We start from the raw sequence: 54709 nt of genomic DNA, 5'->3' as shown, positions 1-54709 counted from the left end.
AAAGGGCTCGTCCAGCAGGATGAAACGCGGCTGCGTGGCCAGCGCCCGGGCGATCTCCACCCGCCGGCGCTCGCCGCCCGAGAGGGCAGGGGCGGGGCTGGCGCGCAGCCGATCGATCGACAGGTCGTGGAGCAGGCCGTCCAGCAGCGACTCGATGCGTGCGGTGCCGAGCGGGCGGCCGTTCTCGTCGTGCTGCAGCTCCAGCACGGCGCGGATGTTCTCCTCGACCGTGAGACGCCGGAAGATCGAGGCCTCCTGCGGCAGGTAGGACAGCCCGAGCCGCGCCCGCTGGTGGATCGGCAGGCGCTGCACCTCGGCGCCATCGATGCGGATGCTGCCCGCGTCGGCCCGCACCAGCCCGACCAGCATGTAGAAGCTGGTGGTCTTGCCCGCGCCGTTCGGACCGAGCAGACCGACCACCTCGCCGCTGCGCACCGAGAGGTGGACGTCCTTGACGACCAGCCGGGCGCCGTAGCGCTTCTGCAGGCCCTCGGCCTCCAGGCAACTGCGGGTGTCGGTCAACGCGGAACCTCCGGGCTGGCGGCCTCGGGCGCCGGACTGGCGGACTTGCGCGGCGTCACCACGCCCTTGACGCGCCCGCCACCCGCTGCCGTCGCGGCCGCGCCAGCCGCACCACCGCCCTGCACCTCGAACACGTCGCGGGCATGGTTGTAGACGATGGTCTGGCCGGTGACCTGGTCCGCCGGCGCCCCGCCGCGCAGCACCCGCACCTGCGCCTGGTCGATGAAGCGCACGGTCTCGGTGACGGTGTCGTACTCGATGCGCCGGGCCTGGCCTTCGACGACCTCGTCCAGCCCTTCGCGCTTCTGGCGGAAGGTGGCGAGCTGGCCGTCGGCACCGGTCGCCGTGGCGAACTGGCCCTGGGCGGTTTCCCTCAGCTCGATCTGCGCAGCCTTGAGCACCAGCGTGCCGCGGGTGATCTCGACGCCGCCACTGAGCGTGCGGATCTTGCGCTTGCCGTCCAGCACCATGCGCCCCGCGTCAAACGCAAGCGCCTGCTCGCTGTCGGCCTTCTCCGCACGCACCGGCAGGCCGGACACCGCCAGCAGGGCAGCCAGCAGCAGGGCGGAATGTCGGGACAACAGCACGGAAACGGCAGGCAGCATGGAACACGGTCCCCGGAAAGCCCTGGGGTCAAGGCATGGAAATTGCATTGATTCTAGCCAGAAGCGACCGGGCCCGCGACATCTTCTGTCGCGGGCCCGGGGCATGGCGCGGTGCGGGGAATTCTTCAGGCGCGATCAGACGCCTTTGCGCGAGCGGGCGATGAGCTGGTCCGTCAGCGCCAGTGCGCGGACCTGTCCTTCGAGCTCGGGCGTGTTGTCACCGCCAGCGAGCGAAGGGGAGGTGTAATAACGGCCATGGATGCCGAGCGCCGGCACGCCATCGATCTTGTAGGCCTCGGAGAGCAGCTTGCTCTGGCGGACCTTGCTCTGCATGCCGAAGGAGTTGTACATCTCGGTGAACTTGGCCCGGTCGGCCCCGTTCTGCACCGCGAACTCGATCAGCGCCTCGGGCTTGTCGAGTTTCTGGCCCTGCTGGTGGATCGCGTAGAAGACCTTGCGGTGGATCTGCTCGACCAGCCCGAGCGCCTCCAGCGTCGCGTAGAAGCGCTGCTGCGGCTCGAAGTTGGGCCGGAACCCCACGTGCATGCGCTTGAAGGCCACATCGGCAGGCAGCTTCCTGATCCAGGCTTCCAGCGTCGGCTCGAAGGCGTTGCAGTGCGGGCAGCCATACCAGAAGAACTCGATCACCTCGATCTTGCCCGCAGGCGCCGAGACCGGAACCGCGGTGGACAGGCGGACGAAGTGCTTGCCTTCCTGGAACGCACCCTGGGCCGAGACGAGGGGGCTGGCCCCGGACAGCGCGAGGGCGGCAGTGCTGCCCACGACAAACTCACGACGCTTCATGCAATGTTTCCTTTCGATGATCACGGCGGATCAGAGTGGGTCCGTGCAGCAAGGTTCAACGCGGCACGCGCACCAGCGCCGCTTCGCCATAACCGGACGCCGTCGTCTGGTCGCGCATCCGCTCTGCATCCTCACGCGTCTCGAATGGCCCCAGGCGCACACGGTACATCAGGCGCCCGGCCTGCTCGCGTTCGGTGATGCGGGCTTTCAGGCCCCCCATCGCCAGCTTGGCGCGCTGCTGCTCGGCGTCGTCGGTGCTGACGTACGCCCCGACCTGCACGAAATACACGAACGCGTCAGCCCCCGGTCTGGCTGACGCACTCGCCGCCGTGGCGGCTGTCGCCGATGCGCGCGCAGCCGCTGCACTGGGCGCCGGAACCACGGCAGCGGCCGCATTCGCGACGGCACTGGCCACACGCTCCTGGGCTGCGGCCGCAGTGCCGTTGCCGCTGTCGGTGCGCGCCGGACCGGGGGCGGGCCTGGCCGGGTTCTTGCCGTGCAACGGCGAGTTCGGGTCCCAGTGCCTGTTCTTCTCGATCTCGGCCGCGTCCTGCTCGGCGGTGCGCTGGGGCACCTTGTCCATGAAGGGAATCGGCGCCTTGGTCACATAGAGCGCCACACCCAGCGCCAGCACGAGGCCGACCAGCAGCCCCACGACCACGCCGACGCCGAAGCCACCGCGCTGTGTCTTGCCATTCGATGCCATCGAGAACCTCCTGATCCGGCGACCGGTCACATCTTGCTCGGCGCGCTCACGCCGAGGACGGCCAGCGCGTTGCGCAGCACCTGCGCGGTGGCCTGCAGCAGCGCCATGCGGGCGGGCATCGCCGCGGCGTCGCCGTCGAGGAAGCGCACCGCTGCGTAGTAGCTGTGGTACGCCGAGGCCACGTCGCGCAGGTAGAACGCCACGTCGTGCGGCGCCAGATCGGCCGCCGCCCGGCCGAGCATCTCCGGATACTCGGCCAGCTTGTTCATCAGCGCCACTTCGGTGGGCGCCACCAGACCGGATAAGTCCGCCGCTGCCAGCGCCGCCGCGGACACGTCGCCCCGGTGCTCCTCGGCGTACTTCGCCAGCACCGAGCAGATGCGCGCGTGGGCGTACTGCACGTAGAACACCGGGTTCTCGTCGTTGGCCTGCAGCGCGAGGTCCACGTCGAAGATGAACTCGGTGTCGGCCTTGCGGCTGATGAGGAAGAAGCGCACCGCGTCGCGGCTGGTCCAGTCGATCAGGTCGCGCAGGGTCACGTAGCTGCCGGCGCGCTTGGAGATCTTGACCTCCTCGCCGCCCTTCATCACGGTGACCATCTTGTGCAGCACGTAGTCGGGGAAGCCCGCCGGGATGCCGACACCGGCCGCCTGCAGGCCGGCGCGCACGCGGGCGATGGTGCCGTGGTGGTCGCTGCCCTGGACGTTGACGACCTTGTCGAAGCCGCGCTGCCACTTGTGGATGTGGTACGCCACGTCCGGCACGAAGTAGGTGAACGTGCCGTCGGACTTGCGCATCACGCGGTCCTTGTCGTCGCCGTAGTCGGTCGAGCGCAGCCAGAGCGCGCCGCCGTCCTCGAAGGTCTTGCCGGCGTCGACCAGCTTCTGCACCGCCTCGGCGACACGGCCGCTGCTGTACAGGCCGGACTCCAGGTAGTAGTGGTCGAAGCGCACGCCGAAGGCCCGCAGGTCCAGGTCCTGTTCGTGGCGCAGGTAGGCGACGGCGAACTGGCGGATGCTGTCGAGGTCGGCCGGATCGCCCGAGGCGGTGTATTCGCGGTCGTCGGCCCGGACGGTGGCCTGCTGGCGGAAGGCGTCGGCGATGTCGGCGATGTACTCGCCGTTGTAGGCCGACTCGGGCCAGCCGGCGTCGCCCGGCTTGAGGCCGTTCAGGCGGCACTGGGTCGAGGTGGCCAGGGTGCCGATCTGCACGCCGGCATCGTTGTAGTAGAACTCGCGGTGGACCTGCCAGCCCTGGGTGGCGTAGAGGTTGCACAGCGCGTCGCCGAGTGCGCCTTGCCGGCCGTGGCCGACGTGCAGCGGGCCGGTCGGGTTGGCCGAGACGAACTCCACCATCACCTTGCGGCCATTGTCCGGGCGCACGCCGAAATGCCCGGCCTCGGCCAGCACCTGCGCGACCACCTGCTGGCGGGCGGCGGGCTTGAGGCGGATGTTGATGAAGCCGGGACCGGCGATCTCCATCGACTCGACCCACTGCTGCGCCGCGGGGCGGGCCTGCAGGGCCGCGATCAGCGCCTGCGCGAGCGCGCGCGGGTTCTGCTTCAGCGGACGGGCGAGCTGCATCGCCAGCGTGCAGGCGAGGTCGCCGTGGGCGGCCTGCTTGGGGTTCTCGAAGGCAGGCTCGACCGCCGCACCGGGCGCGATCTCGGCCAGCGCGTCGCCGAGCGCGGCGAGGAGTTGCTCTTTGGCTTGAATCATGCGGGGATTCTACGGGGCAGGTCGGCGCGCAATCCGCACTTGCCCCGGCAGCCCGGGAGTGAAAAGATCGGCGATTGCCCTCTGAACCCCCCATGATCGACTGCACCGCACCGGTTCTGCCCCAGCGCATCGGCAAGTACCGCGTCATCCGTCGCCTCGGCGAAGGCACGACGAGCGAGGTCTTCCTGTGCCATGACGAGTTCAACGACCGCCCCGTCGCGGTCAAGCAGGTGCGCGCCAGCGTGCTGAGCGACACCAACGACGGCCACATGTTCTCGCGCTTCTTCGCCTCGGAGGCGGCGCTGGCGGGCCGGCTGCACCACCCCAACGTGGTCGAGATCTTCGACGCCGTGCCCGACCCGGTCGCCCCCTACGTGGTGATGGAGTACGTGCCCGGCACGACGCTGCGCGCCTTCTGCCAGCCTGGCCACCTGCTGCCGCTGGAGCAGATCGTGGAAATCGGCTTCAAGTGCGCGATGGCGCTGGGCTACTGCTACCGGCAGGGCCTCGTCCACCGTGACGTCAAGCCCGCCAACATCCTGACCCTGACGCAGGGTCACAGCACCGAGATCCACGACATCAAGCTGACCGACTTCGGCAGCGCGCTCAACCTGACCTCGGATGCCACGCAGGTGCACCGCGTCGGCTCGCTGGCCTACATGTCGCCCGAACAGCTCGATGGCAGCGAGCTGGACGCACGGGCCGATGTCTACGGGCTGGGTGCCGTGCTCTACCACCTGGTCGCCGGGCGTGCACCGTTCGAGGCGACCAGCCAGGCCAGCCTGATGCACCAGATCTGCCACCTCCAGGCGCCGAGCCTGGTGGGCCTGCGCACGGGGGTCACGCCGGCGCTGGACCAGGTGATCCAGCGCTGCCTGGCCAAGCGCGCCGACGACCGCTATGTCTCGTGGGACGCCGTGGGCGAGGCGCTGTCGCAGCTCATCACCATGCACCACGTGCCGCGCGGCACCTCGCAGGGCGTGCTCGACTCGGAGCGCTTCACGCTGCTGCGCACGCTGGACTTCTTCACCGCCTTCGGCGACGTGGCGCTGTGGGAGGTCGTGCACCGGGCGCGCTGGCAGCGCTTTCCGGTCGGCCATGCGCTCTACAACCGCGGCGAGGAGGGGCGCACCTTCCACATCATCGCCAGCGGCGCGGTCGAGGTCTACCGCGACGCCCGCCGTGTCGCGCAGCTCGGCGCCGGCACCTCGGTCGGCGAGATGGCCTACCTCGCGCCCAACCCGGAGCTGCGCCGCCACAGCACCGACATCGTCGTCACCGAGTCCGCCACCGCGATTTCCTTCACCCCGGAAACGCTGGCCCGGCTGAGCCCGCAGACCCGCCACCTGTTCGACGAGGCCTTCATCCGCGTGCTGGTGCGCCGCCTGCACGCCGCGCACGAGGCGCTGGCCCATCCGCGGCGCATCCTCTGAACCAGTTCCGAGCCCGGCTTCAGGGTCAACGTCAACGCCGTGACCGGCCATGGCGTTGGACAATGGCCCTTCGCTCAACTCCACTTTGCTCTGGACGGAACTGCCCCATGAACAAGCTCATCACCGTGATTGCCCTGGCGCTGGCCAGCCTGTCCTCCACCGCCTACGCCGCCAATGCCGCCTGCGAAGCCAAGGCCGGGGAAAAGAAGCTGGCAGGTGCCGCCAAGAACAGCTTCATGAAGAAATGCGAGCGCGAAGCCGGTGGCGGTGGCGGTGGCGACGCGCAAGCCGCCTGCGACGCCAAGGCCGCCGAGAAGAAGCTGGCGGGTGCCGCCAAGAACAGCTTCGTCAAGAAGTGCGTGAAGGACGCCGCCGCGGGCTGATCCCCCCACGACCGATGTGCCGGCCACGCCCGGGTCGGGCGGTCCTTATCATGCCGCCATGGACACGCTCTATCTCGGGGTCAAGACCCTGCACATCATCTTCATCGCCAGCTGGTTTGCCGGGCTGTTCTACCTGCCCCGCATTCTGGTCAACCTGGCGATGGTCGCGCCCGACAGCCACGCCGAGCGCGAGCGCCTGCTGCTGATGGCGCGCAAGCTGCAGCGTTTCGCCACGCTGCTGATGGTGGTCGCGCTCGCCAGCGGCCTGTGGCTGTGGCTGGGCTACAGCGTGTGGCGCGGACCCGGCAACGGCTGGCTGCACGCCAAGCTGGCGCTGGTCGTGGCCGTGATCGGCTTCCACCACGTCAACGCGCGCCTGCTGCGCCAGTTCGAGCACGCCGCCAACCGGCGCAGCCATGTCTGGTTCCGCGTCTACAACGAGGTGTCGGTGCTGCTGTTCGCGGCCATCGTCACCCTGGTGGTGTTCAAGCCGTTCTGACGCATCGGTCTGCCGATGCCTGCCTACCGATCCTCTTCCTGGCCGCTGGCCTGGATGTGGGCGGGACTGATCGTCTACGCCAGCCTGCATCCCTTCTGGCCCTGGCAATGGCCAGTGCAGCCGCCCGGACAGGACTGGCGCGGTCTGCTGTGGCTGCCGATGTCGCGCTACACGCGCTTCGATTTCTGGTCCAACTACCTGGCCTACCAGCCGCTCGGCCTGCTGCTGGGGCTGGCCTGGCTGCGGGGGGGTGGTGTGCCGCCCTGGCGAGCCGGCCTGCAGGCCACGCTGGTCGGCGCGGGGCTGTCGCTGGCCATGGAGTGGACGCAGTACTTCCTGCCGCTGCGTGTGCCCTCGCGGATGGACTGGGCCCTCAACAGTGCGGGCGCACTGACCGGGGCGCTGCTCGCGCTGGTGCTGCAGCGCCTGGGCCTGCTGACGCACTGGCAACGCCTGCGCGACGGACTCTTCGTGCCCCATGGCACGCTGGGCCTGATGCTGCTGCTGTCGTGGCCGATCGGGCTGCTGTTTCCGGCGCCGGTGCCGCTGAGCCCGGGCCAGGGCCTCGTGCGGCTGGCCACGCTGCTGGACGGCTGGCTGGCCGACACGCCCTTCGCCGGCTGGGTGCCGCTGCCGGTGCCCGGCAGCACGCTCGCGCCGGGCATCGAGGCCCTGGTCACCGCCCTGGGCCTGCTGGCGCCCTGTCTGGTGAGCTTCGTGATGCTGCGCCGCGCCCGCCACCGCCTGGTCACCCTGGCCGGCGCCTGCGTGCTGGGCATCAGCGCCACGGCCCTGTCCACCGCCCTGAATTTCGGCCCGGACCACGCCATGTCCTGGCTGGCGCCGCCGGTGATTCCAGGCGTGCTGATGGGCATGATCCTGGGGGGAGCGCTGGCGTTCATGCACCGCCGGGTGGTCGCGGCCATCGGGCTGGTCCTGCTGACCATCCTGATCGCGCTGGTCAACCAGACCAGCGCAGACCCGTATTTCGCCCTGAGCCTGAAAGGCTGGGAGCAGGGGCGCTTCATCCGCTTCCATGGTCTGGCACAGTGGATCGGCTGGGTGTGGCCGCTGGCGGCTTTGATATTCCTGATGATCCAGGTCATCACACCCCCCCGGCCGCGCCCCCCGGATGTCCCGCAAGCGACGCCCCCGACAGCCTGACTCCTACAATCCCGGCATGAGCAGCATGAGCAGTTACTACCAGCGCCACATCTTCTTCTGCCTGAACCAGCGCGACAACGGCCAGTCCAGTTGCGGTGACCACCAGGCACAGGCCGGCTTCGACCGCTGCAAGCAGCAGGTCAAGGCGGCCGGACTGGCCGGTCCCGGGCAGGTCCGGGTCAACAAGGCGGGCTGCCTCGACCGCTGCGCGGGCGGCCCCGTCGCCGTGGTCTATCCCGAAGCGACCTGGTACACCTTCGTCGATGACAGCGACATCGACGAGATCGTCGAGTCGCACCTGAAGAACGGCCAGGTCGTCGAACGCCTGGTGCTGCCGGCCGACGTCGGTCGCTGACAGGACGGTTCGCCGATGAACGCCCAGACCGAACGCCTGCACGTGGCCGGACCGGCCGGTGCCATCGAGGTGGCCGTCGACCAGCCGCCGGGCGTCGATGCGCCACGCGGCGTGGCCGTGCTGGCCCACCCGCACCCGCTGTTCGGCGGCACGATGGACAACAAGGTCGTGCAGACCATGGCGCGCGCCTTCCTGCAGATGGGCTACCGCACGGTGCGCTTCAACTTCCGCGGTGTCGGCAGCACCGAGGGCGTGCACGACGAGGGCCGTGGCGAGAGCGACGACCTGCTCGCGGTGGTCGCCGCCCAGCGCACCACCGGCCTGCCGCTGGTGCTCGGCGGCTTCTCCTTCGGCGCCTACGTGACCACGCTGGCGGCCGCCCGGCTGGAAGGCGCCGAGCGGGCCGAGCGCCTGCTGCTGGTCGGCCCCTCCACGCAGCGCGCCCGGCCGGCCGATGTGCCCGAGGACACCGTGGTCATCCACGGCGAGACCGACGACGTCGTGCCCCTGACCGCCACGCTCGACTGGGCCCGCCCGCAACACCTGCCCGTCACCGTGATGCCCGGTGTCGGCCATTTCTTCCACGGTCAACTGCCCCGCCTGCGCCAGCTCATCGTGCGCAGCTGGCACTGACCCCTGCACCTGAACCGACTCCACCGATGAAACGACTCCTTGCCACCCTGGCGATGGCCCTGGTTCTGCCGCATACCCTGGCACAGACCCCGCCGCAGCCCCCCGAAATTGCCGCCAAGGCCTACGTGCTGCTCGATCTGAGCGCCGACCAGGCCCTGGCCGGCCGCAACCCCGACGCCACCGTCGAGCCCGCGTCGCTCACCAAGCTGATGACCGCCTACCTGGTCTTCCAGGCCCTGCGCGACAAGAAGCTCACGCTCGACCAGGAGCTGACCGTCTCCGAGCGCGCCTGGCGCACCGGCATGACCGACGCGTCGCGCATGTACATCCAGGTCGGCAACAAGGTGAAGGTGGAAGACCTCATCAAGGGCATGATCGTGCAGAGCGGCAACGACGCCACCGTGCTGCTGGCCGAAGCCATCGGCGGCTCGGTGGAAAACTTCGTCGCGATGATGAACCGCCAGGCGCAGGCCTTCGGGCTGAAGGTCTCGCAGTTCAAGAACCCGGAAGGCCTGCCCGCGCCCGGCCACGTCAGCACGGTGCGCGAACTCGGCACCATCGCCACGCGGCTGCTGGTCGACTTCCCTGGCGACGTGCGCTACTACGCCCTCAAGGAATTCACCTTCAACAAGATCACGCAGCAGAACCGCAACCTGCTGCTGTGGCGCGACCCGAGCGTCGATGGCCTGAAGACCGGCTACACGGACGCCGCCGGCTACTGCCTGATCGCCACCGCCAAGCGCGATTTCCCCAACGGGCCGCGCAGGCTGATCACCGTGGTCGTGGGCGCGACCTCCAAGGAAGCCCGCGCCGTCGAGAGCCAGAAGCTGCTCAACTGGGGTTACAGCGCCTGGGATTCGGTCAAGGTCTACGACGCCCGCCAGGTCATCACGCAGGCCGAACTCTGGAAGGGCGCCTCCGCCACCGCCAAGCTCGGCACGCAGGCGCCAGTGGTCGTCTCGGTACCGCGTGGCGAGGGCGGGCAGCTCAAGACCCAGCTCGTGCGCACCGATCCGCTGATCGCGCCGCTGACCAAGGGCCAGCAGGTCGGCACGCTCAAGGTGCTGTCGGGCACACGGGTGGTGAGCGAGATTCCGGTGACCGTGCTGGAAGCGGTGGAGCAGGCAGGCATGTTCGGCCGCGCCTGGGACACGCTGCGTCTGTGGATGCGCTGAGCAGGAGCCGGACATGAGCAGCCCGCACGACATTCCACCCGAGCAGTCGCTGATCGAGTATCCCTGCGACTTCCCGATCAAGGTCATGGGCGCGAACGTGGAGGGCTTTGCGGCGGCCATCGCGCACGTGGCGCTCCAGTTCGACCCGGGCTTCGACGCCCTGACCATCGAGCAGCGCCCGAGCAAGGGCGGCAACTACCTCGGCCTGACCATCACCATCCGTGCCACCAGCCGGCCGCAGCTCGACGAGCTGTACCGCACGCTGACGACACATCCGATGGTGAAGATGGTGCTCTGAAGCGACGCGCCAGGCTCCGGGCGTGGCTCACATGTCCAGCAGAAGGCCTGCCCGCGCCCGGCCACGTCAGCACGGTGCGCGAACTCGGCACCATCGCCACGCGGCTGCTGGTCGACTTCCCTGGCGACGTGCGCTACTACGCCCTCAAGGAATTCACCTTCAACAAGATCACGCAGCAGAACCGCAACCTGCTGCTGTGGCGCGACCCGAGCGTCGATGGCCTGAAGACCGGCTACACGGACGCCGCCGGCTACTGCCTGATCGCCACCGCCAAGCGCGATTTCCCCAACGGGCCGCGCAGGCTGATCACCGTGGTCGTGGGCGCGACCTCCAAGGAAGCCCGCGCCGTCGAGAGCCAGAAGCTGCTCAACTGGGGTTACAGCGCCTGGGATTCGGTCAAGGTCTACGACGCCCGCCAGGTCATCACGCAGGCCGAACTCTGGAAGGGCGCCTCCGCCACCGCCAAGCTCGGCACGCAGGCGCCAGTGGTCGTCTCGGTACCGCGTGGCGAGGGCGGGCAGCTCAAGACCCAGCTCGTGCGCACCGATCCGCTGATCGCGCCGCTGACCAAGGGCCAGCAGGTCGGCACGCTCAAGGTGCTGTCGGGCACACGGGTGGTGAGCGAGATTCCGGTGACCGTGCTGGAAGCGGTGGAGCAGGCAGGCATGTTCGGCCGCGCCTGGGACACGCTGCGTCTGTGGATGCGCTGAGCAGGAGCCGGACATGAGCAGCCCGCACGACATTCCACCCGAGCAGTCGCTGATCGAGTATCCCTGCGACTTCCCGATCAAGGTCATGGGCGCGAACGTGGAGGGCTTTGCGGCGGCCATCGCGCACGTGGCGCTCCAGTTCGACCCGGGCTTCGACGCCCTGACCATCGAGCAGCGCCCGAGCAAGGGCGGCAACTACCTCGGCCTGACCATCACCATCCGTGCCACCAGCCGGCCGCAGCTCGACGAGCTGTACCGCACGCTGACGACACATCCGATGGTGAAGATGGTGCTCTGAAGCGACGCGCCAGGCTCCGGGCGTGGCTCACATGTCCAGCAGCCAGGCGATCACGCTCTTGGCCACGAAGCCCACCATGCCGAAGGCCAGCACGATGAACAGCACGAAGGTGCCGAAGCGGCCGGCTTTCGCCTCGCGCGCCAGTTGCGCGATGACAAACAGCATGTAGAGGATGAACGCACCGACACCGACCGTCAGGCCGAACTGGGCAAGCTGTTCCTCGTTGTAGCCGAACATGGACAGGGACGCTGGAGGCGGTGCAGGAGGTGGGTGGAGGCAGGGCGCCGCGATCTTACGCGCAGAGCCCGCAGCCACACCGACAACACCACCGCAAATGACTTGATCCAGCGCAAGCCCGCCAGCGGGCATGCACTGCGGTCGGTCATGGCGCGGCGTACAGATCCCGGTAGGCGTACCAGCTCGCGTGGCCCAGCATCGGCACGACGAACACCAGCCCGACCAGCATCGCCCCCAGGCCGAGCACCGTGAAGCCCATCACCAGCATGGCCCAGACGGCCATCGGCACCGGGTTCTCCAGCACCGTGCGCCAGCTCGCCAGCACCGCCGCCCACACCCCGACCGGTCGGTCGAGCATCATCGGAATCGCCACCACGCTGGAAGCGAACACCGGCGCAGCCAGCAGCCCCCCCAGTGCCAGCCACAACTCGAACAGCCATGAATCGCGGTTGGCCACCACATGGCGCAGGAAATCGACCGGCGTGTCGATCCGGTGCGGTGCCAGCAGCGTGATCAGCGCCGCCGAGGTCATCACCCAGCAGGTCCCGGCGGCGGCCAGCAGCAGGCCGAACACCACCAGCCGCCGGTCCATCGACCGCCACACGGCCACCACGGTCGGCCAGCCGGCCACCTCGCCCCGCTCCAGCGCACGGCTCACGGCGTAGAGCCCGGTCGCCAGGATGGGCGCCACCAGCAGGAACCCCGACAACGACCCGGCCAGCACCCAGAACCGGTCCCTGGCAAACAGCATCAGCAGCAGCCCCAACCCTGCCAGCAGGGCCCCATGGCCGAAGCTCACACCCGGAACCTGACGGATGTCATGCCAGGAACGTTCCAGCCAGGTCATGGGCTGCAGCGGACGCAGCAACCGGACGGCAGAGGGGACAACAGCAGGCGCATTCATGCCCCCGATGCTAGAGCCAGAAATGCTGCAGCGATACCCGTGCCACCCCCGAGGCGCAGCGACATATCATCCCGGCATGATTTCCCCCGGCCACGACACCGCCACACAGCGTTACCTCAATGCGCTGGCCCTTTTCGATGAATTCGTGCGCACGGCCGCCAGCACGGCACCCGATGCAGCGGCGCTGCGCGGACTGGAGCGGCGATTCGCCGAGCGCATCGAGATCCAGCCCAGCTACTGGAGCCAGATCAAGGGCCGCACCCGCCAGATCGGCGAGCGGCTGGCACGCCAGTTCGAGCAGCGCTGCGGCAAGCCCGCCGGCTGGCTCGACCACGCGCACGGCGCCCCCGCACCAGCGGTTGTGGCGCCCACCTCGACCCGCTCCGCTGTGCGCCCGCCCGACACCGGCACGCCACGCGACGAGGACGAACGCTTCATCGTCGAACTGGTGCTGACCTACTACCGCCGCAACCCGCAGCGCGCCCGCCAGCGGCTGCTCGATCTGCTGGGCGAGGTGCTGGTCCCGGTGCCGGCCCCACCACCACCGCCCGCACCGCTGCCCACGGTGGCCGCGGCCGATGCCGCCCTCTGGGCACAGACCCGCCAGAGCATCGCGCCCCTGAAAAAGAAGCGCTGAGCCCCGCGCTGACCGCCTGTCGATCGGCGGCCCGGCCGACAGGCTCTTCACGGATTGATAAACATTCGTTTATCATCTGAGCAACATTCCCTGCAGACCGACACCCGCCCGTGTCACGCCTGGCCCGTGCTGCCTCCCACGATCCAGGCGCGCTGCGGCATGGTCTTTCCCTCCTGTGCTCCATGGAATGTACGGAATGACCCTGATGAAGAATCCGTCCCGGTGGTCGATGTACTGCATGAAACCCCGTGATCCCTGATCTCCCGATGAAAGCCGTCCATGTCCCACCTCTTCGCGCACCTGTCCCTGACGTCGCTGTCGACGCTGATGAACCGCCCGCCCGGGGACACCACGGCAGGCACCTGGCTGCAGACGCTGCGCCAGCGCCGGGTGCGCCGGCGCCTCGACCGCGAACAGGCCGCACTCGAAGCCTGTGCCAGCGAAGGCGCCGAAGTGGCGCTGGGTTCGGTCGAACTGGACGGGCAGCGCTACGGAGCGCTCTACCGCAACGGCGAACTGGTCTGCCTGCTGCCCCCGGCACAGGACATCTGACAGGCGGGCCGATCCGGGGCAACTCAAGTCCGGCCCGGGCACCGCCGATAACGCCGATATCCATCTTCCCGGAGCCGAACATGCTGGCGCAGCCCCTGCCCGATCTCGACGCCTGGTCACGCTACCTCACGAGCCAGCCGATCCCGGTCCTCGCCGACACGGCGGAGGAGCTGGAGTCGCTGGCCGACATCGAGGTCCGGCGCGGCACGGTCGATGCCCACCTGATCAACGAAGCCATCGGCGACGACCCGCTGATGACGCTGCGCGTGTTCTCGCATGCGATGCGGCACCGGGCCGACCGCCAGGTGACCGACGTCGACACGGTGACCGCAGCCGTCGTGCTGATGGGCATCGGGCCCTTCTTCCGGGCCTTCCTGCCGCTGCCTGTGCTGGACGAGCACCTGCAGGCCTGCCCGCAGGCCATCGCCGGGATCCACCGGCGGATCCGCCGGTCCTGGTGCGCGGCACGGCTGGTGACCGAGTTCGCGCTGCTGCACGCGGACAGCCACGCCAGCGCGCTGCAGAAGGCAGCGCTGCTGAACGGCCATGCGGAACTCCTGCTGTGGTGCCATGCACCAGCGCTGGCGCAGACCCTGCAGGAGCGGCGAGAACAGGATCCGCACCAGGAGGCTGCCGCGCTCGAACAGGAAGTGCTGAACGTCGCGCTGGCTCCGCTGGAACACCGGCTGGCCCGGGACTGGGGACTGCCGTCCACGCTGCGGCGGCTGACCGATCCCGATGACCAGCGCAGCATGGTGCTGCTGCAGCCCCAGCGTCGCCTGCTGGTACTCGCATTGACGCTGGCCGAGCGGCTGGAACGCGAAGGGGCCACGGCCACGCCGACGCTGGACGAACTGGAAGAACTCTCCTCGCTGCTGACCCTGTCGACGCCAGCAGTCCAGCGACTGATCGACAACACGCTGGCCTGAACGACTCAGGGCGGGTTCGCAGCGACCGCCAGCCGCTCCAGCCCCTGGTCGAAATCCCGTCCCAGCCGGGCATCGACCACCAGGCTGAGCCAGCGCAGCAGGGCGTTCGGACCCACCTGGGACTCCAGGGTCCAGGTCACCCGGGTCCCGCCTGCCACAGGCTCCAGCCGGAACTCGCCACGGGCACCCGACCTCAGCCGGTCGAAGCTGACCGTGTAGCCCAGCCGGGTCGGCATCTGGACATCGTCGAAGCGCATGCGTCCCTGCCCCAGCACCGCACTGTCCCAGGACCACTGCGCCCCCAGACCCGACTCGGGTCCGTCGTAGCCGATGCGCATCTGCGGATCCCGGACCGGCCAGGGCGACCAGCGCATCCACTGCCGCGGCGATGCCAGCAGCGGCCAGAGCCGGGCGGGCGTCGCCGCGATGACCTTCTGCCGCTCGACCAGATGCCGGTCAGGCAGGGCGTAGGCCGCCAGCACCAGCACCACCATCCATGCCAGGATCGATTTCAGGAAGTTGCGCAGCCAGGTCATTTTGCAAACGTTTCCGATGAAAACGGAAGTTACAAAATATCACGCTGCAAATCCATCCCGGAAACAGGGCACGCCACGCTCGGTCGAGCAGTCCGCCGTGGACAAACGTTCAGATCGGCAATGCGTGCTGGAGCTTGATCTGATCGAGCACGAAACTGGTCCTGCATTCCTGCACGCCGGGGTGCTGCAGCAGCGTGTCCATCATGAAGCGGCCATGGTGCGCCATGTCGGTCACCACGACCCGCAGCAGGTAGCTCATTTCCGTGCTCAGGCAGACGCACTCGGTGACTTCCGGCCAGTCCTGGACAGTGGCGCGAAAGCGCTCGGCGATCCGCGCCCCCGACGCATCGGCCGGACGCTGCAGATGCACCTCGACGAAGGCGGTCAGTGCCAGGCCCAGCTTGTGCGGTGGCACGATCGCGGCATAGCCGGCGATCACCCCCGAGTCCTCCAGCCGGCGCACCCGCCGGAGCACGGCCGAGGCGGACAACTGCACCTGCGCGGCAAGTTCGTCATAGGTGATGCGTCCCTGCAGTTGCAGCGCCGCAAGAATGCGCCGGTCCACGGCGTCCAGCGTCAATTCGGAGTCCATCGAAAGATCATTGCAGCAATGATCCGTACCATCCTGAATCAGCGCTGAGGGCCGGTGGACAGCGCGTTCCACTGTCGCAACAGAGACAACCTGTGGCAACGGCTACGGGCAAGCCCCGAGCGTTGATCCTGACACGCAGCTGAACAATCGGAACCCTGTTGAACCGACCGATCCGGAGTCTCCCCATGCACACCACCACCCGCCCCTGGCTGCAGAGCTACCCGGAAGGCGTGCCTGCGACCATCGATGTCGAGACGCACCGTTCGCTGATCGATCTGCTGGACACCAGCTTCCACCGCCACGCCAACCGGCAGGCCGCCCTGTTCCTCGGCCAGCCGATCTCCTTTCGCACCATCGACGAACAGTCGGTCGCCCTGGGGGCCTGGCTGCAGTCCAGGGGACTGGCCCGCGGCACCCGCGTGGCACTGATGATGCCCAACCTGCCGCAATACATGGTGGCCCTCGCTGCCGTGCTGCGTGCCGGCCTCATCGTCGTCAACGTCAACCCGCTCTACACCGCCCGCGAACTCCAGCACCAGCTCGTCGACTCCGGTGCCGAGGCCATCGTCATCCTGGAAAACTTCGCCGGCACGCTCGCGGAGGTCCTCCATCAGACGCCGGTGAAGCACGTCGTGCTGGCCGCGATGGGCGACATGCTGCCGCCGTGGCGACGTCATCTGGTGAACTTCGTGGTGCGCCATGTGCGCAAGATGGTGCCCGAATACCGGCTGCCGTCCGGCAACGGACACAGCGTCACGCGCTTCAACGACGCCGTCGCGGCAGGCAGTCGCCTGAAACTCGCACGCAGCGCGGTCGGCCCCGACGATGTCGCCTTCCTGCAGTACACCGGTGGCACGACCGGCGTGTCCAAGGGCGCGACACTGCTGCACCGCAACGTGGTGGCCAACATCCTGCAGAGCGAAGCGTGGTTCCAGCCCATGCTGGACCGGTTCGGCAACCAGCAGATGACCAGCGTGTGCGCGCTGCCGCTCTACCACATCTTCGCCCTGACGGTGTCGTACTTCCTGGGCGCGCGCCTGGGCCAGCGGCTGATCCTGATTCCGAATCCGCGCGACCTGCCGGCGCTGATCGGCGCGCTCCAGGGGCACCGCATCCACATGTTCCCGGCCGTCAACACGCTCTACAACGCGCTGGCCCACAACGCCGAGTTCGCGCGGCTCGACTTCTCGCAGCTCGTCGTCTCCAACGGTGGCGGCATGGCGGTGCAGCAGGCCACGGCCGAGAAGTGGCTCAAGGTCACCGGCTGCCCGATCGCCGAGGGCTACGGCCTGTCGGAAACCTCGCCCGTGGCCACCGCCAACCGCATCGACCTGAAGGAGTTCACGGGCACCATCGGCCTGCCGGTGCCTTCGACCGACATCGCCATCCGCGACGATGACGGCCAGGACGTGCCGGCCGGCCAGCCGGGCGAGATCTGCATCCGTGGGCCGCAGGTGATGGCCGGCTACTGGCGGCGCCCCGACGAGACGGCCCAGGTCATGACCGCCGACGGCTACTTCAAGTCCGGCGACATCGGCGTGATGGACGAGCGCGGCTACGTCCGCATCGTCGACCGCAAGAAGGACATGATCCTGGTGTCCGGCTTCAACGTGTACCCGACCGAGATCGAGCAGGTGGTCAACCTGCACCCCGGCGTGCTCGAGTGTGCGGCGATCGGCATCCCGGACGCGCGCACCGGCGAAGCGGTCAAGCTGTTCGTCGTCAAGGACGATCCGGCGCTCGCCGAAGAGGATCTGGCGGCTTACTGCAAGGAAAACTTCACCGCCTACAAGCGGCCGAAGCTCATCGAGTTTCGTGACGAGCTGCCCAAGAGCAACGTCGGCAAGATCCTGCGTCGTGAATTGCGCACCTGATATCCACCGACTCTCCACAGCCCTGTGCACCGGCTGTGCACCGCTGCTTCACCGGTTGTTCACAGCTTTCCCGCACAGTTGACCGCACCACAACGGCAGGTCAGGCGGCCTTCGTGGTGCGTTTCACCGTAGTTGCAGGTGATTTCCTCGCCTGCTGAAATCGCCCGCATCGCATAGATCTCGATGCGTCCCTGCCGGATGCGCAGCACCGCATTGGGCGCACAGGAGTGGTTCGTGAAACGCAGCGGATCGCTCGATCTGGACGCATCGATCGCTCTTCTTGGCGAAATTTCGACCATCATGATGCGTTCCATCGTCTTCACGCGTTCCCAGGCCTCGTGGACGCTGATCATCTCTCCACGGATCTCGCCGATCTTGCGCCGGGCCGGAATCGCTTCACCGGCAAAAGCGCCGGTGCCTTCGATCGGACTGGGTGCGGCCAGGACGGCGTACTTCTGAGGGTTGGCAGGCGTGCCCATGGACGGATCCCCGATCGTGAAAGCCGTGGATGGTACGGGTTGCCGTCACCGGAGCGAGCAGCGAGGCGCAGCACACGGTCACGGCGCGCTGCATGAACAACTCTGTGGAGAACCGATGAACAGGTGTGGAGTTGTTCATGAAAAACCGGCCGCCCGGAAAGTTGATCCCTCTGACTCCCATGTTGCTCCACCGGGTCACACACAGACTTGTCACCAGCTCAAGTGCTTGATTTATAAGGAGAAAACAGGGTTATGCACAAAAAACCGCCCCCTCTACTACTATCTACTATCTATAAAAACATAAATAAGAGCAGAGAAGAACAAAAAAGAAGTCCGGACAACAAGACCCTGAATCGCAGGAGCCTTCTTGGAAAGAACGCGTGCTGAACAGGAAAGACCTTGGCTGCGCATCTGGCGAAGCACCGAACCCGAGAGGGCTCCAGTGAAGACACGCAGCGCTGGCACACATCTTGAAAGACAGCGGGGCTTGCCAGCGCAAGGCCTCCAGGCTGCTGGCAGACGGTTTCCCGGTTCTTCTCATCCCTGGTCCTAGTCGGAGTCTGAATCCATGAATCACAAGCTCAACGTCGTCATCGCCGCAGCTGCTTTTGCAGCGGTCACCCAGGTCAGCGCCCAGGAAGTGGTCAAGATCGGCCATGTGGGCCCGACCAGCGGCGGCATTGCCCACCTGGGCAAGGACAACGAGAACGGCGCGCGCATGGCGATCGACGAACTCAACGCCAAGGGCGTGTCGATCGGTGGCAAGAAGGTCAAGTTCGAACTGCTGGCCGAAGACGATGGTGGTGACCCGAAGCAGGGCACGGCCGCAGCGCAGAAGCTGGTGGACTCGAAGGTCGTCGGTGTGGTGGGTCACCTGAACTCGGGCACCTCGATCCCGGCGTCGAAGATCTACAGCGACGCGGGCATTCCGCAGATCTCGCCGTCGGCGACGAACCCGAAGTTCACGCGCCAGGGCTTCAAGACGACGTTCCGCGTGGTGGCGGACGACGTGCACCTGGGTGGCACGCTGGGCCGTTACGCCGCCAAGGAGCTGAAGGGCAAGTCGATCGCGGTGATCGATGACCGCACGGCGTATGGCCAGGGCGAGGCCGACGAGTTCGAGAAGGGCGTGAAGGGCGCGGGCGGCAAGACGGTGGCACGCGAGTTCACGAACGACAAGGCGACGGACTTCACCGCGATCTTGACCAACCTGAAGGCCAAGAAGCCGGACATCGTGTTCTTCGGCGGCATGGACGCGGTGGCGGGCCCGATGATCCGCCAGATGAAGCAGCTGGGCATCAAGGCGAAGTTCATGGGCGGCGACGGCATCTGCTCGGGCGAGCTGCCGAAGCTGTCGGGCGGCGCGATGGACGACGGGCAAGTCGTGTGCGCGGAAGCGGGCGGCGTCGAAGGCGAGCAGAAGAAGGGCATGGAGGACTTCAAGGCGCGCTTCAAGACGAAGTTCAACGCGGACGTGCAGATCTACGCACCGTACGTGTACGACGCGCTGAACGTGATGGTGGCGGCGATGGAGAAGGCGGGGTCGAGCGATCCGGCGAAGTACCTGCCGGTGCTGGCGAAGACGGCGGGCTACAAGGGCGTGACGGGCAACATCAGCTTCGACGAGAAGGGCGACGTGAAGAACGGCGCGCTGACGATGTTCACCTACAAGGGCGGCAACCGCGAGCAGATCGCCGTCGTGCGCTGATCCTCATTTCCTGAGGGACCCGCAAAGCGTCCATGCGGCGTTTTGCACACCAGAACCCGCTTGCTGTTTGCGCAACAGCAAGCGGGTTTTCTGTTGTCTGCTGCGCTGCACCAGTCGGGCCGTTCCTTGCCGTATGCTGGACCGTCTCCTGTCCTGGTCAAGTTATTTCGCACAGCCCGATAGGTTGTGTGATTGCCGATTGATGCTCGAAGGCATTGGGTGGCAAGTTGCCCAGTGTGGAGTGCAGACGCACGCTGTTGTAGAAGCTGACGATGTAGTCGGCGATGTCGCTCGTGGCCTCGGCATGGTTGGCGTAATCGCGCTGCCAGACGCGCTCCATCTTGAGGTTCAGGAAGAAGCGCTCCATCACCGCGTTGTCCCAGCAGTTGCCCTTGCGGCTCATGCTGCCGACCAGGCCGTGTCTGGCCAGCAGCGCCTGATGCGCCGCGCTGGCGTACTGGCTGCCGCGATCCGTGTGGACGATCAAGCCCGGCGCAGGTTGGCGCTGCACGATGGCCAGTTGCAACGCCCGGCACACCAGCCCGGCCTGCATGTCCGGGGCCATCGCCCAGCCCACCACCTTGCGCGCAAACAAGTCCAGCACCACCGCCAGATACAGCCAGCCGCTGCGCGTGCGGATGTAGGTGATGTCGGCGACCCAGGCCTGATCGGGCCGCGTCGGGTTGAACTGTCGGGCCAGCACATTGGGCGAGATCGGCAGCGCGTGTTTGCTGTCGGTCGTGTGCACGAACTTGCGCTTCCACGTCGAGCGCAGACCATGCTGGCACATCAAACGGCGCACGCGGTAGATCCCCATGACGATGCCACGCGAGGCCACCGCCGTGCGCAGCCGTCGGCTGCCGTACGCCCCGCCGCTGGCCGCAAATGCCGCCTTCAGTTGCACGCTGGCCTCGCACACCGCCGGCTGCATTCGGCTGCGCCTGCGGGCCGCGTAGTAGCCCGAGCGGCTGATGCCCAGCACCCGGCAAACCTGCTCCACCACCGCGGCCTTCTCTTGCAGTTGCCCGACGAGCTTGAAGCTCATCGCAGTTCCCGGGCAAAGAAGGCCGATGCTTTTTTTAAAACTTCTACGTCGCCCCGGAGTTGCTTGTTCTCGGCTTCGAGCTGGCGGATGCGCTGGTGCTCCGCCGTCAACGGCTTGCCGATGCCAGGCTGCCCCAGCTGTTCCGCATCGGCCTGTGCCAGCCAGCGCCGCACCGCCGTCTCGCCCAGCTTCATGTCCCGGCAGACCTCGCCAATGCCCAGGCCCTGCGACCGGATCATCTGCACGATCTGCAGCTTGAAGCTCGCGTCAAAGACTCTTCGTTTCGTGTTCGTCACGTTCGTTGTCCAGGTGATTTCCACCTATCGGTGTGTGCGAAATCATTAGACCAGGACATCCTTCTCAACGGGTGTGCCCACGTGGACCATCATTTCCTGACGCCGCTGTTTTCCCCCAAGTCGATCGTCGTGTTCGCGGGGCCGCCGGACCATCTGGACGAGGCACCGTCGCTGGCCCGCGCCATGCTCCGCGAGCTGCAGGCGCACAAGTTCGACGGCACGCTGACCTTTCTCGATGTCGACATGACGGGCACGCTGTCCGATCTGGCCCAGTCGCGGGCCGATCTGGCGATCATCGCGCTGCCACACCCGCGCATCGCGGCCGCGCTGGAGATTGCCGGCCGCATCCGCTGCCGCGCCGCGCTGGTGCTGTCCACCGGGCTTCCGGCTGCGGAGTGCGCGGACCTGCACGCGATCGCGCGCCGACACGGCATGCACCTGCTGGGGCCGAACAGCCTGGGCCTGCAGCGTCCCTTGCTCAAGCTCAACGCCAGTGCCGCCGGACGACTCGCCGCCACCGGCCCGCTCGCGCTGGTCTGCCAGTCGGGGGCGCTGACGGCGTCCATCCTCGACTGGGCGGCACGCAATGCGGTCGGGTTCTCCACCGTGGTCTCGCTCGGGGCCAATACCGCTGTCGACCTGACGCAGGTACTGGACTTCCTGGCCAACGACGCCTCCACCCAGAGCATCCTCGTCTACATGGAGGGCATCCACGATGCCCGCCGCTTCATGAGCGCGCTGCGGGCGGCGGCGTTTGCCAAGCCGGTGGTGGTGATGAAGGCCGGGCGCCAGCCGGCGGGCTCCAAGGCCGCGCTGACCCACTCGGCCAGCATCGTCGGCTCGGACGACGTGTTCGAGGCGGCGTTGCGCCGCGCGGGGGTCGTGCGGGTGCGGGCCTTCACGCAGCTGTTCTCGGCCGCCAAGTGTCTGGCCTCGCGCTACAAGCCGATCGGCAAGGGGCTGGCGATCGTCACCAACGGCGGCGGTCCGGCGGTGCTGGCGGCCGACCGTGCCAACGAGATCGGCCTGGAGGTGGCGCGCCTGGTGGACACCAGCTGCACCGAACTCGCGCCCCACCTGTCACCCCACGCCACGCTGGAATCCGTCATCGACCTGGGCGAAGAGGCCACGCCGGCCCAGTTCCGTGCCGCGTTGCAGGCCTGCGCCAAGGACCGCTCGGTCCACGGCGTCCTGGTGATCTACTCGCCCAAGCTCGACAGCGACCCGGACGCCATCGCGCAGGTCGTCTGCGACAACGTGCACGCCATGGGCAAACCGGTGATGACCTGCTGGATGGGCGACGAGCGGGTGCGCGATGCCCGCATCATGCTCAACGCGATCGCCATCCCGACCTTCCGCACGCCGGAGGCCGCCGTCGATGCCTTCGCCAACGTGGCGAGCTTCTACCAGAACCAGCAACTGCTGCAGCAGACACCGCCGCCGCAGTCCACGCTGGCACGGCCCGATGTCGAGGGCGCGCGGCTGCTGATCGAGGGTGTGCTGGCCGAGCGCCGGCGCGTGCTGACCGAGATGGAGTCCAAGGCGCTGCTGGCCGCCTTCCACATCCCGGTCACCCGCACCATGCTGGCCCGCACCGCCACCGAGGCGATGCTGATCGCCAGCCAGCTCGGCTACCCGGTGGCGCTGAAGATCGACTCGCCCGACATCAGCCACAAGTCCGATGTCGAGGGCGTGGCGCTCAACATCCTGACCGCCACCCAGGTGCGCGATGTCTTCACCGACATGCTGGCCGCCGTGCGCCGGGTGCAGCCGCAGGCGCGCATCAACGGCGTGACCATCCAGCCCATGAGCGGCAAGAAGCGCGGCCGCGAGATCTACATCGGCCTGACCACCGACGTGCCCTTCGGCCCGGTGATCACCTTCGGCTCGGGCGGCACGATGATCGAGCTGATCGCCGACCGGGCGATGGAACTTCCGCCGCTGAACCAGTTCCTGGCCCGCCGGCTGATCGAGCGGGCGCGGGTGTCGACCCTGCTGGGCGAGTGGCGCGGTGCGCCGGCGGCCGATGTCGAGGCGGTCGAGCAGATCCTGCTGCGTGTTTCGGAGATGGTCTGCGAGCTGCCGCAGCTGCGCGAGATGGACATCAACCCCATCATCGTGGACCACGAGGGCGCGGTGGCGGTGGACGCGCGCATCGTCATCGACCATGCCGGCCCGACCGCCCGCGACTACAACCACCTGGCCATCCTGCCCTACCCGAGCAGCTACGAGCGCGAGTGGCCGATGAAGGGCGGAGACCTTTACACCATCCGCCCGATCCGCCCGGACGATGCCGACATGCTGCAGGCCTTCACCCGCAGCCTGTCGGAGGAGAGCCGCTACTTCCGCTTCGCCAGCGCGATGCACGAGCTGCCAGCGCGCATGCTGGCCCGCTACACGCTGATCGACTACGACCGCGAGATGGCGCTGGTGGCGGTGCATGTCGACCGGCGCCCCGGCGAGGACGGGGTCTTCGTCGAGACCGAGCAGATCATCGGCGTGTCGCGCTTCATCACCAACCCGGACCAGACCACCTGCGAGTTCTCGCTGGTGGTGTCGGACGACTACAAGGGCCAGGGGCTGGGCTCGCGGCTGATGCTGTCGATCGCCGACTTCGCGCGCAACAAGGGGCTGGCGCACATCGAGGGGCTGGTGCTGGCCAACAACCCCAACATGCTGCGGCTGATGCGCGGTCTGGGCTACGAGGTGCGGCCCTTCCCGGAGGATCCGGACTTCAAGCTGGTCGTCAAGGCGCTCTGAGGGGCCTTGCAGCGCCTGGCGCCACCGCCAGGCCCCCCCGGGGCTTGCGGGCCGGGAAAACGCGCTCAGAGGCCCGGATCGGCCGGGCGCCCCGGCGGGTACTTGACCGCGTTCAGCCCGATCTTGCGGTCCACGGCCGCCGCGACGTCCACGCCGCAGCGGTCGGCGATCTGCACCAGGTAGACCAGCACGTCGGCGATCTCCTCGCCCAGGTGCTGCTGCACGGCGGGATCGTCCGCGACGCGGGTGGAGGCCTCGGGCGTCATCCACTGGAAGATCTCGACCAGCTCGGCCGCCTCGACCACCATGGCCATCGCCAGGTTCTTGGGCGTCTGGTAGGGCTCCCAGCCACGTTCGGCCGAGAAATCGCGCAGGCGGGCCTGCAGTGCGGGGATGTCCATGGGCATCATCCTGCCATGAACACCCCTGACGTTTCTTCCGTTTCCTCACCCCTGCCGGACCTGCCTGCATTGCGCATCGGCCTGGTCGGCGCTGGCCGCGTGGCGCGGGCGCTGGTGCTCGCGCTGGACCGAGCCGGCCTGCCGGTGGTCGCGGTCGGCAGCCGGCAGCCCGAGCGGCTGTCCGCAGCAAGTTATCCACAGCCCAGCACGCCGCAGCAGCAGGCGGTCGACCGTGCCGATCTGGTGCTGCTCACCGTGGCGGACGATGCGATCGCGCCGGTGGCGGCGTCGCTGCGCTGGCGGGCCGGGCAGGCCGTGGTGCACTGCAGCGGCGCCACCGAGGTCGCCGCGCTCGCCCCCGCCGCGCAGGCCGGCGCCCACACGGGCGGCTTCCATCCGCTGCAGATCTTCTCCGACCCGGAACAAGCCGCGCACCGCCTGGCCGGCAGCACCGCGGCGATCGAGGCCGGCCCCGCGCTGATGCCGACGCTGCATGCGCTGGCGGCGGCGCTCGGCATGCCGGCCACCGTGCTGCCGCCGGGTATGCGGGTGCGCTACCACGTGGCGGCCGGCTACGCGGCGAGTTTCCTGCTGCCGGTGCTGCAGGAGGCGGTGGCGCTGTGGGCCAGCTTCGGCGTGGACGAGGCCGAGGCGCTGCGGGCGCTGCTGCCGCTGTCGCGCGGCACGCTGGAGGCCGTCGGGGCGCGGGGACTGGCCGGGGCGGTGTCGGGGCCGATCGCACGGGGTGACCTCGGCGTGGTGCAGCGCCACCTGGAAGCGCTAGAGGCGCTCGGGCCGCAGCGGGCGGCGTTCTACCGCTTCCTGGCCGGCCCGCAGCCCGCGCTGGCGCGGCAGGCCGGACGTTTGGATGAGGATTTGTGCAGGCGCCTCGATTTTTTACTCCGGGATGCGGACTGTTAAGAAAAAGAACGACACAATTTGCGCAAATCCAGCTTTCATCTGCCATGGCCCGCCTGTCGTCCCCCGCCCACAACCCCTTCTCGACTGCCTCGGCTGCCGATGGCGTCGAGCCGTACGTCTCGCCGCCGAGTCTGCGCGGGGTGGACTACAGCGTCCCGGGCGGGTATCGGCACCATGTCGAACGGTCCTGGCTGGTGCCGAGCCGGCCGGTGCTGCTGGGGCTGCTGTGCGTGGCGGGGCTGATGTTCTATCTGCGCAGCGACCGGATCCTGCCCGTGCTCATGGGCACGACGACGACCCGGCTGCCGGTGCCGGACCGGGCCGCCTCGGCGGTCAATCCGTGGACGGGCGAGGCGCACTGGGGCCGCACGCCGAAGCAGGCCGAGGCCTTCCCGCTCGAATTCCCCGCCAACCTGCCAGCCACGGCGGCGGGACCGGCCACGGGCAGCGGCTCCGGGGTTGTCAAGTGCGTCCAGGCGGACGGGATGGTGGTGTACCAGCAGCGCGATTGCGGCCCTGCGGCTTCGGCAATCAGGTCCGCCAGTGGCAGCCGCTGAGGGCTTCGGGCGCGCCCTGCGCCTGCTGGCGGGGCTGGGGTTCGCGGTCCTGCTCGCGGCCTGCGGCGGCGGTGACGAGGATCCGGGCGAGGACACTACGCCAGTGCCAACGGTGTATCCCGCCCCGAACGGTCCGGTGGCCACCGACCGGGTCATCCGCCAGGACTACGGCGGCTACCAGCTCACCTACGACTGCACCACGCACACCGCGCTGCAGTACAGCTACACCCTCGGTTTCGACGACGGCACCGTCGCTCGCCCCACCAGCTTCAAGCTCGATCCCACCCTGCCCGAGGGCTGTGGACAACAGACGACGGCCAACAGCTACGCCGCGGCCATCCACCCCGGCTACGACCGCGGCCACCTCGTCTCGTCCAACCACATGGACTACAACGCGGACTACATCCTGCGGGCCAACTACATGACGAACATCGTCCCGCAGGTGGCGACGTTCAACCGCAATGTCTGGCTCGACGCCGAGAACGTCGCCGAGTGCTACCGCGACATCGCTCCGGTGCAGGTCTATGGCGGCGTGGTCTACAGCGATCCGACCAACGACTGGTTCCTCGCCAGCCACGGCATCCGCACGCCCGAGTTCTTCTGGAAGGCCATCCTCACCACCGACCCGGCCACGGGTGCGGCCAAGGCCATCGCCTGGTACATCCCCAACGTCGAAGGGCTGACCGCGCTCGATCCCTACCTCGTCAGCATCGACGAGCTGGAGCGTCTGGTCGGCACCGGACTGGTCGGCATCACCGCGCCCGCCGCCGTCAAGGCGATGAAGCCGGCGACGAGCTGGCCGCTGCCCGCGGGCTGCAACTACACCTGATCCAGCAGGTACGGCCGGTATGCTGCGCGCCAGGAGAATGGCGCGATGGAACACGGACACTGGCTCAACGCCTCACTGGTTTACCTCGCTGCGGCGGTGATCGCGGTGCCGCTGGCGCGCAAGCTGGGACTGGGCTCGATCATCGGCTACCTGGGGGCGGGCATCGCGATCGGCCCCTTCGGCCTGCAGTTCGTCCGTGACCCGGACGCGATCCTGCAGTTCGCCGAGTTCGGCGTCGTGCTGATGCTGTTCCTGATCGGGCTGGAGCTGGAGCCGCCGCGCCTGTGGGCCATGCGGCGCTCGATCTTCGGCTGGGGCAGCGCGCAGGTGCTGGGCTGTGCGCTGGCGGTGGGTGGCGTGGCGCTGCTGCTGGGCGTGTCCTGGCCGGTCGCGGTGGTCACCGGGCTGGGGCTGGCGCTGTCGTCCACGGCGGTGGCGCTGCAGGTCATGCAGGAGCGCAACCTGATGGGCACCGCGGGTGGGCAGGCCGGGTTCTCCATCCTGCTGTTTCAGGACGTGGCGGCCATTCCGATCCTGGCGCTGATCCCGCTGCTGGCGCCCAAGGTGCAGGACAGCGGCAACCCGTGGAGCGAGGCGCTGCGGGCGCTGGCGGTGATCGTCGGCATCATCGTGGTCGGCCGCCTGCTGCTGCGCCATGCCTTGCGCTGGATCGCGCGCAGCGGCTCGCCGGAGATCTTCACCGCCGCCTCGCTCGGGCTGGTCGTCGGGCTGGCCAGCCTGATGCATGCGGTGGAGCTGTCGGCTGCGCTCGGTGCCTTCCTGGGCGGCGTGCTGCTGGCCGAGAGCGAATACCGGCGCGAGCTGGAGACCGACGTCGAGCCGTTCAAGGGCCTGCTGCTCGGGCTGTTCTTCATGGCGGTGGGCATGTCGATCGACTTCCATGCCGTGCGCGAGCACCTGGGCAGCGTGCTGCTGCTGCTGGCGGGGTTTCTGGCGATCAAGGCGCTGGTGCTGTGGGTGCTGGCGCGCACGGTGGCCGTGCCTGGGCCTGAGCGGCCGGTGTTCACCTTGCTGCTGGCGCAGGGCGGCGAATTTGCGTTCGTGGTGTTCCAGCAGGGGGCGGATGCGCATGTGCTGACCGAGTCACAGGTCTCGGTGCTGATTGGCACGGTGGCGCTGTCGATGCTCGTCACGCCGCTGCTGCTGGTGGTGATGGACCGCTGGGTGCTGCCACGTTATGCACAGCAGTCTGTGGATAACTCGCCCCATGCGCTGACCGAGCCGCAGGAGGCGCCCGTGATCATTGCCGGCTTCGGCCGCTACGGACAGGTGGTCGGGCGGCTGCTCTATGCCAACGGCCTGAAGGCGACCGTGCTCGACCACGATGCCGAGCAGATCGCCTCGCTGCGCGGGTTCGGTTTCCGGGTCCACTATGGCGATGCCACGCGGCTCGACCTGCTGCGCATGGCTGGTGCGGCCTCGGCCAAGGTGCTGGTGGTGGCCATCGACGATGTCGACCAGAGCCTGAGGCTGGTCGATCTGGCGCGGGAACACTTTCCCCACCTGACGCTGGTGGCGCGGGCGCGCAACGTGCAGCATTACTTCGCGCTGCGCGACCGCGGGGTCACGCTGGTCGAGCGCGAGACGCTGGACTCGGCACTGGCCAGCGGACGCAGCGTGCTCGAAAGCATGGGCTGGGCGCCGGAGCGTGCCAGCGAACTCGCCAGCCGGTTCCGGACCCATTCGGTGGCCCAGCTCGAAGCGCTCTGGCCGCACCACCGCGACGAGAAGGCGCTGGTGTCGATGGCGCGCAAGGGGCGCCAGCAGCTGGAAGAGCTGTTCGCGCAGGAGCGGGCGCAGCGCGACGATCGCGAGCGGCCCTGACCTGTCCTGGTCTAATGATTTCGCACACACCGATAGGTGGAAATCACCTGGACAACGAACGTGACGAACACGAAACGAAGAGTCTTTGACGCGAGCTTCAAGCTGCAGATCGTGCAGATGATCCGGTCGCAGGGCCTGGGCATTGGCGAGGTCTGCCGGGACATGAAGCTGGGCGAGACGGCGGTGCGGCGCTGGCTGGCACAGGCCGATGCGGAACAGCTGGGGCAGCCTGGCATCGGCAAGCCGTTGACGGCGGAGCACCAGCGCATCCGCCAGCTCGAAGCCGAGAACAAGCAACTCCGGGGCGACGTAGAAGTTTTAAAAAAAGCATCGGCCTTCTTTGCCCGGGAACTGCGATGAGCTTCAAGCTCGTCGGGCAACTGCAAGAGAAGGCCGCGGTGGTGGAGCAGGTTTGCCGGGTGCTGGGCATCAGCCGCTCGGGCTACTACGCGGCCCGCAGGCGCAGCCGAATGCAGCCGGCGGTGTGCGAGGCCAGCGTGCAACTGAAGGCGGCATTTGCGGCCAGCGGCGGGGCGTACGGCAGCCGACGGCTGCGCACGGCGGTGGCCTCGCGTGGCATCGTCATGGGGATCTACCGCGTGCGCCGTTTGATGTGCCAGCATGGTCTGCGCTCGACGTGGAAGCGCAAGTTCGTGCACACGACCGACAGCAAACACGCGCTGCCGATCTCGCCCAATGTGCTGGCCCGACAGTTCAACCCGACGCGGCCCGATCAGGCCTGGGTCGCCGACATCACCTACATCCGCACGCGCAGCGGCTGGCTGTATCTGGCGGTGGTGCTGGACTTGTTTGCGCGCAAGGTGGTGGGCTGGGCGATGGCCCCGGACATGCAGGCCGGGCTGGTGTGCCGGGCGTTGCAACTGGCCATCGTGCAGCGCCAACCTGCGCCGGGCTTGATCGTCCACACGGATCGCGGCAGCCAGTACGCCAGCGCGGCGCATCAGGCGCTGCTGGCCAGACACGGCCTGGTCGGCAGCATGAGCCGCAAGGGCAACTGCTGGGACAACGCGGTGATGGAGCGCTTCTTCCTGAACCTCAAGATGGAGCGCGTCTGGCAGCGCGATTACGCCAACCATGCCGAGGCCACGAGCGACATCGCCGACTACATCGTCAGCTTCTACAACAGCGTGCGTCTGCACTCCACACTGGGCAACTTGCCACCCAATGCCTTCGAGCATCAATCGGCAATCACACAACCTATCGGGCTGTGCGAAATAACTTGACCAGGACACTTCTAGAAACCGGCCCGGCAGCCCTGAACCTGGTCTGAGCCTGCACAAATCCAGCTCAGACGAGCAGTGGATGACGGCGGCGAGCCCCTGTCCCCACCGTCGCGGTACCCCGCGACGGGGTTTTTCCCCTCACGCGGGCTGTGCGGACGGACCTGCGCTCTTGACCAGCCACACCAGCCTGCGTGCGTTGTAGGCCGCGCACTGCAGCGTGATCGCCAGCGCATTGCGCGCCAGCGTCATCGCCCGCACGCACTTGCCGCCCTGCTGGCTCAGCGCCGCAAAGACGTGCTCGACCCGTGCCCGCGTGCGGTTGATCGTCTTGTTGCGCTGCTTGAGCCGAACCTTGGCCGTCTGCCCAGGCTTGGCGCGACGTGCGATGCCGTCGGCCAGTCCGTGCTGCTGCAGCGTCTGACGGTTGGCCGCGCTGTCGTAGCCCCGGTCGGCCAGCAGCCGCTTGCGCGTGTTCGCCACCTGCAGCACGTCGGGCAGTTGCTGTCCGTCGTCCGCGTTGGCCGCCGTGATCTTCATCTGGCGGATCAGCTTGTAGCGTGCGTCCACGTTGCCGTGCAGCTTGTAGCCGTAGTACGACTTGCCGTGCTTTTGCGTCCAGCGCGCGTCCCGGTCGGTGTGCGCCAGGCGCTTCTTGCTCCAGCCCTCGGGCGCCTCCCCCTTGTTCAGCGCCTCGCGCTCCCGGGCGTTGGCCTGCGTGATCGGCGCCTGCACGATGCTGGCGTCCACGATCTGCCCGCCCCTCGGGATGAAGCCGTGCCGCTGCAACTGCTGGCTCAACGCCTCGAAAATCGCCCGGCCTCCCAGCCCGCCTTCGGCCAGCCGCTGCCGGAAGCTCCACAGCGTGCGTGCGTCCGGGATGTTCAGCGCGCCGTCCAGCCGGCAGAAGCGCTGGAAGCTCAGCCTGTCCAGCACCTGGTGCTCGCACTGCTCGTCCGACAGGTTGTACAGCCCCTGCAGGAACACCATGCGCACCAGCGCCTCGGTCGGGTACGGCGGGCGTCCGCCCTTGCTGCGGTCAGCGCGAGGGCAGGCCTTGTCCACCGCCGAGGCCATCGCTGCGAAGTCGATCAGTTCGTCCATCGCCGCCAGCGTCTGCACGTAGCCCTCCAGCTTGGCCTTGCGCTGCTGCACCACGAACAGGTCGTCCGCGGCCTCCTCAGGAAAGAAGCTCGATGGCTTGGTGCGGGGCGTGATCATGGGGCGGCATCTTGCCGCAGCGCGCGGCTCAGGTGGCGGTCAGGGTCGGTTTCTAGAAGTGCCCAGTGGACGAGCGGATCCGGGCGCGAGTATGCTGGTGCTGAGTCTGACGGCGTAATGGGTTACGTCAGCAGTGCAGGCTTTGGGGCGTTTTTACGGGGGGCAAACCATGCCAGACAGAGAAAAACTTCAATCCCGGCGCGGACTTACGTTCCGCTGCTCGCAAGCTGATACGCAGCAGCAAGGTTGTTACGCCAGCAAGGTGTGACGTCGATATTAAGTTAGGCTTCACAAAAACACCCGTGCCCGCTCCCGACGTCATCCAGATCATCGAATCGAACTGGCCTGCAATCCTTGGAGCAATCCTCTTGGCGTGCTTTGGCGCATACCTCGCTTGGAGAAACGGCTATAAGGCTCGCCGCGCCGCGGCGGCCGCGAAGTTCAGGGCTGCGGTACTGACCGCGCTACAAGGTCTATACCCGGTGCCTGTCGCATGGCCGAAAAACGAGCTTCGTATCCGAGATGAACTGAAGGAACGATTTCCTGGACTGCAAACCGCCGTTGCGGAGTTCGAGACGTATGTTCCTTGGTACAAGCGCAAGGCCTTTGCCGAGAGCTGGAATCGCTACCGCTTGGGTGACGACGGCCGGGAAATAGACCAACAGGACTATTGGCAGTACGTGCCTCTCAAGGGCACTTCGGTCATCAACGGGGTCGTCACTACAACCCATGACCAAACGAAAACCTATAAGTTGCAGTTCAAGACCAACGTGGACCATCTTCTGAGTTTCGCGAGTGAAGCCTAACCCCTCGCTCAAGCGGAGCGCCAACGGCAGGCCACCAAGCCAGGCCCGGGCCTGGCGTCGTCGCCCGTTTAGCTCGAACTACAAGGGCTTCCCCGTCCGACAAACAGTTTTTGAATAAAAGTCTCCCCAGCCAATCCGCCAGACTGACCGGCCATTCATGCATCCCGCCGCGTTCGCAACGCCTTCGCTGATCCATTCTTCGAGCACCAGGTGCGGACTGGCTTGGCCAGATCAATGCCGAGCAGCGCGATGGTTATAGTCGTCTCCGCAAGCAAAGCAAGAAAGGGTGGTCGATGAGCATCGAAATCCGATCGTTGCACTCGGGCGCTGAGGGTTCAGCGTCGGTGCCAACTCCCCCTCGGGGGGAAGTCTCTTTCATTCGTTAAGTATCGAGAGGAACCGACGATGGACGCAGCGAAAGTTCGAACGCATCAAGGCATTGCCTACGGCTGCTTCTTGATTATCGCCATTACTGCCCTCGTCGGCGGTATTGGAGCACTACTTCCTAATCTAGGCGGAGTGTTTTTTCTTTTGGTAATTCCACTCATGATTGCCAGCTTCTTTGCAATTATTATCGGAGCCGCTGAGACACTGTTCATCGTCCGGCAGGACTCCACTTTGCTGAGAATCCTCTGTGCAACGGTTGTGGTGCTCGCACTCTTGATTTTCGATGTTCCGGATCAAGGCTTCGATGTTCCGGTGCAAGGCTGGGCTCGCAATTATGCAATACTAATAAATGTCATTAGTCTTCTCTACGGAGTTGTTGTTTCGATAACCTGCTTCAGGTGGCTTTCGCAACCACCGCTAGTTTACTTCAAAGCAGAACGGGGCACCGATACTTAACCACTTCGGAGTCTTTCCACTATTTCGTATAGGCGCACAGTCAAGCGCTAGAGGTCCAAATTTGTTAGGCGTCACAAATCCTGCCACTACCTGATCCGCCATGAAGAACCCACTCAAAGCGTCATCAACAAGATGCCAATCGCTACTCAGAAAGCCATGACCGTGAAGTGATTGATTGGTATTTGTAATGGTGTTCTCAAGCGGCCTCAGCAGAGACGAGCCGCTCACCTTCAGGCGTGATGCTGCGCAGCGACTGAGCACATCAGCGCGCAGTCGGCGGCCTTCGGCTTCGAGCCGCAAGCCCGGCTGGATGACGGCGACCAGGCCACCGCCTTCTCGCCCGCAGAGCGCGCCATGAACGCCTGAACCCGCGTGACAGCGGGGGCGGTGAGCGACATGCTTCAATCTTCGGCTGCACCCCACCGGAGACCCACCATGTCCTTCACCGCCCTGTACCTCACCAAGACCGACGGCGCCTTCGCGGCCCGCCTGCGCGACGACCTGACCGACGAGGAACTGGTCGCGCACACCGGTGACGCCAGCGTCGTCGTGCGCCTCGACCACTCGACGATCAACTACAAGGACGGCCTCGCGCTGACCAACCGCAGCCCGGTCGTGCGCCAGTGGCCGATGGTGCCGGGCATCGACGGCGCGGGCACGGTCGAGTTGTCCACAGACCCGCGCTGGCAGGTCGGCGACCAGGTTATCCACAACGGCTGGGGCGTTGGCGAGACGCACTGGGGCTGCCTGTCGCAGAAGGCGCGCCTGAAAGGCGACTGGCTGATCGCGCGACCTGCAGGGTTATCCACAGCCCAGGCCATGGCCATCGGCACCGCGGGCTACACCGCGATGCTGTGCGTGATGGCGCTGGAAGACGCGGGCGTGCGGCCGGACAGCGGCGAGATCCTCGTCACGGGCGCGAGCGGCGGCGTGGGCAGCGTGGCCGTGGCGCTGCTGAGCGGCCTGGGCTACCGGGTCGTGGCGTCCACCGGCAAGCTGGACGAAGCCGAGTACCTGCGGTCGCTCGGGGCTGTGGAGATCCTCGACCGGGCTGGGTTATCCACAGCCGGCAAGCCGCTGCAGAAGGAGCGCTGGGCGGGTGTCGTCGACTCGGTCGGCTCGCACACGCTGGCCAACGCGCTGGCGCAGACGCGCTATGGCGGAGCGGTCGCGGCCTGTGGACTGGCGCAGGGCATGGACTTGTCCACCAGTGTTGCGCCCTTCATCCTGCGCGGCGTGCGGCTGCTGGGTGTCGATTCGGTGATGTGCCCGACGGCGCGGCGCCAGCAGGCGTGGGCGCGGCTGGCCAAGGATCTGGACCTGGCCAAGCTGGCGTCGATGACCCGCACGGTCGGGCTGGCCGAGGCGCCGCAGGTGGCTGTGGATATCTTGGCTGGCAAGGTCCGCGGGCGGGTGGTGGTGGACGTCAACGCTTGAGCGTCGAGCGTCCGGTCACTCCGCAGCGTCCGCCAGGAAGCCGCGTTCTGCCGCGATCGTCGCCTCGTGGTCCATCAACTCGGTGAACAGCGCGGGCGGAATCGTGATGCTGCCGACGCCGAGCGCGAGCAGGTCGAGGTAGGCCTGCCGGCTGCGGATGCTCGCCACCAGCAGCCGCATCGGCGTGCCGCTGGCGGCCACCAGGGCCTGCATCCGGTCGATCAGCGCGAGGCCATCGACACCGGAATCGTTCAGCCGCCCGAGGTACGGCGCGGCATAGGCGGCGCCGAGCTGGGCGGCGAAGTGCGCCTGCTCCAGCGCATAGACGGCGGTGTAGGTGACGGGCACACCGCGGGCCGTGAGCGCCGCGCCGGCCGCCAGGCCCGCGCGCGTGGCGGGGATCTTCACGACGAGCTGGCCCGGGTCGAACTGCCGCAGCAGCGTGTCCGCGTCTGCCAGCATGCCGTCCACGTCGGGCGAGCGGACCTGTGCCTGCACCTGCTGCGCGCCCAGCCGCAGCAGCGCCGTCAGCAGGCCGGGCAGGGCTTCCCAGGTGACACCGGCGCGCTTGAGCAGCGTCGGATTGGTCGTCACGCCGTGCACCACCGGGTGCGGCAGGCAGGTGCGCAGGGCGCCAAGGTCGGCGCTGTCGAGGTAAAGGTGGAAGGACTTGTTCACAGGCCGATGTTATCCACAGACGGTGCGGTTCACTTGCGCAGCAGCCGCTTGCGCCGCACCACGTCGATCCACACCGCCAGGATCACCACCGCGCCGATGGCCATCATCTGCTTGAACTGCGAGACCTCCAGCAGGTTCATGCCGTTGCGGATCATGCCGATCAGGATCGCGCCCAGCAGACTGCCCCAGAGGCTGCCGCGGCCACCGAACAGCGAAGTGCCGCCCAGGATCACGGCGGCGATCGCGTCCAGCTCGAACATCTGCGCCATCTTGCCGCTCGACGAGTCCATGCGGCCCATCAGCACGATCGCCGCCAGCGCGCACGACAGCCCCGACACCAGGTAGACGCCCAGCTTGTACCAGCGGATGTTGATGCCGACCTGGCGCGCACCCATCTCGTTGGAGCCGATGGCGTAGACGTAGCGGCCGAGCTTGGTGCTCGACAGGATGAAGCCCATCACGCCGTAGAACAGCGCCATCACGATGATCGGCATCGGGATGCCGAGCAGCTCGCCGTTGCCGATGAAGGGGAAGGGCTCGGGCAGGCCGGCCATGTCGAAGCCGCCGGTCGATTCGAACGCCAGACCGCGCCACAGCGTCAGGCCGCCCAGCGTGACGATGAAGGCTGGAATGCCGACGAAGGCGACCAGATAGCCGTTGAAGAGGCCCACCGCGGCGCCAATGCCGAACGCGGCCAGGATCGCCAGATACGGGTTGATGCCCAGCTTGACCATCATGTAGCCGGCCACCGCGCCGGCCAGTGCGGTCAGCGCGCCGACCGCCAGGTCGACACCGCCGGTCAGGATCACGAAGGTCTGGCCGCCCGCGAGCAGCGCGATCACCGACGCCTGCACGAGGATGTTGCTCAGGTTACGGCCGCTCAGGAAGAACGGCGAGGCCACCGAGAGGAACACCCCCAGCACCAGCACGGCGACCAGGGCCCCGTACCACTCTTGTCGTGTGATGTAGCGCATGGGCGGCCGTCTCCGTCACTTCTTCTTCATGAACTGGCCGACGCCGGAGTCCTTGGCGAACTGGTCGACGTTGGACGGCAGGACCAGGAAGCTGCCGGTGTCGATGCGGGCGTCGACCTTCTTGCCGTTGGCCGCGGCGATGGCGGTTTCCACGCCGACGGCGCCGATCTTGGCCAGCATCTGGGCGGCGTTGGCCTGCTGCCAGCCGTCCTTCATCATGTCCAGGCCGCCGGGCGAGCCGTCGAAGCCGGCGATCTTGACCGAGCCGGCCTTCAGGCCGGCCGACAGCATCGCCGCCTTGGCGCCGAGCGCGCCGCCGTCCCAGGCGCAGGCGATGACCTTGGCGTTCGGGTTGGTGCGCAGCGCGGCTTCGACGCCGTTCTGGGCCATGGTCTGGTCCCAGGTGGTGGGCACGTCGACGACCTTGACGTTCTTGCGCTTGGCGTTCAGACCCTGCAGGAAGCCGTCGCGGCGCTCGCGGCCGGTGGACTGGCCCTGGTCGCCGGTCACGTAGATGACGGTGTCGCCGTCCGCGACCTGGTCAGCGGCCCACGAACCCTGGACATTGGCCGCCTTGATGTTGTCGGTGGCGACGTAGCTGGTGATCTTGGCGCCGGTGATGCCGGTGTCGACCGCCACCACGTGGATGCCGGCGGCCATGGCCTTGTTGATCGCGGGGGCGATGCCGGCACTGTCGACCGGGGCGATGGCGATGGCGTTGACCTTGCGGGTGATCATGTCTTCCACGATCGCCAGCTGCTTGGACAGCTCGCCCTTTTCGGCCGCCAGCTCGATGAACTTCACGCCCGCCTTCTTGGCCGCATCCTTGGCACCGCCGTTGATCAGCGTCCAGCCTTCGTTGGTGTTGCCGTTGGTGATGTAGGCGATGGTTTGCGCCTGCGCAGCCGACATCAGCAGGCCAGCGGTGAACATGACTGCCGCCAGACGGCCCAGGGTGCGATGGATGGACATGGCTTGTCTCCAGGAATGGAATCTAGGAATCGATGGTGGGGTGTCCAGCAGGCCCGGCTCGGCGTCCATGTCGGGGCGTCAGGGTCAACCTGTGGTGCATTGCATTGGATGCGTCCGGTGTATGTAAGTAAACCTAGGTGATTTACTAATGCGATGCAGCGGAGAGTGGGGCATCCTCCGTCTCACCTTCCCGGACTGTCAAGGATGTCCCTGCCATGGCCCTTTCCACGAACACCCCGCGGCCCGTGCTGGAGATCAGCGGCCTGACCAAGCACTACGGCGGCGTGAAGGCGCTGACGGATGCGCAGTTCTCGCTGGCGCCGGGCGAGCACGCCGCGATCGTGGGCGACAACGGCGCGGGCAAGAGCACCTTCGTGCGCCTGATCACCGGTGCCGAGCAGCCCAACAGCGGCTCCATCGCGCTCGACGGCCAGCCGGTGCACTTCGACTCCCCGCTGGACGCCCGCGAGCAGGGCATCGAGACCGTCTACCAGACGCTCGCGCTGGCCGAGGACCTCGACGTGCCGGCCAACATCTTCCTGGGACGCGAACTCACGTGGCTGTCGCTGGGGCCGCTGTCCATCCTCAACCACAAGGCGATGCGCGCCCGGTCGGTCGAGATGCTGTCCACCACCGGCGTGAAGATCCAGGACCTGAGCGAGAGCCTGCGCGGCATGTCCGGTGGCCAGCGCCAGTGCGTGGCCATCGCACGGGCGGCGGGGTTTGCCAAGAAGCTCATCATCCTCGACGAGCCGACTGCCGCCCTCGGCGTGCAGGAAACCGCCCGCGTCGAGCAGATCATCAAGGGCCTGAAGGCGCGCGGCGTGCCGCTGATCATCATCAGCCACAACCTGCGCCAGGTCTTCGATCTCGTCGACCGCATCTGGGTTTTCCGCCAAGGGCGCATCATTGCGAACCTGGAGACGCGCCACACCCACCCCGAGCAGATCGTCGGCCTCATCACCGGGGCCATCGATCCGGCCCGGCTGGTGCGGGAGCCTGTCGCCACTCCCTGAACCTGATTCCGATGCACCTGATGACTCCGACCTTCGAAGCCGATGAACGGGCCGTTCGCGGCTCCAACCACACCGGCATGCGCCAGTTCAACGAGCGCATCGTGCTGCAGGCGATCCGCCTGCACGGCGCGATCCCGAAGGCCGACCTCGCCCGCCTGACGCAGCTCTCGTCGCAGACGGTCTCGGTCATCGTCAGCCGGCTGCTCGACGACGGGCTGCTCATCAAGCAGGAGCGCATCCGCGGCAAGATCGGCCAGCCCTCGGTGCCGCTGTCGCTCGACCCGGATGGCGCGATCAGCCTGGGCGTGCAGGTCGGCCGGCGCAGCCTCGAAGTGCTGGCCTGCGACTTTGTCGGCAAGGTGCGCTTCCGCCATGAATTCCACTACGCCTACCCCGATCCGGCGCAGGTGCTGCCCTGCATCCAGCAGGGGCTGGACGCGCTGCAGACCCAGCTCGGCCCGCTGTGGAGCCGCGTGGTCGGCCTCGGGCTGACGTCGCCGCTGTCGATGGACAAGTGGTCCAGCCTGCTCGGCTCGCAGGCGCACAACGCGCTGGCGGGCTGGCAGCACATGGACCTCAAGCAGGAGGTCGAGGCGATGACCCACCTGCCGGTGAGCTTCGCCAAGGACACGACCGCCGCCTGCGTGGCCGAGCTGCTGCAGGGCCACGGCCAGAACGTGCGCAGCTTCCTCTACGTCTTCGTCGGTACCTTTGTCGGTGGCGGGCTGGTGCTGTCGGGCCACATTGACATCGGCCACCGCGGCAACGCAGGCGCCATCGGCTCGCTGCCGGTCGGGCTGGCGGCCGCGAACGGCAGCGCGCCGCCGCAGCTGCTCGAAGTCGCCTCCGGCTGGCAGCTGGAGCAGGCGCTGCTGAAGGCCGGGCTCGATCCGCTGCTGGTGCAGCAGGACAGCATCATGGACATGGCCTACGCCGGCTATACCGAACCCTGGCTGGAGCAGGCCGGCCTGGCGCTGGCGATGACCGTGGCCAGCGGCGCGGCGATGCTGGATCTGGACGCCGTCATCATCGACGGCTCGCTGGCCCGCTCCCTGATCGATGCGCTGCTGGCACGCACCCGCGAGCGGCTGGCCGCCTACAAGTTCGACGGCATGCACCAGCCGGCGCTGCTGGCCGGCCGGGTCGGCGCCCACGCCCGTGCGCTGGGCGGCTCGCTGCTGCCGCTGCACACGCAGTTCTTTCCGGACAAGGACATCTTTCTCAAGCCGTCGATGGGGTGAGCCCGCGCGGCTTCAGCCCAGTGTCTAGGTCTCGAAGCCGACGATGTTGCGCGAGTCCCGACTGAACTCCACCCCGACGAGGTGGACCGGTCCGCTGCGGCCGAGGTACTTGTCGGCGTAGCCCCGGTCCTTGATCTGCTGCAGCGCCTGGCCCGCGGGCACGAGTTCGACCACCTTGAACTCGAACACCCACACCGCGGAGTCGAACTCCACCGCCATGTCGATGCGGCCATGGTTGGTCGTGTCCTCCACGCGGATGTCGAGGCCGAGCGCTGCGAAGTGGCTGTAGAACACGCTCGCGTCATAGCCCTCGTACTTCGCGATGTCGTTCGTGCGGTACCAGTCATGCGGGATGCTGGCGTAGAAGGCGTGGAACAAGCCGCGCAGCCCGGCCACGTCCTGCGCCTGCAGCAGCCGGTACAAGCGGCTCACCTGCGGCTCCGAGTAGCGCGCCCCGCCCGTGAGCACCCGCAGCAGGCTGTCGTTGAGGCTCGCCTGCACCTCCTTGTTCGGGTACTTGAGCGTGAACTCCTTGCGCCCCGGAATCGCCCAGACGCTGTCGATCGTGAGGTAGCCGGCCTGGAACAGCAGGGCCTCCGACTCGATCATGTCCACGTCGAACGCCGACAGCAGCGTTTCCGTCGCCACGGTGCGCGTGAGGTCCGGTGTGAACCAGTGGCGGCTGGTCAGCATGTTGACCAGGAACGTGGGCGTCCCGGTCTCGAACCAGTAGGGTTTGAACTCGCGGGTGTCGAACAGCAGCAGCAGATCGAACGGGTTGTACACCGACGTGCCCAGCCAGTTGTAGCCGTTGTACCAGCGGCGGATCTCCTCCCGGTCCAGCCCCGGCAGCTCGGGTGCGAACACCGTGTCCACGTCGGCGTCCGTGTAGCCGCACAGTGCGCTGTAGCGGGCATCCAGCGTGATGTCCTTGAGGTTGTTCAGGCCCGAGAACAGGCTGACCTTGCTGAACTTCGACACGCCGGTGATGAAGACGAACTTGAGGTGTGCATCCGCCCCCTTGAGCACCGAGTACAGGTTGCGCAGACCATCGCGCATCGCTGTGGCTGTTTCCCGGTCGGTGATGTTGTCGAGGATCGGTTTGTCGTACTCGTCGATCAGCACCACGACGGTCGCGCCGAACTTGGCGTGTGCCAGCCGGATCAACTCGGCGAACTGGCCCGTCACACTGTCATAGCCCACCGGGTCCGGCAACCCCAGATCGCGTTGGACATCCAGCAGGATCTCGTGGACACGCTGGTCCAGTTCGGCGCGGCTCTGCAGCACGCCGCTGCCGAGGTCGATGCGGATGACCGGGTGCCGGCGCGTCCAGTCCCAGCGTGTCTCGGCCACCAGCCCGTCGAACAGCGACCGCTCGCCCTCGAACAGCGCCTTGAACGTGTCCAGTAGCAGGCTCTTGCCAAAGCGCCGCGGCCGACTCAGGAAGTAGTACGAGCCCGACGCGATCAGGTCGATCAGCAGCCCCGTCTTGTCCACGTAGTAGTGGTCCTCCTCGCGCAACTTGACGAAGGACTGGAGGCCGATGGGCAGCTTGCGCCGGGGCAGGGCACCGGGGTGGGGGGCGTTCATGGGGGCGAGTTTAGTGCGCGGTACCGCCGCCGGGCGTCCTGGTGTCGGCGGTCTTGGCTGGTACGAGCGAGTTCGCTCGAATGACAAAAATGTCACGGAACTATTTGAGCGCGCGACACCACCTGTCGCGGCACCTGTTCAGACTCCCGGACTGAAAAGAACGATAGAAAAAGTCGATCTGGCACAGCACAAGAACAAGAAAACGCCGTCCGCCGCCAGACCCTGTTTCCTCTTGCCTGGCCCGACATGCCCCTGCGCGACACCCCCCACGACAAGCTGCCGCATCGCCTGACGCAGATCCTCGACCGCCTCCACCAAGGCGAGACGCTGGACCCGCGGGCGCTGGCCGAGGAGTTCCACGTCAGCCTGCGCACGGTGCAGCGCGACCTGATCGAACGCTTCGCATTCCTCGGGCTGGAGCGCGTCGAGGGCGGCTATCGGCTGGAGCCGAGCCGCCTGGGGCCACTCGGCAGCACGGATCTGGAGCGCTTCGCCTGTCTGGCCGGTATCCAGGGGCTGTACCCGGTGCTGACGAGCGGCTTCCTGCGCGAGTTGCTGGACAGCCGGATCGCGTCGGCGCTGCTGGTCAAGGGGCCGAACTACGAGGCGCTGGACACGGCGCAGACGCGCACCTTCCGGCAACTCGAACAGCACATCCTGCGCGGCGAGCGCATCGGCTTCCGCTACCGCAAGGACGATGGCGAGAAGCGCTATGCCGATGTCGCGCCGTTCCCGAGGTGAACTGGAGCGGCCCGCTGCCCGGCTGTGAGATCCCCTCGCGGTCCTTCCTGCTCGACCGCAGCGATCTGGCCGACCCCGCCCCCGCGCTGACCAGGCTGCTGCGCGAGGCCTTCCCCGATCCGAAGCCGTGGACCCGCCCGCAGCAGCAGGTGTTGCGTGACCTGCTGGCGCCGGATTGCCACCTGCTCGTGCCGCTGGGCAGCCGTGTCGATGACACGGTGTCGGCGCTGCAGCGGGCGACCGACGAGCAGATCCGGGCCCTGCGGCTGCTGCGGAGCCAGTCACGCCTGTTGATCGAGGGCGGCGCCGGTTCGGGCAAGACGATGCTGGCGGTGACGCTGGCGCGGGAGCACGCGGCGAAGGGCAAGTCGGTCCTGCTCACCTGCTTCAACCGCGCACTGGCGTCGCACCTGTCGGCGCAGCTCGACGGCGTGCCGGGCCTGACGGTGTGCAACTTCCATGAGCTGGTCAAGCTGCTGGCGGAGCAATCCGGGCTGGGTTTCAAGGTGCCGGCCGACGAGGCGGCGCGACGCCAGTTCTTCAACGAGGACTGCGCCGAGCTGCTGCTGAACGCGGCCGAGCGGCTCGATCTGCGCTTCGACACGCTGATCGTGGACGAGGCGGCCGACTTCTCGCCGATGTGGTGGGTCGCGCTGGAGTCGCTGGGCGCGGCGGGGTTCGCGTGGTACTGCTTCTTCGACCGGCGCCAGTCGGTGTTCCGCGCGCAGGCGCAGTGGGAGCCGCCGTTCGCCGCCGAGCCGCTGGTGCTGGAGGCGAACCTGCGCAATGCCCGGCCGATCGGTGAGCGGGCGGCCTTGCTCGGGCAGTGTGTGGTGCCGACCGAGTTCCGCGTCGAGCATGGGCCGGCGCCGCAACTCCAGCACAGCGGCGATTTCGCCGAGATGGCGGGGCAGTTGCGGCAGGTCTTGCGCACACTGCTCAAGCGCGATGGACTGCGCCCGGAGCAGGTCGTCATCCTCGCGCCGTACCGCCACACCAACACCACCTCGGGCTGGGCGGCGGGGCTGGACGAGGTGACGCTCAACCTCGATGTGGTGAATGCCGTGCCGGGGCAGGTGCGCATCGGCACGATCCAGGGCTTCAAGGGGCTGGAGGCGGACGTGGTGATCGTCGCCGGACTGGACCGCAAGGCCGGGCAGCATCCGGAGTGGCTCTATGTCGGCGCGAGCCGGGCGCGGGCGGCGCTGTTCCTGCTGGCGCTCGACAGTGCCGGGCTTTCTTGAATGAAGCACCAAGTCTTTGATTTGAATTGTTTTTCAATGTAGATTGGCAAAACCAGTCTCCAACATTGAAACATGAGCCAGATCATTGACTTGCGTGAAGACCAGGCCCGTCAGTTCATTGATGCCGAGACGGTGTTCCTGGAGTTGCTCCGGATACGGCGCGAGGCGGCCGAAGTGCGTGGGTCCATGCTGTGGCGCGAGATCAAGGGCACCGAGTACCTGATCCGCACGAGTGCCCGCGGCGGTCAGACCTCGCTGGGGTCGAAGTCCGCACAGACAGCGACGATCTTTGACAGCTTCATGGCGCGCAAGGGGATGTGCGAGCGGCGGCTGGCGGATCTGAACGCCGCCGCACAGGTGCAGCAGCGCTTGAACAAGGCCCTGCGCGTGGGCCGTGTCCCGGATCTGGTGGTCCGGGTCCTGAATGCGATCGACGACCTCGGTCTGGCCACGCACTTCACCACGGTCGGCACCCACGCGCTGTATGCCTACGAAAGCGCGGCGGGTGCGCGTTTCATGCCCGAGGCGATGGCGACCCAGGACATTGATCTGCTGTTCGACACCCGCAAGCGCATCGGCTTCGTGACGCAGATGCGCCGCCTGGACACGTCGTTCATTGGCGCGCTGCGCAAGGCCGATCCGACCTTCCGGGTGAAATCGGACCAGCTGCAGACGGCCATCAATGCGTCAGGTTTCGAGGTGGATGTCATCCGCCGGGTGGCCCGCGAGGGCGATCCCCACCCGCTGCGCTTGAGCGACCACGAGGACGACCTCTGGGCGGTGCAGATCGACACCGGGAACAAGATCCTGAGTGCCCAGCGGTTCAGCCAGGTCGTGGTGTCTGTGACCGGGCGGATGGCCGTCATGCACACCATGCATCCACTGGCGTTCATCCAGATCAAGCGACAGATCGCGACCCGCGCCAACCGAGACCCACGCAAACGGCACAAGGATGCCCTGCAGGCGGATCTGGTCGAACAACTGCTGCATTCGCATCTGCCGCAGCACCTGCCTGTGGCGCGTTAGTCAGGCCGATACACGCAGCCCCCGCCGACTCGCGAACCGCCGCGCCTCCCCCGTCACCGGATCCGTGAACGCGATCTCCCGCGCCAGCAGCCGCAGCGGCTCCGTGTAGTCCGGCTCGGCGCCGGACGCCAGCTCCGGCTGCAGCACGGGATAGATCCGGTCGCCGACGATCGGGATGCCCAGCGCGTTCAGGTGCACCCGCAGCTGGTGCTTCTGCCCCGTCTGCGGCGTCAGGCGGTAGCGGGCCCGCGGGCCGTGGCGTTCGATCAACTCGATGCGGGTCACGGCGTTCGGCTCGCCGTCCACCTCGTGCATCTGCATGAAGGCGTCTTCGCGCTCGGCCAGCCGGCTGCGGCGCTCCAGTGGCAGCGTGGCCGCCAGCGCATCGGACCACGGCGCCACCGCCTCGTAGACCTTGTGGATAACTCTGTCCCGGAACATCGACTGGTACGCATGCCGCGTCTCCGGCCGCACCGAGAACAGCACGACCCCCGCCGTCTCCCGGTCCAGCCGGTGCATCGGCACCAGCGTCTCGATGCCGGTCAGCCGCTTCAGCCGCACCAGCAGCGTCTCCTGCACATAGCGGCCCTTGGGCGTCATCGGCAGGAAATGCGGTTTATCCACAGCCAGCAGCCAGTCGTCCTGGTGCAGCACCTCGACCTCGAACGGGATGCGTGGCTCGGGCGCGTCCAGCGTGCGCCAGTACCAGAGCGTGCTGTGGATAACGCAGGGCGCATCCACCGCGAGGGCGTGGCCCTGTGCATCGAGCACCTCGCCGCGCCCGAGCCGCTCGCGCCAGCCAGTCTCCGGAATTGTGGATAACCTGTGGACAAGAAAGTCCAGCACCGTGCGCCAAGGCCCCGGCGTGACGGCCACGCGGCTGGCGCTCACGCCGTCGCGCATCGGCGGCGTCCAGGCGGGCCGGGCGCGGCTCATGCGCCGGTGGCCGTGTCGAGCCGGCGGGCGCGTGCGAGCCGCCAGGCCTCGTCGGGCTGCGCCGGGTCGTAGACCTGCTCGGCGGTGGTGGCGGTCTCGTGCAGCTGGGCGTCCAGCGCGATGCGGTTGTCGAACACGAAGCACTCGCCGCGCCAGGTGTCGTCCGGCTGGCCGGTGCGTGCGGTCTGTTCCAGGTAGTTCAGGATGCCGCCGTCGAGCTGGAACACCTCCAGCCCGAGTTCCTCGCGCATCCACACCCCCGTCTTCTCGCAGCGGATGCCGCCGGTGCAGTACATCGCCACCCGTTGTCCACAGGCTTTCCAGTGCGGCGCCTGGGTGCGCACCAGTTCGGCGAAGTCCCGGAAGTTATCCACACCCGGATCAACCGCGCCGCGGAAGTGTCCGAGCCGCCACTCGAAGCGGTTGCGGTTGTCCAGCACCACCACGTCTTCGTCTGTGAGCAACTCGCGCCAGGCGGCGGGGCTGAGGTGGGTCGCGGCGCGTTGTTCCGCGGTTTCGTCCAGGCCGCTGACGCCGTCGAGGCCGAGGGCGACGATCTCCGGCTTGACGTGGACCTTCATCCGGGCGAAGGGTGGAGTCATGCACAGGCTGCGCTTGAAGTGCAGGCCGGTGAAGGCGCCGCCGAACACCGGGTCGCCGGTCAGCGCCACCTCGAAGGCGGCCACCGCCGCGGCCGGGCCGGCGACCACGCCGCTGAGGCCTTCGGTCGCGACGACGAGGCTGCCGAGCACGCCGGTGTCGCGGCTGCGCGCACGCAACACCTCGGCGGTGGCGACGGGATCGTCGAGCCGGGTGAAGCGGTAGAACGCGCTGTGGATCACTTCACCCACCGTGATCGCGTGGGGGCTCATGGCTTGGCTGCCCGCGTGGGGATCACCAGATCGGCCACCACCGGCCGGTGCTCCGAGCCACCGCGCCAGCCGACCCAGGCGTCGCGCACGCCGATGTCTGGGCTGACGAGGATGTGGTCGATGCGCAGGAAGCTCACGCCCGGCTTGAACGAATGGCCGTGCGTGAAGCCCCAGCCGATGCCGCCCGCGGAGAAGGCGTCCCGCAGACCCAGGTCCAGGAAGCGCCCCACGACGACCGAGTGCTCGGGCGCGTTCAGGTCGCCGGCGACGATGGTGGGGCGCTTGAGCGGGGTCAGCGCCGCGGTGATGCGTTCCGCCTGCGAGAGGCGGTCGGCGAAGTTGCCGCTCCAGTCGTCCAGACCGCCGAGGCGCTCCTCGCGGGTGGCGTTCAGGCCCTCGCGCGGGGTGAGCAGGTGGGCGGTGACGAGGTCGATGCGGGTGCCGTCGATGTCCACGGTGCAGCGCACGTAGTCGGACTTCTCGTCCTTGAGCGACATGTCGAACGGCGCGCAGCCGCTGATCGGAAACCGGCTGGCGACGGCGTACTGTCCGTAGGCGTAGAGCTTGTGCTTCGGCAGCACGGCGCGCATGCCGTAGGGCAGGTCGCCCACGCGCGACACCTCGCGGGCGTCCTGCATCACGAGGATGTCGGGCTGGTGCTGTTCGATCTCGTTGTTCAGCGGCACGAAGCCACCTGCCTTGAACACTGCGCGGTAGGACTTGATGTTGTAGGTCATGAAGCGCACGGTGCGGGTGCCCGGCGCGTCCGGCGGCAGGTCGGTGCGGCCCAGGCCGAGGCGGAGGTCCATCACCGCCGTGGCCATCAGGGCGAGCGCCAGCAGCGCGCCCAGCCGCCACCACCAGCCCAGCGCCAGGGACAGCAGCAGCGCGAGGGCCGCCGGTGCCGTGTAGAGCAGGAAGGGCACGTAGCGCAGCAGCTCGGCCCAGCCGCTGCGCGCCGGGCCGAAGTGGTACAGCCCGGCCAGACCGACCGCGCACAGCAGCGACAGGGCGATGGCGAGGCGGGCGAGCCACTGGAGTGCGGCAGGGAAGGAAGACGAGGGGGAACTCAAGGGGCGGGACTCCGGAGCAGAGGGCACATTGTCGCCCCCGTGTCCGGGGCTGCCGTGGCTGGTCTGCGGGCTGTTTCAATTCTTCGCAGTCGTGGCCCGGCCGCTGACGCGCTCGAACACGGGCCAGTGCGGCATGGCGGTCGCATCCACCTGGGCCCAGGCGCTGTGCCGGCCGACGGTGTCGCGCAACTGGTCGAGTTCCTGCTGCAGGCAGGTGCGCAGCCGCAGCAGGGGGGCGGCGGCGGCGACCGAGCGCACATCGCGCACCGCCAGCACGGCTTCGGTCGCCACGGTCGCCACGCTCTGCGTGCCGAGGTGGCTGTAGCGCAGCGTGGCGGGGCGGTAGACGTGGCGCAGCTTGCCCGCCCAGGGCTCCGGCACCGACAGCAGCTTCACGCTGCGGTCCAGCCCGCGCATCCACGCCAGCGGCGCGCCACCCACGGCCAGCACCGCGTCGATGCGCCGTGCGCGCAGCGCCTGCATCGCGTCCTCCGGGCCGTTGAACTCGGTCACGCGGAAGTCCACCTCGGCCTGGAGCTGGACCAGCCGCGCCGTCACCAGCGCGCCGCCCCAGGCGCCGACCCGCCGCTTGCCCAGGTCGCCCAGGGTGTTGAACGGCACCTCCCGCCCGCCCAGGCCGAACACGCCGCCTTCGACCAGCGGCGCCGTCAGCGCCAGCAGGTGCACCGGTTCCGGGTGCAGTGCCACCAGCGCCTTCACACCGCCGAGGTCCTCGGTGGTGCGCCGGGCATGCAGCACGTCGGTCTGCACGAAGGCGGCCGACACCTCGTTGCGCAGCAGCCGGTCGATCGACTCGTCCGAGCCGGACGCGGGCTTTTCCACCAGTGCCAGGCCGGCTGCTGCGCCACAGATCTCGCTCAGGTCCTTGAACATCGAGGCGTAGGTGCCTTGCGGCAGGCCGGTGGACACCGGGATCGGGGCCGGTCCCTGGGCGGCGGCCAGCGTGGTGGTGAGCGCGGCCGTGGTGGCCAGGGTCCAGGCGCGGAGGGCGGTGCGGGTGGTCATGGTGTGCTCCGGTGTCAGAGAATCTTGAGGGCGCCGAGTGGCCCGGTTCGCTGGCCAGCTTCGATGCCTGGCGCGGCCGTCTCCTCGGGCGGGCAGAACCACAGGTAGAGCGCCGTCAGCACGGCCATCAGCAGCAGCGAGGTGAAGAGGCGGTAGTTCATGCGCGGTCTCCCTGGTCGGCCAGCGCGGCGTGGGGCTGGCTCGGGGGCACGGTCTGCAGGTCGAGCACCAGCTCGGTCTCCAGGCTGGCGAAGGCGCGGTTCATCTCCAGGCGCACGCTGTCGAGGGCGGTGCGCTCCAGCAACTGGTCCATCGGGTCGCCGTGGGTGGCGCCGAGCGCGCTGTTCAGTGCCCGCTCGGCCTCGACCAGCGCCCACTCGGTGCGGGCGCGCTCCACCTCCTGCTCGAAGGCGGCGACCGACTCCGCCGCGGTGCGCAGCGCATGTTTCTTCTGCGCGCGCATCTGCTCGGCGCGGCGGGCGCGTTCCAGCCAGCGCGGGGCGGCGTCCGGGTGGCGGCGGGCGTACTCGCCGGCCTGTTCGACGAAGGCGTCGATCTGCGCGATGGCGCTCTGCAGCTGGAAGCTGGCCTGGGCCAGTGCGGCGCGGCGGTCGAGCAGCAGGTTGTCCAGCGTGGGCAGCGGGCTGCCGCGCGCTTCGCCCTGCATCAGGCGCAGGCGCCAGTTCGCCAGCTTGAGGGCGAGGACCGGTGCGAGCTGCACGCCGGCCATCCCGATCGCGCCAGCCACCACCAGCCCGGCCACGCCCTGCACGACGGCGAAGGCCACCGGCGCGACCACCAGCGCGGTGCCCAGGCCGAGGGCCCAGGTCAGGGGGCGGGCCAGCTGCGTGGCGCGGGCCGCGTCACGGCCCGTGCGGGTGTTCAGCGGGTGTGCAAGAGGGGCTGCAGTCGGCATGGTCGGCTCCTGGGTTCAAGACGCGCCACCGCGTCGTTGATTCCAGAATGCGCCGGCCGGAGGTCGCGTTCCATATGGGCTACCCCCTGCGGGAGGGCCCCGATCGCTCCTGCCCGCTCGGCGTGGCAGGCTGCACCGCCGTTTCTCCCGGGCCATCGGATCCAGCTTGTCAAGCTGCGACAGGATTGCACTTCTAGAATGCCGAGAATTTCACGATTTCGCGCTTGGCTGGGAGGCTGTGGTGGTGGGAGCTGTGATGGGATGGGCGGGGATCAACGGACCGGTCCTGATCGTGGGCCTGGGGGTGCTGCTGATCGGCCTGCTGCTGCCGTGGCTGACGGCGGGGCTGAACACCGACCGGGGCTTGCGGGGCACGATGGTGCTGGTCGGGGCGCTGGCGTGTGCCTATGCGCTGCTGCCGATGTTCGGCGCGAACCGGGTCTCCGATCCGTCGATCGACCCGCCGCCGCCACCACCTGTCCTGACGGCCGCCGCCTGCATCGACACGCTGTCGACCCGCATGGGGGCGCTGACCGCGGCGTCCCGCCTGGCGTCGCACGCCAAGGCAGCCAGTGCCCCGGCACCAGCCGATCCGATCGGGCTGGTCAGCGGCAGCGGCACCGGGACCTACCACGCGGTGGCCGACGACCTGGTCGCGACCGCCCGCCAGCAGGGCGTGCCGCTGTTCAACCGCGAGACCCTGGGCAGCCTGGACAATCTGCACCTGCTCGCCAACCCGAAGGAAAACGCCGCGCTGGGCTTCGCGCAGTCGGACATCCTGGCGTGGTTGGCGCGCTCGGACGATCCCGCCAACCGGCAGACCGCCACGCTGCTGCGGCTGGTGCTGCCGCTGTATGCCGAGGAGGTGCATGTGCTCGCGCGCACCGGCGTGCACACGCTGGCGGATCTGGCCGGGCGGCGCGTGCTCACCGCGTCCAGCTCGCAGGGCAGCCTCCACACCGCCGAAACCCTGCTGCGCGCGGCCGGGGTGGTGCCCGCGAGTCTGGACAGCCAGCAGACGGCAGCGGCCGCGCTGTGCAGCGTGCTCACGGGCCGCGCCGACGCCATGGTGATCGTGGCCGGCAAGCCGACGCCCCATCTGGTCAGCCTCGATGCCCTGCGCGACCACCCGGCCCGTCCCCTGGACGGCGTGCACCTGCTGCCGCTCGACCTGCCGCTCGACAACACCGGCTACGAGGTGGCCCGCATCGACCGCGGCGATTACCCCTGGGTCGCACAGCCGGTGTCCACGCTGGCGGTGCGCGCGCTGCTGATGGCCTTCGACTTCTCGCCGCAGCGCACCGCCTACCAGCAGCGCCGCTGCCAGCAGCTCCAGCGCCTGGGACGGCTGATCGAGCAGGAACTCCCGGCACTGGCGAAGCCGCCGCACCACGTCAAGTGGGGCGAGGTCAATCCGAAGCGCACGGTGAGCGGCTGGCGCCTCGATGCCTGTTCCCGTGTCGGAGCCTGAGATGGTGGCCCTCGACGCCTTGCCCGCCGCGCCGCGCCGGCGCATCCGCTGGCTGCAGCGGCTGGCGGTGGCCGCCGCGGTCGGTGCCGTGACGCTGCTGCTGGCGCTGATCTGGGAGCTGCTGCCCGCGCGGCTGGATCCGGCCCGCGTCGCCCCGGCGTCCCTGGCCGCTCCAGGGCCTGCGGGCGGCGTGCGGAACGCGGCGGCGGGCGACGCCTGTGCCCGCCAGTTCATCAGCGCGTGGGGCCAGCTGAGTCCGACCCAGCGCCGCAGCGACCTCGCGCTCCAGCCCTTGAGCGCGGCCGCCTTGCGCTGCAGCGCTGGCCAGCCGGGGCTGGTCGAGGCCCACCTGCTGCGGCTCGACGACGGCCAGCCCGAGCGTTACCTGCACGGCGAGACCGAGGACTTCGCGACCCCCGACTACCTCGCCCGCGCCCGCACGGCGCTGGCGCGCGGTGGCCCGGTCGAGCTGGAGGCGCCCGCCGGCCGCTTCACCGACCGCCTGCACGCCGTGCCGGGCAGCCAGCCGGCGCTCGTGCTGGTGCAGCGCTACCAGCCGGCGGCGTTCTCGGCTGCGCCGGTGGAGGCCCCGCCGGACGCCGTGCCCGTGGCCGTGGCCGCCCGGCAGGCGCAGGTGCTGCTGTCGGTGCTGGCCCTCGGGCTGGTGGGGCTGGCCAGCGTCAGCCTGCGCTGGCTCAGCCGCTCGCAGCGCGACTACCAGCGCACCCTGCGCGAGGAGATCACCGCCCGCCAGGGCACGGCGCTGGCGCTGCGCAGCGAAATCGCCTTCCGCGAGGACATCGAGGAGTCGATCGGCGTCGGCCTGCGGGTGGTCGACCACGCGGGGCAGCTCACCTACGTCAACCGCGCCTTCTGCGAGACCTCGTGCTGGCCGCGCGGCGCGCTGATCGGCGTGCCGCCGCCATATCCCTTCTGGCCGGATGACCAGGCCGGGCAGCTCGACGAGCACCTGCGTGCCATCCTGGCCGGGCAGTCGCGTCCGGACGGCTTCCGCGTCCCCTTCGTGCGCCCGGACGGCACGCGCTGGACCGCGCAGGTCAGCGCCCGCGCGCTCGGCAGCGGCGAGGGCTGGATCCTGGCCAGCACCGATGTCACCAGCGAGGTCGAGGCCCAGCGCCGCATCGAATCGCTGAACGAGCAGCTGCGCCAGGATTCTTCGATCCAGTTGATCGGCGAACGCTCGGGCGAACTGCTGCACAAGCTGTCCAACCACAGCGGCGCCTGCCTGCTGGCGCTGGATGGGGTGGTCAAGCACCTGCAGGCCGGCCGCCACGACCTGCTGGGCGAGGGCGTGCGCATTGCCGGACGCGCCGCGCGGCACCTGCACGACATCGTCGAGCGCTACCGCCCCGTGCTGCGCGACGAGGCGGCCAAGGAACCGTCCTTGCTGCGCGACACCGTGGCCGACGCGATGGCGCAGGTCAGCGCGTACGCGGCCACGCAGAACGTGGTGATGCACAACGGCGTTTCGGCCGAGCTGCCCCCCATCACGATGGACCGGCTGATCCTGTGCGAGGTGCTGAGCAACCTGCTGCACAACGCCATCTCGGTGATGGACACCACGTCCATCACCAACCGGCTGGTCAGCGTCGAAAACTACCTGGACGAGGACGCCGGGCAGGTACAGATCCATGTGCGCGACCGCGGCCCGGGCGTCGCGCCGGCGCAGCGGGAGGCCATCTTCGAGCGCCAGTATTCGACCCGCCAGGGCGGCCACGGCTGGGGGCTGCCCTTGTGCCGGCGCTGGGTCGAACGGCTCGGTGGCCGTCTGGTGGTCACGGACAACCAGCCCCGCGGCGCCGACTTCGTGATCACCCTCCCCTTGACATCCACCCAGGAGGCCTGCACCCATGCTGCCGAATGATCCGCGTCGCCCTGCCATTGAAGCACCACGGGTGCATGTCGTCGATGACTATGCCGAGTACCGCGACGGCCTGCTCTACAGCCTGCGCGCCGAGGGGTTCGAGGCGCGGGGCTACGCGAGTGGCGAGGTGTTCCTGGCCGAGCCGCTCTGGTTGCGGCGGGGAGTCGTGACGCTGGACATCGACTTCGATCCACCGGGGTCGATGAACGGCCTGCAAATCTTCAATCTGCTGCTGGCACAGCGTTGCCCGATGCCGGTGATCTTCCTGACCGGACCGCACGGAAACGACATGGACCTGGCGCTGGATCAGGTCGGTCTCCGCGGCCGGGCGGATGTCCATTTCTTTTCCAAGCAGGCGCCGCTGGACAAGCTGAAGGACAAAATCCGCCTCTTCCTCGCCCGCGAGCCGGCATTGCGCCGAGAGGCCGAGGAGGAACGGCGGCTGCTGCAACTGGTGCTGGACGTGCTGACACCCGCCGAGCGCGAGGTGATCAGCCGCGTGCTGCGCGGCCAGACCAACTACGGCATCGCCCGCGAGCTGAACAAGGAGGAGGGCGTGGTCGAGCTGCAGCGCGCCAGCGCGATGAAGAAGCTGCTCGGCGACAGCCGCTCGCCGCATCTGCTGGTCGAGCTGCTGCGGCCGCTGCTGGACCGCCACGGCGCCGAGTCGCTGACGGCGCTGGCCGAGCACGAGCTGGTCCACCGCCTCGGCCTGCTCGATCCGCTGGCGCGGGACGTGCTGATGGCCGCCGTCGATGGCCGCAGTGACACCCAGATCGCCCGCGCCCACGGCTGGCTCGACGAGACCGACCGCGAGCGGCGCCACCGTGCCGTGGTGCAGGGCCATCTCGACCGCGCGCTGGCGCTGGTGCAGGCCGATGCGGTGCGCCAGGTGCGCAAGTGGCTGGGATACTTCGGCCCATGCAGGCCATCTTCTCCGTCACCGTCCCCTTCTTCGCCCTGATCCTGATCGGCTATCTCGCGGCCCGGCGCGGGCTGTTGCCGCTGGTCGCGGTGCCGGGGCTCAATGCGTTTGTTCTCTACTTCGCGCTGCCGTGCATGCTGTTCCGCTTCGGTGCGAACCTGCCGGTGCGCGAGCTGTTCGATCCGGTGGTGCTGGGCGTGTACCTGCTGTGCGCGCTGGCAGTGGTGGCGCTCACGGTGGTGACCACGCGCCGGGCCGCCGGCAATCTGCGCGACGCGGCGTTCGGCGCGCTGGTGGCCGCCTTTCCGAACACCGGCTTCATGGGCGTGCCGTTGCTGGTGGCGCTGGTCGGGCCGGCAGCGGCGGGACCGACGATCACGACCGTGCTGGCCGACCTGTTCGTCACCAGCTCGCTGTGCATCGCCATCGCGCAACTGCACCACGACAACCCGGCCGCCAGCCACGCCGGGGACGCTGCCGCGCTGCGGGCGGCGATCGGGCGGTCATTGCGCGCGGCGCTGGGCAATCCGCTGCCGTGGTCGATCGGGCTGGGGGCGCTGGCCTCGGTGACCGGGGTCGCGCTGCCCGGTCCGCTGGCCAAGGTCGTGGCCATGCTCGCCGACGCTGCAAGCCCGGTCGCACTGTTCACGATCGGCGCGGTGCTGTGGCGCTCGGGGCTGGACGCGCAGGGCCGCCCCGGCGCGCCGATGCCCGCCGCGCGTTACCTGCCGGTGGCGCTGATCAAGTTGGTGGTGCACCCGCTGCTGGTGTGGGCGGCGGGCTCGGCCGCGCAGGCCGCGGGGCTGGCGCTGAGCGACTTCCAGCTGATGGTGCTGGTGCTGGCCGCCGCGCTGCCGAGTGCCAGCAACGTCTCGCTGCTGGCCGAGCGCTACGGGGCGGACAACGGCCGGGTGGCGCGGATCATCCTGGCCTCGACCGTGCTGGCGTTCGGGAGTTTTGCGTTGGTTGCGTGGCGATTCGGTGCGGGTCTGGCGTGAAAAAAGTCGGGGTGCTCGGGGTGCGTCCGTGTTTGAATCTGGTCGGTATTTTCCGTTTCAGGATGGGCTGATTCGGTTGTTCTAAAAACTGATAAGTACCAAGCATGGAAACACGCCAGACAACGCTTTCGAACTCGGCGGGGGCTGTCCCCAAGCTGGTGGGCATCGGAGCTTCTGCAGGAGGGCTGGAGAGTCTGCGCAATCTGCTGGCGGCACTGCCAGCGGACCAGGGCCTGTGCTACGTCGTGCTCCAGCACATGTCGCCGACGCACCGCTCGATGCTGACCGAGATCCTGCAGCCGCACACGCCGATGCAGGTGCGTGAGATCCGCGATGGTGACCAGCCGCAGCCCGACGAAATCCTGATCACCCCGACGAATGCGCACATCGAGTTCGACGGCGCCGCGCTGCGCCTGACCGAGCCAGAGCCGCATTCGCTGCCGCGGCCGTCGATCAACCTGTTCTTCCAGTCGCTGGCCCATCGGCTGGGCCACTTGGCGGGCGGCATCGTGCTGTCGGGTACCGGTTCTGACGGGGCGCAGGGACTGCAGCGTATCCGGGACGCCGGCGGGCTGGTGCTGGTGCAGACCAGCGAGAGTGCCCGCTACACCGGCATGCCCGAAGCGGCCAGCCGCTCGGTGGGGTTCGACCGGATGATGTCGCTCGGCGAGATGGGCCGGGCGCTGTGCCACTGGGTGCGCGATCCCGGCGCGCTGCCGATGACGGTGTCCGATATCGTGGCGGCACGTGACCACGCCGAGGACGAAGTGCTGTCGCCGCCGCAGCTGGGTGACGACGCGCAGATGGTCGAGCTGCTGCAGCGGGTGCGGCGGCGCTGCGGTGTCAACCTGGCGGACTACAAGGAAGGCACCTTGCTGCGCCGCCTGGCCCGCCGCCTGCAGGCCTGCGAGGTGAGCAACCTGGCCGAATACCTCGCGCTGACCCTGGACCATCCGGAAGAGCTGGAGCACCTGGCCCGCGAGACGCTGATCTCGGTGACCTCGTTCTGGCGCAATCCGGTGGCCTTCGACCACCTGCTGGAGCAGGTCACCCGCAGTGTGGTGCACAAGCCGGCAGGAGAGGCCATCCGCGTCTGGGTGGCCGGCTGTGCCACGGGCGAGGAGGCGTACTCGGTCGCCATGGTCTGGCTGGATGCGCTCGGTGACCGTGCC

Annotated in this window: 58 protein-coding genes (2 of these 58 only partly in view); 34 read left to right on the top strand and 24 right to left on the bottom strand. The window is 68.2% G+C overall.

Annotated elements, in window-relative coordinates; genetic code table 11:
* From lptB to argS, 5 genes are all read right to left on the bottom strand, one after another.
* Positions 1–522 carry the 5' portion of an LPS export ABC transporter ATP-binding protein gene (lptB, locus tag BDD16_RS08125; RefSeq protein ID WP_179633482.1) on the bottom strand. 231 nt of this gene lie to the left of the window's left edge, so the window shows 522 of its 753 coding nt (coding positions 1–522); its start codon is at positions 520–522; its stop codon lies off the left edge, out of view.
* On the bottom strand, positions 519–1127 hold the full coding sequence (lptA, locus tag BDD16_RS08120; RefSeq protein WP_179633481.1) for a lipopolysaccharide transport periplasmic protein LptA: 609 nt from the start codon (positions 1125–1127) through the stop codon (positions 519–521). Before lptA ends, lptB begins: the two co-directional genes overlap by 4 nt.
* A gap of 135 nt (positions 1128–1262) precedes the next feature.
* Positions 1263–1931, bottom strand: coding sequence for a thiol:disulfide interchange protein DsbA/DsbL (locus BDD16_RS08115; RefSeq protein ID WP_179633480.1), 669 nt, complete (start codon positions 1929–1931; stop codon positions 1263–1265).
* 55 nt (positions 1932–1986) lie between these two features.
* Positions 1987–2637, bottom strand: a complete 651-nt coding sequence (locus BDD16_RS08110) for an SPOR domain-containing protein (RefSeq protein ID WP_179633479.1) — start codon at positions 2635–2637, stop codon at positions 1987–1989.
* 26 nt (positions 2638–2663) lie between these two features.
* A complete protein-coding gene (gene argS, locus BDD16_RS08105; RefSeq protein WP_179633478.1) occupies positions 2664–4355 on the bottom strand; it encodes an arginine--tRNA ligase in 1692 nt (563 codons plus the stop codon).
* A gap of 92 nt (positions 4356–4447) precedes the next feature.
* Here argS and BDD16_RS08100 point away from each other — a divergent pair, with 92 nt between their 5' ends.
* From BDD16_RS08100 to BDD16_RS08055, 10 genes are all read left to right on the top strand, one after another.
* A complete protein-coding gene (locus tag BDD16_RS08100; protein WP_179633477.1) occupies positions 4448–5788 on the top strand; it encodes a serine/threonine protein kinase in 1341 nt (446 codons plus the stop codon).
* A 107-nt stretch (positions 5789–5895) separates the two neighbouring features.
* Entirely contained in the window at positions 5896–6171 is a 276-nt protein-coding gene (locus tag BDD16_RS08095) for a hypothetical protein (protein WP_179633476.1), read from the top strand.
* Positions 6172–6229: 58 nt separating this feature from the next.
* A complete protein-coding gene (locus tag BDD16_RS08090; RefSeq protein ID WP_179633475.1) occupies positions 6230–6670 on the top strand; it encodes a CopD family protein in 441 nt (146 codons plus the stop codon).
* 15 nt (positions 6671–6685) lie between these two features.
* Positions 6686–7834 carry a VanZ family protein gene (locus BDD16_RS08085; protein ID WP_179633474.1) on the top strand — a complete coding sequence of 383 codons (1149 nt, stop codon included), beginning with the start codon at positions 6686–6688 and terminating at the stop codon, positions 7832–7834.
* Between the two features lie 16 nt (positions 7835–7850).
* Positions 7851–8189 carry a (2Fe-2S) ferredoxin domain-containing protein gene (locus BDD16_RS08080; protein WP_179633473.1) on the top strand — a complete coding sequence of 113 codons (339 nt, stop codon included), beginning with the start codon at positions 7851–7853 and terminating at the stop codon, positions 8187–8189.
* 15 nt (positions 8190–8204) lie between these two features.
* The gene (locus BDD16_RS08075; protein ID WP_179633472.1) at positions 8205–8822 is read left to right on the top strand and encodes an alpha/beta hydrolase; all 618 of its coding nucleotides are present in this window, start codon (positions 8205–8207) and stop codon (positions 8820–8822) included.
* Positions 8823–8848: 26 nt separating this feature from the next.
* Positions 8849–9997, top strand: coding sequence for a D-alanyl-D-alanine carboxypeptidase family protein (locus BDD16_RS08070; RefSeq protein WP_179633471.1), 1149 nt, complete (start codon positions 8849–8851; stop codon positions 9995–9997).
* A 13-nt stretch (positions 9998–10010) separates the two neighbouring features.
* Positions 10011–10295: a DUF493 family protein gene (locus BDD16_RS08065; RefSeq protein ID WP_179633470.1), complete on the top strand. Its 285-nt coding sequence runs from the start codon at positions 10011–10013 to the stop codon at positions 10293–10295.
* The gene (locus BDD16_RS08060; protein WP_179636053.1) at positions 10292–11005 is read left to right on the top strand and encodes a D-alanyl-D-alanine carboxypeptidase family protein; all 714 of its coding nucleotides are present in this window, start codon (positions 10292–10294) and stop codon (positions 11003–11005) included. Before BDD16_RS08065 ends, BDD16_RS08060 begins: the two co-directional genes overlap by 4 nt.
* Before the next feature lie 13 nt (positions 11006–11018).
* Positions 11019–11303 carry a DUF493 family protein gene (locus BDD16_RS08055; RefSeq protein WP_179633470.1) on the top strand — a complete coding sequence of 95 codons (285 nt, stop codon included), beginning with the start codon at positions 11019–11021 and terminating at the stop codon, positions 11301–11303.
* A 27-nt stretch (positions 11304–11330) separates the two neighbouring features.
* On the opposite strand, the gene BDD16_RS08050 is transcribed toward BDD16_RS08055, so the two are convergent.
* A complete protein-coding gene (locus tag BDD16_RS08050; RefSeq protein ID WP_179633469.1) occupies positions 11331–11540 on the bottom strand; it encodes a DUF2788 domain-containing protein in 210 nt (69 codons plus the stop codon).
* A gap of 145 nt (positions 11541–11685) precedes the next feature.
* Positions 11686–12387, bottom strand: a complete 702-nt coding sequence (locus BDD16_RS08045) for a DUF2189 domain-containing protein (protein ID WP_246332487.1) — start codon at positions 12385–12387, stop codon at positions 11686–11688.
* A 133-nt stretch (positions 12388–12520) separates the two neighbouring features.
* Between BDD16_RS08045 and BDD16_RS08040 the strand changes: the two genes are divergently transcribed.
* The 3 genes from BDD16_RS08040 (at position 12521) to BDD16_RS08030 (ending at position 14562) form a co-directional block, all read left to right on the top strand.
* On the top strand, positions 12521–13081 hold the full coding sequence (locus BDD16_RS08040; RefSeq protein WP_179633467.1) for a hypothetical protein: 561 nt from the start codon (positions 12521–12523) through the stop codon (positions 13079–13081).
* Between the two features lie 279 nt (positions 13082–13360).
* The gene (locus tag BDD16_RS08035) at positions 13361–13633 is read left to right on the top strand and encodes a hypothetical protein (protein ID WP_179633466.1); all 273 of its coding nucleotides are present in this window, start codon (positions 13361–13363) and stop codon (positions 13631–13633) included.
* 80 nt (positions 13634–13713) lie between these two features.
* On the top strand, positions 13714–14562 hold the full coding sequence (locus BDD16_RS08030) for an HDOD domain-containing protein (protein WP_179633465.1): 849 nt from the start codon (positions 13714–13716) through the stop codon (positions 14560–14562).
* Positions 14563–14567: 5 nt separating this feature from the next.
* Here the strand turns inward: BDD16_RS08030 and BDD16_RS08025 are convergent, their stop codons facing one another.
* Positions 14568–15098, bottom strand: a complete 531-nt coding sequence (locus BDD16_RS08025) for an SRPBCC family protein (RefSeq protein ID WP_179633464.1) — start codon at positions 15096–15098, stop codon at positions 14568–14570.
* 109 nt (positions 15099–15207) lie between these two features.
* Positions 15208–15690 carry an Lrp/AsnC family transcriptional regulator gene (locus BDD16_RS08020; protein WP_179633463.1) on the bottom strand — a complete coding sequence of 161 codons (483 nt, stop codon included), beginning with the start codon at positions 15688–15690 and terminating at the stop codon, positions 15208–15210.
* 185 nt (positions 15691–15875) lie between these two features.
* Here BDD16_RS08020 and BDD16_RS08015 point away from each other — a divergent pair, with 185 nt between their 5' ends.
* Positions 15876–17564 carry a long-chain-fatty-acid--CoA ligase gene (locus BDD16_RS08015; protein ID WP_179633462.1) on the top strand — a complete coding sequence of 563 codons (1689 nt, stop codon included), beginning with the start codon at positions 15876–15878 and terminating at the stop codon, positions 17562–17564.
* Between the two features lie 59 nt (positions 17565–17623).
* Here BDD16_RS08015 and BDD16_RS08010 read toward each other — a convergent pair whose 3' ends face one another.
* Positions 17624–18043 (bottom strand): SET domain-containing protein, encoded by a 420-nt coding sequence (locus BDD16_RS08010; RefSeq protein WP_179633461.1) that lies wholly within the window; start codon positions 18041–18043, stop codon positions 17624–17626.
* Between the two features lie 568 nt (positions 18044–18611).
* On the opposite strand from BDD16_RS08010, the gene BDD16_RS08005 reads away from it, so the two are divergent.
* Positions 18612–19751 (top strand): branched-chain amino acid ABC transporter substrate-binding protein, encoded by a 1140-nt coding sequence (locus tag BDD16_RS08005; protein ID WP_179633460.1) that lies wholly within the window; start codon positions 18612–18614, stop codon positions 19749–19751.
* Positions 19752–19908: 157 nt separating this feature from the next.
* On the opposite strand, the gene BDD16_RS08000 is transcribed toward BDD16_RS08005, so the two are convergent.
* Positions 19909–21110 (bottom strand): IS3 family transposase gene (locus BDD16_RS08000; RefSeq protein WP_375139092.1). Its coding sequence is split into 2 segments (ribosomal slippage): positions 19909–20822 and positions 20822–21110, totalling 1203 coding nucleotides; the frame shifts between segments, so codons are not numbered across the junction.
* Between the two features lie 63 nt (positions 21111–21173).
* Between BDD16_RS08000 and BDD16_RS07995 the strand changes: the two genes are divergently transcribed.
* Positions 21174–23852, top strand: coding sequence for a bifunctional acetate--CoA ligase family protein/GNAT family N-acetyltransferase (locus tag BDD16_RS07995; RefSeq protein WP_179633459.1), 2679 nt, complete (start codon positions 21174–21176; stop codon positions 23850–23852).
* A gap of 65 nt (positions 23853–23917) precedes the next feature.
* Here BDD16_RS07995 and BDD16_RS07990 read toward each other — a convergent pair whose 3' ends face one another.
* Positions 23918–24253, bottom strand: a complete 336-nt coding sequence (locus BDD16_RS07990) for a nucleotide pyrophosphohydrolase (RefSeq protein ID WP_179633458.1) — start codon at positions 24251–24253, stop codon at positions 23918–23920.
* Positions 24254–24268: 15 nt separating this feature from the next.
* Here BDD16_RS07990 and BDD16_RS07985 point away from each other — a divergent pair, with 15 nt between their 5' ends.
* The 5 genes from BDD16_RS07985 (at position 24269) to BDD16_RS07965 (ending at position 29649) form a co-directional block, all read left to right on the top strand.
* The gene (locus tag BDD16_RS07985; RefSeq protein WP_179633457.1) at positions 24269–25174 is read left to right on the top strand and encodes a Rossmann-like and DUF2520 domain-containing protein; all 906 of its coding nucleotides are present in this window, start codon (positions 24269–24271) and stop codon (positions 25172–25174) included.
* A gap of 44 nt (positions 25175–25218) precedes the next feature.
* Positions 25219–25731: a hypothetical protein gene (locus tag BDD16_RS07980; protein WP_179633456.1), complete on the top strand. Its 513-nt coding sequence runs from the start codon at positions 25219–25221 to the stop codon at positions 25729–25731.
* Positions 25718–26560 carry a DNA/RNA non-specific endonuclease gene (locus tag BDD16_RS07975; RefSeq protein ID WP_218897744.1) on the top strand — a complete coding sequence of 281 codons (843 nt, stop codon included), beginning with the start codon at positions 25718–25720 and terminating at the stop codon, positions 26558–26560. Before BDD16_RS07980 ends, BDD16_RS07975 begins: the two co-directional genes overlap by 14 nt.
* Positions 26561–26605: 45 nt before the next feature.
* Entirely contained in the window at positions 26606–28405 is a 1800-nt protein-coding gene (kefC, locus tag BDD16_RS07970) for a glutathione-regulated potassium-efflux system protein KefC (protein WP_179633455.1), read from the top strand.
* A gap of 42 nt (positions 28406–28447) precedes the next feature.
* Positions 28448–29649 (top strand): IS3 family transposase gene (locus tag BDD16_RS07965; RefSeq protein WP_375139092.1). Its coding sequence is split into 2 segments (ribosomal slippage): positions 28448–28736 and positions 28736–29649, totalling 1203 coding nucleotides; the frame shifts between segments, so codons are not numbered across the junction.
* Positions 29650–29787: 138 nt separating this feature from the next.
* Here BDD16_RS07965 and BDD16_RS07960 read toward each other — a convergent pair.
* Positions 29788–30867 (bottom strand): IS5 family transposase, encoded by a 1080-nt coding sequence (locus BDD16_RS07960; RefSeq protein ID WP_179633454.1) that lies wholly within the window; start codon positions 30865–30867, stop codon positions 29788–29790.
* A gap of 302 nt (positions 30868–31169) precedes the next feature.
* On the opposite strand from BDD16_RS07960, the gene BDD16_RS07955 reads away from it, so the two are divergent.
* Together BDD16_RS07955 and BDD16_RS07950 are read left to right on the top strand one after the other, a co-directional pair.
* The gene (locus BDD16_RS07955; protein WP_179633453.1) at positions 31170–31673 is read left to right on the top strand and encodes a hypothetical protein; all 504 of its coding nucleotides are present in this window, start codon (positions 31170–31172) and stop codon (positions 31671–31673) included.
* Between the two features lie 405 nt (positions 31674–32078).
* Positions 32079–32516, top strand: a complete 438-nt coding sequence (locus BDD16_RS07950; protein ID WP_179633452.1) for a hypothetical protein — start codon at positions 32079–32081, stop codon at positions 32514–32516.
* A gap of 230 nt (positions 32517–32746) precedes the next feature.
* On the opposite strand, the gene BDD16_RS07945 is transcribed toward BDD16_RS07950, so the two are convergent.
* Positions 32747–32914: a hypothetical protein gene (locus BDD16_RS07945; RefSeq protein ID WP_179633451.1), complete on the bottom strand. Its 168-nt coding sequence runs from the start codon at positions 32912–32914 to the stop codon at positions 32747–32749.
* Between the two features lie 37 nt (positions 32915–32951).
* Here BDD16_RS07945 and acuI point away from each other — a divergent pair, with 37 nt between their 5' ends.
* Positions 32952–33953, top strand: a complete 1002-nt coding sequence (gene acuI / locus BDD16_RS07940) for an acrylyl-CoA reductase (NADPH) (protein WP_179633450.1) — start codon at positions 32952–32954, stop codon at positions 33951–33953.
* 15 nt (positions 33954–33968) lie between these two features.
* On the opposite strand, the gene BDD16_RS07935 is transcribed toward acuI, so the two are convergent.
* The 3 genes from BDD16_RS07935 to BDD16_RS07925 are packed head-to-tail and all read right to left on the bottom strand — an operon-like array spanning position 33969 to position 36577.
* A complete protein-coding gene (locus BDD16_RS07935; protein ID WP_179633449.1) occupies positions 33969–34631 on the bottom strand; it encodes a transaldolase family protein in 663 nt (220 codons plus the stop codon).
* Positions 34632–34660: 29 nt separating this feature from the next.
* Positions 34661–35605 (bottom strand): ABC transporter permease, encoded by a 945-nt coding sequence (locus BDD16_RS07930; protein ID WP_179633448.1) that lies wholly within the window; start codon positions 35603–35605, stop codon positions 34661–34663.
* A 15-nt stretch (positions 35606–35620) separates the two neighbouring features.
* Positions 35621–36577, bottom strand: a complete 957-nt coding sequence (locus BDD16_RS07925; protein ID WP_179633447.1) for a sugar ABC transporter substrate-binding protein — start codon at positions 36575–36577, stop codon at positions 35621–35623.
* A gap of 215 nt (positions 36578–36792) precedes the next feature.
* On the opposite strand from BDD16_RS07925, the gene BDD16_RS07920 reads away from it, so the two are divergent.
* Both BDD16_RS07920 and BDD16_RS07915 read left to right on the top strand, forming a co-directional pair.
* Complete coding sequence (locus BDD16_RS07920; protein ID WP_179633446.1) at positions 36793–37593, top strand: ATP-binding cassette domain-containing protein; 801 nt, start codon at positions 36793–36795, stop codon at positions 37591–37593.
* 20 nt (positions 37594–37613) lie between these two features.
* Positions 37614–38834, top strand: a complete 1221-nt coding sequence (locus BDD16_RS07915) for an ROK family transcriptional regulator (RefSeq protein ID WP_179636051.1) — start codon at positions 37614–37616, stop codon at positions 38832–38834.
* Positions 38835–38858: 24 nt separating this feature from the next.
* On the opposite strand, the gene BDD16_RS07910 is transcribed toward BDD16_RS07915, so the two are convergent.
* Positions 38859–40424 carry an ATP-binding protein gene (locus BDD16_RS07910; protein ID WP_179633445.1) on the bottom strand — a complete coding sequence of 522 codons (1566 nt, stop codon included), beginning with the start codon at positions 40422–40424 and terminating at the stop codon, positions 38859–38861.
* A 246-nt stretch (positions 40425–40670) separates the two neighbouring features.
* On the opposite strand from BDD16_RS07910, the gene BDD16_RS07905 reads away from it, so the two are divergent.
* The 3 genes from BDD16_RS07905 to BDD16_RS07895 all read left to right on the top strand — a co-directional run bounded on the left by BDD16_RS07905 (position 40671) and on the right by BDD16_RS07895 (position 43435).
* The gene (locus tag BDD16_RS07905; RefSeq protein ID WP_179633444.1) at positions 40671–41165 is read left to right on the top strand and encodes a DeoR family transcriptional regulator; all 495 of its coding nucleotides are present in this window, start codon (positions 40671–40673) and stop codon (positions 41163–41165) included.
* A complete protein-coding gene (locus tag BDD16_RS07900; RefSeq protein WP_179633443.1) occupies positions 41162–42409 on the top strand; it encodes an ATP-binding domain-containing protein in 1248 nt (415 codons plus the stop codon). The genes BDD16_RS07905 and BDD16_RS07900 overlap by 4 nt, the downstream gene beginning before the upstream one ends.
* A 72-nt stretch (positions 42410–42481) precedes the next feature.
* Positions 42482–43435, top strand: a complete 954-nt coding sequence (locus tag BDD16_RS07895; RefSeq protein WP_179633442.1) for a GSU2403 family nucleotidyltransferase fold protein — start codon at positions 42482–42484, stop codon at positions 43433–43435.
* Here BDD16_RS07895 and BDD16_RS07890 read toward each other — a convergent pair whose 3' ends face one another.
* From BDD16_RS07890 to BDD16_RS07865, 6 genes are all read right to left on the bottom strand, one after another.
* A complete protein-coding gene (locus BDD16_RS07890; protein ID WP_179633441.1) occupies positions 43436–44371 on the bottom strand; it encodes a pseudouridine synthase in 936 nt (311 codons plus the stop codon). It abuts the gene before it with no gap.
* Positions 44368–45243 (bottom strand): oxygen-dependent tRNA uridine(34) hydroxylase TrhO, encoded by an 876-nt coding sequence (gene trhO, locus BDD16_RS07885; RefSeq protein ID WP_179633440.1) that lies wholly within the window; start codon positions 45241–45243, stop codon positions 44368–44370. Before trhO ends, BDD16_RS07890 begins: the two co-directional genes overlap by 4 nt.
* On the bottom strand, positions 45240–46316 hold the full coding sequence (locus BDD16_RS07880; RefSeq protein WP_179633439.1) for an endonuclease/exonuclease/phosphatase family protein: 1077 nt from the start codon (positions 46314–46316) through the stop codon (positions 45240–45242). The genes trhO and BDD16_RS07880 overlap by 4 nt, the downstream gene beginning before the upstream one ends.
* Before the next feature lie 75 nt (positions 46317–46391).
* Positions 46392–47342, bottom strand: coding sequence for a TAXI family TRAP transporter solute-binding subunit (locus BDD16_RS07875; RefSeq protein WP_179633438.1), 951 nt, complete (start codon positions 47340–47342; stop codon positions 46392–46394).
* A 14-nt stretch (positions 47343–47356) separates the two neighbouring features.
* A complete protein-coding gene (locus BDD16_RS07870) occupies positions 47357–47503 on the bottom strand; it encodes a hypothetical protein (RefSeq protein ID WP_179633437.1) in 147 nt (48 codons plus the stop codon).
* Positions 47500–48258, bottom strand: a complete 759-nt coding sequence (locus tag BDD16_RS07865) for a hypothetical protein (RefSeq protein WP_179633436.1) — start codon at positions 48256–48258, stop codon at positions 47500–47502. The genes BDD16_RS07870 and BDD16_RS07865 overlap by 4 nt, the downstream gene beginning before the upstream one ends.
* Positions 48259–48514: 256 nt before the next feature.
* Between BDD16_RS07865 and BDD16_RS07860 the strand changes: the two genes are divergently transcribed.
* The 5 genes from BDD16_RS07860 to BDD16_RS07840 all read left to right on the top strand — a co-directional run.
* Positions 48515–49729, top strand: a complete 1215-nt coding sequence (locus BDD16_RS07860) for a TAXI family TRAP transporter solute-binding subunit (protein ID WP_179633435.1) — start codon at positions 48515–48517, stop codon at positions 49727–49729.
* Position 49730: 1 nt separating this feature from the next.
* Positions 49731–51614 (top strand): sensor histidine kinase, encoded by a 1884-nt coding sequence (locus BDD16_RS07855; protein WP_179633434.1) that lies wholly within the window; start codon positions 49731–49733, stop codon positions 51612–51614.
* The gene (locus BDD16_RS07850) at positions 51601–52578 is read left to right on the top strand and encodes a response regulator transcription factor (RefSeq protein ID WP_179633433.1); all 978 of its coding nucleotides are present in this window, start codon (positions 51601–51603) and stop codon (positions 52576–52578) included. Before BDD16_RS07855 ends, BDD16_RS07850 begins: the two co-directional genes overlap by 14 nt.
* A complete protein-coding gene (locus BDD16_RS07845; RefSeq protein WP_179633432.1) occupies positions 52536–53537 on the top strand; it encodes an AEC family transporter in 1002 nt (333 codons plus the stop codon). The genes BDD16_RS07850 and BDD16_RS07845 overlap by 43 nt, the downstream gene beginning before the upstream one ends.
* A 104-nt stretch (positions 53538–53641) precedes the next feature.
* A protein-coding gene (locus BDD16_RS07840; protein WP_179633431.1) for an EAL domain-containing protein crosses the window boundary here: on the top strand, positions 53642–54709 show its beginning. The gene runs 3558 nt beyond the window's last position; the window shows 1068 of its 4626 coding nt (coding positions 1–1068); it begins with the start codon at positions 53642–53644; the stop codon falls past the right edge of the window.

Origin of the sequence: Sphaerotilus montanus (assembly GCF_013410775.1) — a bacterium.
GTDB classification, from domain to species: Bacteria; Pseudomonadota; Gammaproteobacteria; order Burkholderiales; family Burkholderiaceae_C; genus Sphaerotilus; species Sphaerotilus montanus.
Note: the sequence above shows the minus strand (reverse complement) of the source record. Positions and strands in the feature narration are given on the sequence as shown.

Bases quoted from the DNA above. Each gene is read 5' to 3' on its own strand.
- lptA (WP_179633481.1), bottom strand. From the start codon at position 1,127: ATGCTGCCTGCCGTTTCCGTGCTGTTGTCCCGACATTCCGCCCTGCTG.
- BDD16_RS08115 (WP_179633480.1), bottom strand. From the start codon at position 1,931: ATGAAGCGTCGTGAGTTTGTCGTGGGCAGCACTGCCGCCCTCGCGCTG.
- BDD16_RS08110 (WP_179633479.1), bottom strand. From the start codon at position 2,637: ATGGCATCGAATGGCAAGACACAGCGCGGTGGCTTCGGCGTCGGCGTG.
- argS (WP_179633478.1), bottom strand. From the start codon at position 4,355: ATGATTCAAGCCAAAGAGCAACTCCTCGCCGCGCTCGGCGACGCGCTG.
- BDD16_RS08100 (WP_179633477.1), top strand. From the start codon at position 4,448: ATGATCGACTGCACCGCACCGGTTCTGCCCCAGCGCATCGGCAAGTAC.
- BDD16_RS08095 (WP_179633476.1), top strand. From the start codon at position 5,896: ATGAACAAGCTCATCACCGTGATTGCCCTGGCGCTGGCCAGCCTGTCC.
- BDD16_RS08090 (WP_179633475.1), top strand. From the start codon at position 6,230: ATGGACACGCTCTATCTCGGGGTCAAGACCCTGCACATCATCTTCATC.
- BDD16_RS08085 (WP_179633474.1), top strand. From the start codon at position 6,686: ATGCCTGCCTACCGATCCTCTTCCTGGCCGCTGGCCTGGATGTGGGCG.
- BDD16_RS08080 (WP_179633473.1), top strand. From the start codon at position 7,851: ATGAGCAGCATGAGCAGTTACTACCAGCGCCACATCTTCTTCTGCCTG.
- BDD16_RS08075 (WP_179633472.1), top strand. From the start codon at position 8,205: ATGAACGCCCAGACCGAACGCCTGCACGTGGCCGGACCGGCCGGTGCC.
- BDD16_RS08070 (WP_179633471.1), top strand. From the start codon at position 8,849: ATGAAACGACTCCTTGCCACCCTGGCGATGGCCCTGGTTCTGCCGCAT.
- BDD16_RS08065 (WP_179633470.1), top strand. From the start codon at position 10,011: ATGAGCAGCCCGCACGACATTCCACCCGAGCAGTCGCTGATCGAGTAT.
- BDD16_RS08055 (WP_179633470.1), top strand. From the start codon at position 11,019: ATGAGCAGCCCGCACGACATTCCACCCGAGCAGTCGCTGATCGAGTAT.
- BDD16_RS08050 (WP_179633469.1), bottom strand. From the start codon at position 11,540: ATGTTCGGCTACAACGAGGAACAGCTTGCCCAGTTCGGCCTGACGGTC.
- BDD16_RS08045 (WP_246332487.1), bottom strand. From the start codon at position 12,387: ATGACCTGGCTGGAACGTTCCTGGCATGACATCCGTCAGGTTCCGGGT.
- BDD16_RS08040 (WP_179633467.1), top strand. From the start codon at position 12,521: ATGATTTCCCCCGGCCACGACACCGCCACACAGCGTTACCTCAATGCG.
- BDD16_RS08035 (WP_179633466.1), top strand. From the start codon at position 13,361: ATGTCCCACCTCTTCGCGCACCTGTCCCTGACGTCGCTGTCGACGCTG.
- BDD16_RS08030 (WP_179633465.1), top strand. From the start codon at position 13,714: ATGCTGGCGCAGCCCCTGCCCGATCTCGACGCCTGGTCACGCTACCTC.
- BDD16_RS08025 (WP_179633464.1), bottom strand. From the start codon at position 15,098: ATGACCTGGCTGCGCAACTTCCTGAAATCGATCCTGGCATGGATGGTG.
- BDD16_RS08020 (WP_179633463.1), bottom strand. From the start codon at position 15,690: ATGGACTCCGAATTGACGCTGGACGCCGTGGACCGGCGCATTCTTGCG.
- BDD16_RS08015 (WP_179633462.1), top strand. From the start codon at position 15,876: ATGCACACCACCACCCGCCCCTGGCTGCAGAGCTACCCGGAAGGCGTG.
- BDD16_RS08010 (WP_179633461.1), bottom strand. From the start codon at position 18,043: ATGGGCACGCCTGCCAACCCTCAGAAGTACGCCGTCCTGGCCGCACCC.
- BDD16_RS08005 (WP_179633460.1), top strand. From the start codon at position 18,612: ATGAATCACAAGCTCAACGTCGTCATCGCCGCAGCTGCTTTTGCAGCG.
- BDD16_RS07990 (WP_179633458.1), bottom strand. From the start codon at position 24,253: ATGGACATCCCCGCACTGCAGGCCCGCCTGCGCGATTTCTCGGCCGAA.
- BDD16_RS07985 (WP_179633457.1), top strand. From the start codon at position 24,269: ATGAACACCCCTGACGTTTCTTCCGTTTCCTCACCCCTGCCGGACCTG.
- BDD16_RS07980 (WP_179633456.1), top strand. From the start codon at position 25,219: ATGGCCCGCCTGTCGTCCCCCGCCCACAACCCCTTCTCGACTGCCTCG.
- kefC (WP_179633455.1), top strand. From the start codon at position 26,606: ATGGAACACGGACACTGGCTCAACGCCTCACTGGTTTACCTCGCTGCG.
- BDD16_RS07960 (WP_179633454.1), bottom strand. From the start codon at position 30,867: ATGATCACGCCCCGCACCAAGCCATCGAGCTTCTTTCCTGAGGAGGCC.
- BDD16_RS07950 (WP_179633452.1), top strand. From the start codon at position 32,079: ATGGACGCAGCGAAAGTTCGAACGCATCAAGGCATTGCCTACGGCTGC.
- BDD16_RS07945 (WP_179633451.1), bottom strand. From the start codon at position 32,914: ATGTCGCTCACCGCCCCCGCTGTCACGCGGGTTCAGGCGTTCATGGCG.
- acuI (WP_179633450.1), top strand. From the start codon at position 32,952: ATGTCCTTCACCGCCCTGTACCTCACCAAGACCGACGGCGCCTTCGCG.
- BDD16_RS07930 (WP_179633448.1), bottom strand. From the start codon at position 35,605: ATGCGCTACATCACACGACAAGAGTGGTACGGGGCCCTGGTCGCCGTG.
- BDD16_RS07925 (WP_179633447.1), bottom strand. From the start codon at position 36,577: ATGTCCATCCATCGCACCCTGGGCCGTCTGGCGGCAGTCATGTTCACC.
- BDD16_RS07920 (WP_179633446.1), top strand. From the start codon at position 36,793: ATGGCCCTTTCCACGAACACCCCGCGGCCCGTGCTGGAGATCAGCGGC.
- BDD16_RS07915 (WP_179636051.1), top strand. From the start codon at position 37,614: ATGACTCCGACCTTCGAAGCCGATGAACGGGCCGTTCGCGGCTCCAAC.
- BDD16_RS07910 (WP_179633445.1), bottom strand. From the start codon at position 40,424: ATGAACGCCCCCCACCCCGGTGCCCTGCCCCGGCGCAAGCTGCCCATC.
- BDD16_RS07905 (WP_179633444.1), top strand. From the start codon at position 40,671: ATGCCCCTGCGCGACACCCCCCACGACAAGCTGCCGCATCGCCTGACG.
- BDD16_RS07895 (WP_179633442.1), top strand. From the start codon at position 42,482: ATGAGCCAGATCATTGACTTGCGTGAAGACCAGGCCCGTCAGTTCATT.
- BDD16_RS07890 (WP_179633441.1), bottom strand. From the start codon at position 44,371: ATGAGCCGCGCCCGGCCCGCCTGGACGCCGCCGATGCGCGACGGCGTG.
- trhO (WP_179633440.1), bottom strand. From the start codon at position 45,243: ATGAGCCCCCACGCGATCACGGTGGGTGAAGTGATCCACAGCGCGTTC.
- BDD16_RS07875 (WP_179633438.1), bottom strand. From the start codon at position 47,342: ATGACCACCCGCACCGCCCTCCGCGCCTGGACCCTGGCCACCACGGCC.
- BDD16_RS07870 (WP_179633437.1), bottom strand. From the start codon at position 47,503: ATGAACTACCGCCTCTTCACCTCGCTGCTGCTGATGGCCGTGCTGACG.
- BDD16_RS07865 (WP_179633436.1), bottom strand. From the start codon at position 48,258: ATGCCGACTGCAGCCCCTCTTGCACACCCGCTGAACACCCGCACGGGC.
- BDD16_RS07860 (WP_179633435.1), top strand. From the start codon at position 48,515: ATGGGATGGGCGGGGATCAACGGACCGGTCCTGATCGTGGGCCTGGGG.
- BDD16_RS07855 (WP_179633434.1), top strand. From the start codon at position 49,731: ATGGTGGCCCTCGACGCCTTGCCCGCCGCGCCGCGCCGGCGCATCCGC.
- BDD16_RS07850 (WP_179633433.1), top strand. From the start codon at position 51,601: ATGCTGCCGAATGATCCGCGTCGCCCTGCCATTGAAGCACCACGGGTG.
- BDD16_RS07845 (WP_179633432.1), top strand. From the start codon at position 52,536: ATGCAGGCCATCTTCTCCGTCACCGTCCCCTTCTTCGCCCTGATCCTG.